This window comes from Vibrio amylolyticus (genome assembly GCF_023145695.1).
Classification (GTDB): domain Bacteria; phylum Pseudomonadota; class Gammaproteobacteria; order Enterobacterales; family Vibrionaceae; genus Vibrio; species Vibrio amylolyticus.
This window is the reverse complement of sequence record NZ_JAJHVV010000005.1, coordinates 1-57,671: the sequence shown is the minus strand read 5'-3', so window position 1 is coordinate 57,671 and position 57,671 is coordinate 1. Positions and strand designations below refer to the sequence as shown.

At 43.0% G+C, this 57,671-nt stretch carries 54 protein-coding genes and 1 pseudogene (1 of these 55 running past the window's edge); 26 read left to right on the top strand and 29 right to left on the bottom strand.

What is annotated here, in order from left to right; all coding sequences use genetic code 11:
- On the top strand, nt 1-969 hold the 3' portion of the coding sequence (locus tag KP803_RS09100; protein ID WP_248008523.1) for a dihydrolipoamide acetyltransferase family protein. 189 nt of this gene lie to the left of the window's left edge; only the last 969 of its 1,158 coding nucleotides appear in the window; its start codon lies beyond the left edge, outside the window; its stop codon occupies nt 967-969.
- Nucleotides 970-1,128: 159 nt separating this feature from the next.
- Nucleotides 1,129-2,178, top strand: a complete 1,050-nt coding sequence (locus KP803_RS09095) for a GGDEF domain-containing protein (protein ID WP_248008522.1) — start codon at nt 1,129-1,131, stop codon at nt 2,176-2,178.
- A 92-nt stretch (nt 2,179-2,270) separates the two neighbouring features.
- On the opposite strand, the gene KP803_RS09090 is transcribed toward KP803_RS09095, so the two are convergent.
- Both KP803_RS09090 and KP803_RS09085 read right to left on the bottom strand, forming a co-directional pair.
- The gene (locus KP803_RS09090) at nt 2,271-3,254 is read right to left on the bottom strand and encodes an electron transfer flavoprotein subunit alpha/FixB family protein (RefSeq protein WP_248008521.1); all 984 of its coding nucleotides are present in this window, start codon (nt 3,252-3,254) and stop codon (nt 2,271-2,273) included.
- A 26-nt stretch (nt 3,255-3,280) separates the two neighbouring features.
- Complete coding sequence (locus KP803_RS09085) at nt 3,281-4,060, bottom strand: electron transfer flavoprotein subunit beta/FixA family protein (protein ID WP_248008520.1); 780 nt, start codon at nt 4,058-4,060, stop codon at nt 3,281-3,283.
- A 125-nt stretch (nt 4,061-4,185) separates the two neighbouring features.
- Between KP803_RS09085 and KP803_RS09080 the strand changes: the two genes are divergently transcribed.
- From KP803_RS09080 to KP803_RS09065, 4 genes are all read left to right on the top strand, one after another.
- On the top strand, nt 4,186-5,892 hold the full coding sequence (locus tag KP803_RS09080) for an electron transfer flavoprotein-ubiquinone oxidoreductase (protein WP_248008519.1): 1,707 nt from the start codon (nt 4,186-4,188) through the stop codon (nt 5,890-5,892).
- A gap of 202 nt (nt 5,893-6,094) precedes the next feature.
- Nucleotides 6,095-6,925, top strand: coding sequence for a family 16 glycosylhydrolase (locus tag KP803_RS09075; RefSeq protein ID WP_248008518.1), 831 nt, complete (start codon nt 6,095-6,097; stop codon nt 6,923-6,925).
- Between the two features lie 483 nt (nt 6,926-7,408).
- Complete coding sequence (locus tag KP803_RS09070; protein WP_248008517.1) at nt 7,409-7,753, top strand: YajD family HNH nuclease; 345 nt, start codon at nt 7,409-7,411, stop codon at nt 7,751-7,753.
- Nucleotides 7,754-7,995: 242 nt separating this feature from the next.
- A complete protein-coding gene (locus tag KP803_RS09065; RefSeq protein WP_248008516.1) occupies nt 7,996-8,337 on the top strand; it encodes a Fis family transcriptional regulator in 342 nt (113 codons plus the stop codon).
- Between the two features lie 44 nt (nt 8,338-8,381).
- On the opposite strand, the gene KP803_RS09060 is transcribed toward KP803_RS09065, so the two are convergent.
- The gene (locus tag KP803_RS09060; RefSeq protein WP_248008515.1) at nt 8,382-9,062 is read right to left on the bottom strand and encodes a cupin domain-containing protein; all 681 of its coding nucleotides are present in this window, start codon (nt 9,060-9,062) and stop codon (nt 8,382-8,384) included.
- A 57-nt stretch (nt 9,063-9,119) separates the two neighbouring features.
- Between KP803_RS09060 and KP803_RS09055 the strand changes: the two genes are divergently transcribed.
- The gene (locus KP803_RS09055; protein ID WP_248008514.1) at nt 9,120-9,389 is read left to right on the top strand and encodes a Rho-binding antiterminator; all 270 of its coding nucleotides are present in this window, start codon (nt 9,120-9,122) and stop codon (nt 9,387-9,389) included.
- 32 nt (nt 9,390-9,421) lie between these two features.
- Here KP803_RS09055 and KP803_RS09050 read toward each other — a convergent pair whose 3' ends face one another.
- The 7 genes from KP803_RS09050 to KP803_RS09020 form a co-directional block, all read right to left on the bottom strand.
- Entirely contained in the window at nt 9,422-10,180 is a 759-nt protein-coding gene (locus KP803_RS09050; RefSeq protein ID WP_248008513.1) for an SDR family oxidoreductase, read from the bottom strand.
- Nucleotides 10,181-10,209: 29 nt separating this feature from the next.
- Entirely contained in the window at nt 10,210-11,115 is a 906-nt protein-coding gene (gene mmsB / locus KP803_RS09045) for a 3-hydroxyisobutyrate dehydrogenase (protein WP_248008512.1), read from the bottom strand.
- A gap of 156 nt (nt 11,116-11,271) precedes the next feature.
- Complete coding sequence (locus tag KP803_RS09040; protein ID WP_248008511.1) at nt 11,272-12,444, bottom strand: enoyl-CoA hydratase/isomerase family protein; 1,173 nt, start codon at nt 12,442-12,444, stop codon at nt 11,272-11,274.
- Nucleotides 12,445-12,468: 24 nt separating this feature from the next.
- Nucleotides 12,469-13,257 carry an enoyl-CoA hydratase gene (locus KP803_RS09035; protein WP_248008510.1) on the bottom strand — a complete coding sequence of 263 codons (789 nt, stop codon included), beginning with the start codon at nt 13,255-13,257 and terminating at the stop codon, nt 12,469-12,471.
- Between the two features lie 42 nt (nt 13,258-13,299).
- The gene (locus tag KP803_RS09030) at nt 13,300-14,454 is read right to left on the bottom strand and encodes an acyl-CoA dehydrogenase family protein (protein WP_248008509.1); all 1,155 of its coding nucleotides are present in this window, start codon (nt 14,452-14,454) and stop codon (nt 13,300-13,302) included.
- 32 nt (nt 14,455-14,486) lie between these two features.
- Nucleotides 14,487-15,980 (bottom strand): CoA-acylating methylmalonate-semialdehyde dehydrogenase, encoded by a 1,494-nt coding sequence (locus KP803_RS09025; protein ID WP_248008508.1) that lies wholly within the window; start codon nt 15,978-15,980, stop codon nt 14,487-14,489.
- A 65-nt stretch (nt 15,981-16,045) separates the two neighbouring features.
- Nucleotides 16,046-17,287: an acetyl-CoA C-acyltransferase gene (locus KP803_RS09020; protein ID WP_248008507.1), complete on the bottom strand. Its 1,242-nt coding sequence runs from the start codon at nt 17,285-17,287 to the stop codon at nt 16,046-16,048.
- Nucleotides 17,288-17,484: 197 nt separating this feature from the next.
- On the opposite strand from KP803_RS09020, the gene KP803_RS09015 reads away from it, so the two are divergent.
- From KP803_RS09015 to KP803_RS08995, 5 genes are all read left to right on the top strand, one after another.
- The gene (locus KP803_RS09015) at nt 17,485-17,862 is read left to right on the top strand and encodes a MerR family transcriptional regulator (RefSeq protein ID WP_248008506.1); all 378 of its coding nucleotides are present in this window, start codon (nt 17,485-17,487) and stop codon (nt 17,860-17,862) included.
- Nucleotides 17,863-17,918: 56 nt separating this feature from the next.
- Nucleotides 17,919-19,088, top strand: coding sequence for an isovaleryl-CoA dehydrogenase (locus KP803_RS09010; protein ID WP_248008505.1), 1,170 nt, complete (start codon nt 17,919-17,921; stop codon nt 19,086-19,088).
- A gap of 33 nt (nt 19,089-19,121) precedes the next feature.
- Nucleotides 19,122-20,726, top strand: a complete 1,605-nt coding sequence (locus tag KP803_RS09005; protein WP_248008504.1) for a carboxyl transferase domain-containing protein — start codon at nt 19,122-19,124, stop codon at nt 20,724-20,726.
- A gap of 97 nt (nt 20,727-20,823) precedes the next feature.
- Nucleotides 20,824-21,621, top strand: a complete 798-nt coding sequence (locus KP803_RS09000) for an enoyl-CoA hydratase-related protein (RefSeq protein WP_248008752.1) — start codon at nt 20,824-20,826, stop codon at nt 21,619-21,621.
- A gap of 33 nt (nt 21,622-21,654) precedes the next feature.
- Complete coding sequence (locus tag KP803_RS08995; protein WP_248008751.1) at nt 21,655-22,545, top strand: hydroxymethylglutaryl-CoA lyase; 891 nt, start codon at nt 21,655-21,657, stop codon at nt 22,543-22,545.
- 218 nt (nt 22,546-22,763) lie between these two features.
- Here the strand turns inward: KP803_RS08995 and KP803_RS08990 are convergent, their stop codons facing one another.
- From KP803_RS08990 to KP803_RS08940, 11 genes are all read right to left on the bottom strand, one after another.
- The gene (locus KP803_RS08990; protein ID WP_248008503.1) at nt 22,764-23,402 is read right to left on the bottom strand and encodes a 2-dehydro-3-deoxy-6-phosphogalactonate aldolase; all 639 of its coding nucleotides are present in this window, start codon (nt 23,400-23,402) and stop codon (nt 22,764-22,766) included.
- Entirely contained in the window at nt 23,392-24,300 is a 909-nt protein-coding gene (locus KP803_RS08985) for a 2-dehydro-3-deoxygalactonokinase (protein ID WP_248008502.1), read from the bottom strand. Before KP803_RS08985 ends, KP803_RS08990 begins: the two co-directional genes overlap by 11 nt.
- Nucleotides 24,301-24,344: 44 nt before the next feature.
- Nucleotides 24,345-25,487, bottom strand: a complete 1,143-nt coding sequence (locus KP803_RS08980) for a mandelate racemase/muconate lactonizing enzyme family protein (protein WP_248008501.1) — start codon at nt 25,485-25,487, stop codon at nt 24,345-24,347.
- Nucleotides 25,488-25,544: 57 nt separating this feature from the next.
- Nucleotides 25,545-26,813: a TRAP transporter large permease gene (locus KP803_RS08975; protein WP_248008500.1), complete on the bottom strand. Its 1,269-nt coding sequence runs from the start codon at nt 26,811-26,813 to the stop codon at nt 25,545-25,547.
- A 9-nt stretch (nt 26,814-26,822) separates the two neighbouring features.
- Entirely contained in the window at nt 26,823-27,296 is a 474-nt protein-coding gene (locus KP803_RS08970; RefSeq protein ID WP_248008499.1) for a TRAP transporter small permease, read from the bottom strand.
- A 39-nt stretch (nt 27,297-27,335) separates the two neighbouring features.
- Nucleotides 27,336-28,391, bottom strand: a complete 1,056-nt coding sequence (locus KP803_RS08965; protein ID WP_248008498.1) for a TRAP transporter substrate-binding protein — start codon at nt 28,389-28,391, stop codon at nt 27,336-27,338.
- Between the two features lie 57 nt (nt 28,392-28,448).
- Entirely contained in the window at nt 28,449-29,165 is a 717-nt protein-coding gene (locus KP803_RS08960; RefSeq protein WP_248008497.1) for an IclR family transcriptional regulator, read from the bottom strand.
- A gap of 318 nt (nt 29,166-29,483) precedes the next feature.
- Entirely contained in the window at nt 29,484-30,197 is a 714-nt protein-coding gene (locus tag KP803_RS08955; RefSeq protein WP_248008496.1) for a DsbA family protein, read from the bottom strand.
- 97 nt (nt 30,198-30,294) lie between these two features.
- A complete protein-coding gene (locus KP803_RS08950; RefSeq protein WP_248008495.1) occupies nt 30,295-30,840 on the bottom strand; it encodes a protein disulfide oxidoreductase in 546 nt (181 codons plus the stop codon).
- Entirely contained in the window at nt 30,837-32,981 is a 2,145-nt protein-coding gene (locus KP803_RS08945) for a protein-disulfide reductase DsbD family protein (RefSeq protein WP_248008494.1), read from the bottom strand. The genes KP803_RS08950 and KP803_RS08945 overlap by 4 nt, the downstream gene beginning before the upstream one ends.
- A 60-nt stretch (nt 32,982-33,041) precedes the next feature.
- On the bottom strand, nt 33,042-33,434 hold the full coding sequence (locus KP803_RS08940; protein WP_248008493.1) for a hypothetical protein: 393 nt from the start codon (nt 33,432-33,434) through the stop codon (nt 33,042-33,044).
- A 188-nt stretch (nt 33,435-33,622) separates the two neighbouring features.
- On the opposite strand from KP803_RS08940, the gene KP803_RS08935 reads away from it, so the two are divergent.
- The gene (locus KP803_RS08935) at nt 33,623-34,042 is read left to right on the top strand and encodes a universal stress protein (protein WP_248008492.1); all 420 of its coding nucleotides are present in this window, start codon (nt 33,623-33,625) and stop codon (nt 34,040-34,042) included.
- A gap of 116 nt (nt 34,043-34,158) precedes the next feature.
- On the opposite strand, the gene KP803_RS08930 is transcribed toward KP803_RS08935, so the two are convergent.
- Nucleotides 34,159-34,710, bottom strand: coding sequence for a GNAT family N-acetyltransferase (locus tag KP803_RS08930; RefSeq protein WP_248008491.1), 552 nt, complete (start codon nt 34,708-34,710; stop codon nt 34,159-34,161).
- A 267-nt stretch (nt 34,711-34,977) separates the two neighbouring features.
- On the opposite strand from KP803_RS08930, the gene KP803_RS08925 reads away from it, so the two are divergent.
- On the top strand, nt 34,978-36,588 hold the full coding sequence (locus tag KP803_RS08925; RefSeq protein WP_248008750.1) for a mechanosensitive ion channel family protein: 1,611 nt from the start codon (nt 34,978-34,980) through the stop codon (nt 36,586-36,588).
- Nucleotides 36,589-36,795: 207 nt separating this feature from the next.
- Here KP803_RS08925 and KP803_RS08920 read toward each other — a convergent pair whose 3' ends face one another.
- Both KP803_RS08920 and KP803_RS08915 read right to left on the bottom strand, forming a co-directional pair.
- On the bottom strand, nt 36,796-39,156 hold the full coding sequence (locus KP803_RS08920) for a GH36-type glycosyl hydrolase domain-containing protein (protein ID WP_248008490.1): 2,361 nt from the start codon (nt 39,154-39,156) through the stop codon (nt 36,796-36,798).
- Between the two features lie 70 nt (nt 39,157-39,226).
- Nucleotides 39,227-40,231 carry a LacI family DNA-binding transcriptional regulator gene (locus tag KP803_RS08915; RefSeq protein WP_248008489.1) on the bottom strand — a complete coding sequence of 335 codons (1,005 nt, stop codon included), beginning with the start codon at nt 40,229-40,231 and terminating at the stop codon, nt 39,227-39,229.
- A 268-nt stretch (nt 40,232-40,499) separates the two neighbouring features.
- Between KP803_RS08915 and KP803_RS08910 the strand changes: the two genes are divergently transcribed.
- The 4 genes from KP803_RS08910 (at nt 40,500) to KP803_RS08895 (ending at nt 44,711) form a co-directional block, all read left to right on the top strand.
- Entirely contained in the window at nt 40,500-41,726 is a 1,227-nt protein-coding gene (locus tag KP803_RS08910) for an ABC transporter substrate-binding protein (RefSeq protein ID WP_248008488.1), read from the top strand.
- An 82-nt stretch (nt 41,727-41,808) separates the two neighbouring features.
- Complete coding sequence (locus KP803_RS08905; RefSeq protein WP_248008487.1) at nt 41,809-42,702, top strand: carbohydrate ABC transporter permease; 894 nt, start codon at nt 41,809-41,811, stop codon at nt 42,700-42,702.
- A gap of 12 nt (nt 42,703-42,714) precedes the next feature.
- On the top strand, nt 42,715-43,614 hold the full coding sequence (locus tag KP803_RS08900; protein WP_427916942.1) for a carbohydrate ABC transporter permease: 900 nt from the start codon (nt 42,715-42,717) through the stop codon (nt 43,612-43,614).
- A gap of 5 nt (nt 43,615-43,619) precedes the next feature.
- Entirely contained in the window at nt 43,620-44,711 is a 1,092-nt protein-coding gene (locus KP803_RS08895; protein WP_248008485.1) for an ABC transporter ATP-binding protein, read from the top strand.
- Between the two features lie 114 nt (nt 44,712-44,825).
- On the opposite strand, the gene KP803_RS08890 is transcribed toward KP803_RS08895, so the two are convergent.
- The gene (locus KP803_RS08890) at nt 44,826-47,378 is read right to left on the bottom strand and encodes a glycoside hydrolase family 3 protein (RefSeq protein WP_248008484.1); all 2,553 of its coding nucleotides are present in this window, start codon (nt 47,376-47,378) and stop codon (nt 44,826-44,828) included.
- 130 nt (nt 47,379-47,508) lie between these two features.
- Between KP803_RS08890 and KP803_RS08885 the strand changes: the two genes are divergently transcribed.
- Nucleotides 47,509-48,366, top strand: coding sequence for a helix-turn-helix domain-containing protein (locus KP803_RS08885; protein WP_248008483.1), 858 nt, complete (start codon nt 47,509-47,511; stop codon nt 48,364-48,366).
- A 125-nt stretch (nt 48,367-48,491) separates the two neighbouring features.
- Here KP803_RS08885 and cspE read toward each other — a convergent pair whose 3' ends face one another.
- On the bottom strand, nt 48,492-48,704 hold the full coding sequence (gene cspE / locus KP803_RS08880) for a transcription antiterminator/RNA stability regulator CspE (protein WP_248008482.1): 213 nt from the start codon (nt 48,702-48,704) through the stop codon (nt 48,492-48,494).
- 401 nt (nt 48,705-49,105) lie between these two features.
- Between cspE and KP803_RS08875 the strand changes: the two genes are divergently transcribed.
- Nucleotides 49,106-50,533 (top strand): methyl-accepting chemotaxis protein, encoded by a 1,428-nt coding sequence (locus KP803_RS08875; protein WP_248008481.1) that lies wholly within the window; start codon nt 49,106-49,108, stop codon nt 50,531-50,533.
- Between the two features lie 174 nt (nt 50,534-50,707).
- Here the strand turns inward: KP803_RS08875 and KP803_RS08870 are convergent, their stop codons facing one another.
- Nucleotides 50,708-51,151 carry a DUF3319 domain-containing protein gene (locus KP803_RS08870; RefSeq protein WP_248008480.1) on the bottom strand — a complete coding sequence of 148 codons (444 nt, stop codon included), beginning with the start codon at nt 51,149-51,151 and terminating at the stop codon, nt 50,708-50,710.
- Between the two features lie 287 nt (nt 51,152-51,438).
- A complete protein-coding gene (locus KP803_RS08865; RefSeq protein WP_248008479.1) occupies nt 51,439-52,110 on the bottom strand; it encodes an ankyrin repeat domain-containing protein in 672 nt (223 codons plus the stop codon).
- A gap of 191 nt (nt 52,111-52,301) precedes the next feature.
- Here KP803_RS08865 and KP803_RS08860 point away from each other — a divergent pair, with 191 nt between their 5' ends.
- The 6 genes and pseudogenes from KP803_RS08860 to KP803_RS08835 all read left to right on the top strand — a co-directional run bounded on the left by KP803_RS08860 (nt 52,302) and on the right by KP803_RS08835 (nt 57,046).
- Entirely contained in the window at nt 52,302-52,643 is a 342-nt protein-coding gene (locus KP803_RS08860) for an ArsR/SmtB family transcription factor (RefSeq protein ID WP_248008478.1), read from the top strand.
- A 117-nt stretch (nt 52,644-52,760) separates the two neighbouring features.
- Nucleotides 52,761-53,822, top strand: coding sequence for an ACR3 family arsenite efflux transporter (arsB, locus tag KP803_RS08855; RefSeq protein ID WP_248008477.1), 1,062 nt, complete (start codon nt 52,761-52,763; stop codon nt 53,820-53,822).
- A 340-nt stretch (nt 53,823-54,162) separates the two neighbouring features.
- Nucleotides 54,163-54,813: a Qnr family pentapeptide repeat protein gene (locus KP803_RS08850; RefSeq protein WP_248008476.1), complete on the top strand. Its 651-nt coding sequence runs from the start codon at nt 54,163-54,165 to the stop codon at nt 54,811-54,813.
- 262 nt (nt 54,814-55,075) lie between these two features.
- Nucleotides 55,076-55,765, top strand: a pseudogene (locus KP803_RS08845) (glutathione S-transferase family protein); the annotation flags it as partial.
- A 289-nt stretch (nt 55,766-56,054) separates the two neighbouring features.
- On the top strand, nt 56,055-56,594 hold the full coding sequence (sigZ, locus tag KP803_RS08840; protein WP_248008475.1) for an RNA polymerase sigma factor SigZ: 540 nt from the start codon (nt 56,055-56,057) through the stop codon (nt 56,592-56,594).
- Between the two features lie 119 nt (nt 56,595-56,713).
- Nucleotides 56,714-57,046, top strand: a complete 333-nt coding sequence (locus tag KP803_RS08835; RefSeq protein ID WP_248008474.1) for a PBPRA1643 family SWIM/SEC-C metal-binding motif protein — start codon at nt 56,714-56,716, stop codon at nt 57,044-57,046.
- 21 nt (nt 57,047-57,067) lie between these two features.
- Here KP803_RS08835 and KP803_RS08830 read toward each other — a convergent pair.
- A partial coding sequence (locus KP803_RS08830) for an SOS response-associated peptidase (protein ID WP_248008473.1) occupies nt 57,068-57,671 on the bottom strand: 604 nt, incomplete at its 5' end.

Here is a 57,671-nt window from a genome sequence, read left to right as displayed (position 1 = left end):
GATGTCATCAATATCGGCAGCCTTTTGGTCGAAATTGAAGAAGTGGGCGTTAATGCTTCGAGTAAAGTTGAAGACAAGAAAAAGTCGGTTGCCAATAAAGATGCAGCGACGGTTGTTGGTAACGTCTCACACCAAAACCATCAAGTGGATGTCGATGATTTCTGGATTGGTGGTGAGCACATCGATAAGTCACAAAAGACCATTACTGCGATGCCTTCAGCAAGACTGCTAGCACAAAGACTTGGTGTCGATCTAGAAAAGATATCCGGTACAGGCCATAACGGCGTTATTGTCGATGCCGATATATATAATGAATGTGACAAACAACTACCAGGCACCGAAGTTCTCAAAGGTGCCAGACGTACCATGGTGAATACCATGGCGGAGTCTCATCAAAGTGTCGCCAATGTCACCATCACTGAAGAAGCGGTACTAGCACAGTGGAGTGCTAAGGAAGATATCTCCATACGACTCATTCAAGCTGTCATTTACGCTTGTCAAAAAGAACCAGCGCTCAATGCCTGGTTCGACGCTGAAACAATGACTCGTTGTCTTCATAGTACGGTGAATATAGGCATCGCCGTCGACAGTAGCCATGGTTTATATGTCCCTGTTCTTCGACACGCGGACGACTATAACCCCAAAGGAATACGTCAGTGGTTAGATACAACAGTTAAAGGCATTAGAGAGCGTAAGATAGGTCGAGAGCAGCTTCAGCACGGGACAATCACTCTTTCTAACTTTGGCGCTATCGCTGGTATCTACGCGACGCCCGTAGTGTCTCCCCCACAAGTTGCTATCGTTGGGGCTGGTCGCATTATAGACAAAGTTATTCTTGATAAGAATAAAGCCGTCTCAGTCAAATCAATGCCAATCTCGATGACTTTTGACCATAGAGCCTGCACGGGAGGGGAAGCTGCACGCTTTATTAAAGCGTTCGTTGCACACCTTGAACGATCGGCTTCTTAGTATTGTCAAAGCATCCAATAAGATGCCACTTCTTAACGGCTGCCATAGGGAAAATCTCATTGTAATACTTTCTCTATGGCAGCCGCGATTCTATAATTAAACCTTGTCACTCAAACGATGGTCATTATCGTCTATCCCTTACTATGGATCACATGAAAGATGGATATTAAACATAGTTATAACGATGCAGAATTGGTCATTTCACAAAAAGAAATAGATATACGATTTTCCATGCTTGACCTCAATTGTGAAAAACTCTCGCAATTAACAAAGTACGATGAATTCATTCAAGAGAATATCAGCAAAATTGTAGACTTATTTTACGAGCAACAATTGCAATGTGATGACGTCGTCAAAATCCTGAGCAACGAAGAGATCCTAGAGCACGTCAAAGCCTTCCAAATCAATTATATAAAAGAACTTTTTCAAGGCGATTACGGCCTCAGCTATGCAAATCGACGACTCAAGATAGGCATAGTGCACAAGCAAATTGGTGTTGAGCCTAAGTTATACATCACCGCCATGGGCCAATTGAAGAATATCATCTTCTCGATGCTACGATCCCACACTAATTACTCCGCTTGTATTGATGATGACCTCATCATTCTCGATAGACTTTTCTACTTTGATTCAACACTGGTACTCGACACCTACATTAATGGTCTTATAGATGATTTACGTACACATTACTCTGAAGATGTGAGTATTCAAGTCGCTAAGCGAACTCAATACTTGGAAGAGCAGATTCGAGTCGATGGGCTCACCAACATTTATAACAAAAAAATGATGGAAGAAACGCTACAAAAAGAGGTGAAGCTTGCAACGCGTCGAAATATCCATGTGTCTCTGATTTACATTGACCTTGATAACTTTAAGTTGATTAACGATGAGCAAGGGCATGGAAAAGGAGACCAACTACTCATCAATTTTAGTTCTTTGATCCAAAGCATGGTCCGAGAAACGGATATACCCTGTCGATGTGGTGGCGATGAATTTTGTATCATTTTACCTGACTGTTCACAGGACAATGCCGAGCAATTAGCGTATAGAATTGAGAAAGAATACAGCGAAAGCTATAACGGAAACACATGCAGTACTGGAGTCGCCTCGTCAACCCCTTCATTGCCTTTAGAGCCGAAGTCTTTAGTTCAACTCGCCGATAAGAATATGTACCTAAACAAAAATAGGAAGAAACAGACTAAACGTTAGTATTAGATTCATATCGGGCCATTTATCACAACCTTGAGATGGTAAGGACCTCGTGTGCACTTTAGCATGACCTTCTATCTTGCCTGTTCTAGTCACACCGAATCAATAAGTTTAGGCACGATTTCAAACAGGTCTCCTACCAAACCAAAATCAGCGATTTCAAAAATAGGCGCATCTGGATCGCTGTTAATGGCGACGATCACTTTTGAATCTTTCATCCCTGCTAAGTGTTGAATAGCGCCCGATATTCCGACCGCGATATACAAATCAGGGGCAACAATTTTCCCGGTTTGACCCACTTGTAAATCATTAGCGACATAGCCTGCATCTACGGCGGCCCTTGAAGCGCCTATTGCTCCTCCTAGCTTGTCTGCCAATTGCTCGACTAGCGCAAAGTTCTCTTTACTGCCTAGGCCTCGTCCACCTGATACCACCACTTTTGCTGCCGGTAATTCCGGCCGTGATGATTCCACTACCGCTTGAGACACAAACTCTGTAAATTCAGCGTAGATTTTGTCTTTAATCGCGGAAATTTCGCAATCTTGCTCTGGTTGAGAGCTAGGTAAATCGAAAGCTGAGCTACGAATCGTCATTACCTTAATCGCATCATTTGATCTCACTTTAGCGAGTGCGTTACCGGCATAAATAGGTCGAATGACCGTATCTTCAGACTCAATTTCAATCACATCAGATAGCTGGCCGACGCCTAACAAAGCGGCAACTCTAGGTGTAATATCTTTACCAAATGTCGTCGCTGCGGAAAATATATGAGTGTAAGGAGCAATAGAGCCATTTCTACTTTGTACATGTTTTACAATCAAACTCGATAAATTCTCGGCCAACGGTGATTGATAACACTCATCATCAATAACAACGACATTCGACACGCCTTGCATGCAAGCCACCGAGTCAGCCACAGATTGGCACTGATAACCAACAACCAAAACAGTCACACTTGAACTGCTTGCGTACGTGGCTAAGGTGTTTGCGGCACTGACCGCTTTTAATGTCTCTGTAGAAATACGGTTATGATCATGCTCTGCAATAATTAGTGATACTACATTTTGTTCACTCATTGAAACGCCCTCCATCAGCGCCGAACCTAAAGTACTTTCACGTCATTTTTTAATCTATCAACCAGTTCAGACACCGTATTCACCATAGTTCCGCCTTGCCTAATAGGTGGGTTGGTGATTTCTAATACCGATTGATGCGACGACACCTCAACACCCAGCTCCTCAAGCGTCGTTACATCCATAGGCTTTCTTTTAGCTTTCATGATATTGGGAAGGGAAGCATATCGGGGTTCATTCAATCTTAAGTCGGTACTGATTACGGCAGGTAATTGCAGCTTTATGGTCTCAAGGCCACCGTCTATCTCACGCACTACCTGCACCGTTCGATCCTTTACGTCTAACTTAGATGCAAAGGTAGCCTGTGGACGTTGCATTAGAGCTGCCAGCATTTGAGCAACCTGGTTATTGTCACTGTCAATCGACTGCTTACCAAGTAGAACAAGATCATACCCATTTAGGTCGACTAAAGACTTTAAACCTTTCGCTACGGTTAGTGGCTCTATTAACATAGGAAGATTTTGGTTGAGAGTTTGATTTTCTGAAGTGTCAATGTGGATAGCCTTATCTGCACCTAACGCTAGTGCCGTACGAAGTTGTTCTTGGCACGATTTGTCTCCGATAGATACAACGGTGACTTCGTCAGCAATACCTGCCTCTTTAAGTCTGATCGCTTCTTCTACTGCTATTTCACAAAATGGGTTGATGGTCATCTTTACATTGGCGGTTTCAACACCGGTTCCATCCTGTTTAACCCTAACCTTTACGTAAGGGTCAACTACGCGTTTAACTGAGACTAATACCTTCACAATGCCTTCCTTTTTCAATGAATGCGGTTCGTGTAAGCCTTATTTTTGAGCTTAGTTGAGTTTACGTTTACGTCAACTGGACTATATTTAACGGTAATAGTCACGTGTAGAAGCAGGTTTACAATATGGACAGAGAATGCATGGAATTTGATGTTGTTATTGTTGGAGCGGGCCCTTCTGGCCTATCCGCAGCGTGCCAACTTGCCCTTCTAAATAAGCAACAAATCAGCCAATCTAAAGTGGAGAAAGAACTGACGATTTGCGTGATAGAAAAAGCCTCCGAATTAGGCGGCCACATACTGTCTGGGGCTCTTTTCGAGACAACAGCGCTTGATGAACTCTTCCCAAATTGGCAAGAAATGAACACACCCCTTACAACAAAGGTGACAAGTGATGAACTCACCTATTTAACAACAAAGCATAACCACATCACGATACCTCACGTTTTGACACCAGCCCCCATGCATAACATCACGCAGAATCACGAAAATACGAGTTCCAACTACATCGTAAGTTTGTCCAAGCTATGCCAGTGGCTATCAAAACAAGCTGAAGAGCTGGGCGTTGAAATATTCCCAGGATTCGCAGCTGCAGAAATAAACTATGACTCGAACGGCTCAGTTACTGGCATTAACACTTCAGATATGGGGTTAGACAAACAGGGTAATAAAAAGGCAAATTTTGAAGCTGGCATAGCGCTAAAGGGGAAATACACACTATTTGCTGAAGGGGCTCGTGGTCACCTTGGTAAGCAATTGATTAAACGTTTTAAACTTGATGAAGGTAAACAACCTCAGCACTATGCTCTGGGTCTTAAAGAGATTTGGCAATTACCTAGTGAACCAAGTAATGATAAGTCGGGACAAGTTATCCATAGTACTGGTTGGCCACTCTCCGAGTCTAAAAGCTCAGGCGGAGGTTTCTTATATCATTTGGACAACAACCAAATTTCAGTCGGTTTAATTGTAGACCTAAACTATCAAAACCCTTATCTCAGTCCCTTCGAAGAATTTCAACGACTAAAGCATCATCCTGTTTTTAAACGTCACCTAAAAGGTGCGGAACGTCTTTCCTACGGAGCAAGAGCCATTACCAAAGGTGGATTGTATTCACTGCCAAAACAACAATTTCCCGGAGGACTGCTCATCGGTTGTGATGCTGGCACACTTAACGCATCAAAAATTAAAGGCTGCCACTGCGCAATGAAATCAGGAATGTTAGCGGCTGATGCCATATTTGAGCAGCTCAACTCTGAACAACCGCTAAAGGAGGCAAATTACCAAGAAAAGTTCTATTCTTCATGGCTTTATGACGAATTACTTCAAGCTCGCAATTTCTCGTCAGGTATACACAAGTACGGCGCCATCCTTGGTGGCGCGTTGGCAACACTTGAACACAACATCTGGCCTACATTATTTAAAACCAAAACGCCTTGGGATCTGCAAGACGCAATCGCGGATCATCAAGCACTGCTGCCATTAGCTCAATGCCAACCTATCCAGTACGCCAAGCCCGATGGTATCGTTAGCTTTGATAAACTGTCTTCCGTCTATCTTTCAGGGACACAGCATGAAGAGAACCAACCGTGCCACTTAATACTCAAGGATCCACTCTTACCCATCAATAAAAACCTACCTGATTATGACGAACCCGCGCAACGTTATTGTCCTGCGGGTGTGTATGAAATTATTCAAATCGAAGGAGAGCCCAAACTTCAAATTAATGCCGCGAATTGTGTCCATTGTAAAACTTGCGATATAAAAGACCCTTGCCAGAATATTACCTGGCAGCCTCCTGAGGGGGGCGGTGGACCAAGTTATCAAAATATGTAGGCAAAAATAGTAACAGCCACCAACTCACAAAAATGGGCTCATATACACACCATTCTTATGAATAGTTTCATAAGAATGCGGCTAACTACTGCGCTATTCAAAATAGTCACCATCGGTTGTTAAAACGATTGAAATACCCACTAATAACCCTCTAGTTTATTCCTAAACACCAATCAATCATTAAACCAAGGAATGGACTTAAATGAGTAAGTTACCACTGTTATGCACCGCTCTTTTAATGACGGCATGCTCAGGCCAACAGGCTGATTTAAAGCAAGGCTCAACCATAAACCAAGATACTCATGCTCAAAGCAGAACTAAGAATACAAGCTCGACTCCTCTATACGGTGCGGAAGTGTACAGCCATGAAAAAATAACGTTTGGTAAATTCGTTATTCGGATGAAAATGATATCAAGCCCCGGAGTTGTCTCATCATTTTTTACGTATGATAACGAGTCTTGGCAAGGAGGTATCCCATGGCGAGAAATCGATATAGAAGCCATTGGAAAACATTCAAACACATTACAGACTAACTTAATCACTGGAACATCAACCAACCGAATTCACTCTGAAAACAGCCATTCAATACCAGATTTAGACAGTTTTAATCAGTTCACCCTTATCTGGACGCCTGACAAAATTGAATGGAAGGTAAATGATCAGTCCATTCACCTGGAAACCTCAGAAAATTCTCAACAAGTGATCGACATGCGCGATAGCCCTCAAAGCTACCGTATGAATGTATGGATATCAGAAGCCATTGGCTGGGTTGGCTCGTTCTCCTCTGACAGCTTACCCCTTTATCAAGTGGTTGATTGGATAGAATATTACCGCTACAACGATGGAGAGTTTGAGCTCGCATGGCGTGATGACTTTGATCGTTTTGATACCGCTCGCTGGGGCAAAGGCGATTGGGGCTTCGATAGCAATCTCGTCACGTTTCACCAAAACAATGCTGGTGTTAGGGATGGAAAACTCATCTTAGCGCTGACTGATGAAGCAACGGGTATTACCCCCAGTCTCAAAGAGTAGTGGTATCCAAAGGAAGTGTTGAGTCATAGGTATTACCGGCACTTCCTTTTATATAAGCACGTTCACATCCGAACGTAAATTTCTTATGTAAATACATCGACTCTCTAGCATTTTGAAAGTCGATAAATTCAATTTCCTTGTTTTGCCCGGACATCATCACAATCGTGAGTACATATTGTTTCTTAGTCATAAACCTAGCTTCATACTTTCTTATTAGTTATCAGATAAACCTAGTTCGCAATTTAGGTACAATCGAGGTCTCCAACGGAATTAATGTCACAGAAAACTCAATTACGAGAACTACATCACACATCTATGCAACACCAACAGGGCGAGCCATATGCAACACAAACCACTGATATAACTAACAATAATTTACGCTGCTTAACGAGATAGAAATGTCACTCTTATCAAGACGCTAACATTCTCAATTGTGATAAACTCTCTTCTATTGAGATCAATTAGAAACAAGCAGGACAAAGCATGTCATCAGATTACACAGGCTCTAGTGCCGCCTATAAAAGCAAAGAAAGTGGCTACCGAGATAAAGCATTAAAACTCTACCCTTGGGTATGTGGAAACTGCGCACGTGAATTCGTGTACTCGAACCTTCGTGAGCTCACCGTTCACCACAAAGATCATGACCATACCAACAACCCTGAAGATGGAAGTAACTGGGAATTGTTATGCCTATACTGCCATGATCATGAGCACTCTAAGTACACTGATCACGATAGATATGGTGTCGAATCTGAAGCAAAGCTTGATGACCACCAAAGTGCAACACATAACCCCTTTGCTGATCTTGCTAAAATGATGAAGAAGTAACTCAAATTCATCATTAGATATATACCGGTAAACACATTAAAGCCTGTTAGGAAGTTAACAGGCTTTTTTGGAAGCGCGGAAGATCGAACCATTTTATTACCATAAACGCGTGAATAAAATGGGCTGAAAACTTTATAGATAAAGGGGTTATTAACGCTCCCCCTAGAGCAAAGTTATTGACTTAGCATGAACAATTCCTGAAACTGCATCAATAATAGTTCGCGACATGGTCAACCATTAATATGCGTAAAACCGATAAGAAAATCGATAACCAACTAAGAGCCACTTTGACTGAAGTTTGTGACGTGTTGCTTGAGGAAAACAATGGATTTCAATGGCTCACTCATAGCGTTAACTATTCGAACTTTCCAAAAAGCTTAGTCATCACCTGTGTTTTTGATACTAATGAACAACTGGGAAGCTTTTTAGAAAATAACAATGACAATCCACTACTGATGTTAGTGGAAAATAAGCTAAATGCGGTAAATATCTCGATTAAAAATGTCGCAGACCATGTCCGCTTTGATACTGAAGAAAACTGCCGCGACGAACACAGTGGTAACTGGGCTAAGAGATTAGGCTAGCCGTTACTCGTATTGCTTAGCTTGTATTGTTTATCTTGTACTGATTAATTCTTGAATTGCGGTTCCAAATGGCCCGTTTTCACGTAAATTAACGCTCCATCATCTTTCGTAAAAGGGTGATGCATACTCATGTGTGGGCTACGAAGCCAAGTTCCTTTAGGGTAAGAGCCATGTTCATCATAAAAAGTGCCCTCTAGAACAAGAATTTCTTCACCACCCCTGTGCTGATGAGCATTAAATTGCGTGTTCGGCGCCCACTTCACTAGCGCAATATTTTCACCTTCAAATTCATGTAAAGGCATCACTTTAAGCCCTTCGACCAAACCGGGTAACCATGGGTGGTTTTGTGTATCAACAACCTTTTGTTTCGAATCCTCTCCACTGAACTGATGCAGTTTTACGAAAATAGTCGCACCCTCTTTTCCTATTCTAGGTTTATGAGCTGTCCCTATCGGATTACGAACGTAACTGCCCTGCTTATAGTCTTGATGTTCGTCAGAAAATACCCCGTCGAGAACGATAAACTCTTCGCCGCCACTGTGCTCATGAGGAGAAAACTCACTGAAGGGCGCGAATCGCACAATGGTGGTTGCTCTTGCAACTTCATCCCCGACTCTATCTAGCATCATTCTTTCAACGCCCGGCATTGGAGAGTCTACCCACTGATAATCTTCTGGTCGAATGACGATACGTTGTTTAAAATCTGCGTTAATAGTGGTTGTCATCAATGCCTCAAAGTAGTCTGATTATAAACGAGTGAAAGAGCGTTAAGGATTGCCCTTATGATAAGTTGCAACGAGTACGATTATATAGAGATTGTGTGCCTTTATCGTTACCCAATTGAGCTCACATTAAAATCAAAAAGTAACGGCCACAATGAAGTCGTCAACGGTATCGCTCTCGACACCGCGAGGAATGAAGCGCGCCAAGAGTGCATTAAAATCCTTGCTGATGGAACGGAAACACTCGTTGTACTCGACACTCTCGTCAAACTTAAGGTCCGTGTGGAAAATCCACATTTTGAAGAGATCATCTTCGGCACGATAGAGTAGCAGATGACAATTTCATTACTACATCCCTACCCCTACATTCTCATGCCTCCATCCACTTCAAGGACCCTGCCGGAGAAATAGTCGTTCTCTAAAATGTACTTGGCTGCCTGAGCAATTTCACAAGGTTGGCCCATCCTACCTACTGGCACCATACTATTAAGACGTTCAATCGCTTCAGGTTTTAGCTGTTCAGCCATCGCCGTTTTCACGATCCCGGGTGCTATCGCGGCCGCTCGAATGCCATATCGAGCCAACTCTTTCGCCCATGTTGTCGCCATCGTGGCTACAGCGGCTTTCGACGCTGCGTAATTGGTTTGCCCAATATTGCCAGCCCTAGCAACACTTGAAATATTAATGATCACGCCTTTTCTTTCCGTTTCCACCATTTTTGCGGCTGCTTCCCTACCACACAGAAACGTTCCAACCACATTCACATTCATCACAGCATTAAACTGTTCGAGAGACATCTTACTGAGCTCGCCATCTTTCGATTTAATAAGTAGGCCATCACGCAATATTCCAGCGTTATTGATCAAACCATCCACTTGGCCAAAGTCCTCGACGATGTCAGAGAACACCTTTTCTACTTGAACTTCATCAGTCACATTAACGCAATACGTCAACGCTTTCACACTTAGCATATGGCACTGATCTTGAGTCGATTTTAATCCCTCTTCATTCATATCAAGCAGGGCAAGTTGCGTCCCTGATTGCGCCAATGTCACCGCCATCATTTGCCCTAGCCCTTGTCCAGCGCCTGTTATTACCACAACACTCTGTTTTAGGTCCATCGGTTAGCTCCATCCACATGATTTAACGACTACTTCTTATCTCGCTGGTAAAACTCGAATAAGCTTGAAAAATCTAACTCTTCGTTGCCATTGGCATTATGAAAAGCGTAGAGATTTCTCGCGAGTGCCCCCATAGGAATCGATGATTGGCTCTTTAACGCGGCTTCTGCGCCTAAACCTAAATCTTTTAACATCAACTTACTCATAAACCCGGGCTGGAATCCGTTACTGGCCGGCGCGTTTTCCATCACCCCAGGGCATGGGTTATACAATTCGAGCGCCCAGTTTCGCCCAGAGCTTTGCAGCATAATATCGCTGAGTACTTTAGGGTTTAACCCGTTATCTATCCCCAGATTCAACGCCTCACAGGTGCCCGACATTAAAATACCTAACATAAGGTTATTACAGATTTTCGCCATCTGACCATCACCCGCTTGGCCGGCATGGAAGATATTCTTACCCACATATTTCAATACGGATTCGGCCTTAGCAAAACCGGCATCAGACCCACCAACAATAAAGGTTAACGTTGCTGCTTTCGCACCAGCAACCCCACCAGACACAGGCGCATCAACAAACTCTAATCCTTTCTTTGTTGCTTCACTGCCAACGAGACGTGCAGACTCTGGATCGATGGTCGATGAATCAATCAAAAACGTATCGCTTTCAACAAGATTTAGTAGCCCCTTCCCACCACTATGATCCCCAAGGTATACCGCACGAACATGCTCTCCTGCTGGCAGCATAGTTATCACCGTATCGGCACCTTTAATAACCTCTTCAACCGAACTAGCGACCACGGCACCAAAGTCGGCCAACCGTTGCGCTGCTGCTTTATTGAGGTCAAATACTTGTACGGTGAGTCCTGCTGATAAGAGATTCTCCGCCATTGGGCCGCCCATATTTCCAAGCCCGATAAAAGCAATGGTACTCATGGTTACACTCCTCCTAATGCCTAACAATTAAATAGTGCCTAGCAAATAAATAGTGCCTAACGTTTAAGCTAGGGCGTTGGTTTATTTCCAGTTCAATCCAATCTTCTACTTCACAAACTTCAACATGCTAAGTCTACGATTCAGCACCTAGCTACACTAACGGCCTAGCTTTGCTAATGGGTGAGAATCCTCTTCCCATAGCGACATAAACAAATCATCAATGACACCAGAATCAACCGACTCAATACTTTTGTAGAGCCAAACTGGCTCACCATCTTTATCGATGAGTCTAGCTCGAACTCCCTCTTGAAACTCTCCTAGTAATCCACAACTCACAGAAAGCCCAAGCTCAAGGCGAAAACACTGCTCAAGAGAAAGGTGTTGATACTCTTTTATCTGACGAAAACAAAGATGAGAAGAGATAGGACTACCAAGCCGATGTGACTGTTGTGCTCTCGACATCCATTTTGCTTCTGCTTCTGGGTGAGCGCTACTGTCAATCGCCAACACTTCACGACTAATGTTACTAAGGTCATTACCTTCACACGCCTTCTTGATTTTTGAACCAAACGGAATCAGTTGATTAGACGGCTTTTGGTCTTCTACTTCATTGGCTGAATGTTCTGATAGTAAGCTTAATACATCATTAACCGTACCATGGTTTTCTTCAGCCCCATTGTCAGAGCCTTTAACCCAATATTGAATTTGCAAGGTTTCAATTAATCTTTCTCTGCTTTCTGCAGGCAAAATATAATCGGCCATTCGAATATCAACCGCGTCACTGGCGTTGACCATTACGCCAGTAAGCCCGAGAAACAGCCCTATGCCTTCATCTAACTGATTTAAGAACCAGGTGCCACCCACATCAGGGTATAGACCGATTGTAACTTCAGGCATAGCGAGACGAGAACTAGGGGTCATCACCTTATGACTAGCGCCCATAAACAACCCCATTCCACCGCCCATCACAATACCCTCACCCCAGGCAATAATGGGTTTAGGGTAGGTATGAATCAGATAATCGCACTGATATTCTAAGGTAAAGTAGTTTGTACAAAACTCCTGAGCCTGTGCTTTGGTTTGAGTGCTCATAACATCATGCATCGCTCGTACATCGCCACCGGCGCAAAACGCTTTTTCTCCTTCACCCTCAAGCAGAACACAGACAATACTTGGGTCATCACGCCAATGAATCAGCAACTCATGTAGTTGCTCAAGCATATTAAATGTTAACGCGTTAAGAGAGCCGATATTGTTCAGCGTTGCGATGGCAATTTGATGACTCCCGTCTGCGCACAGTCGCTGCTCGAATTTAACGTTGTCAGACATACCTACTCCCTAAATCTTGTTTCGTTATCGGTTCTGCCAATTGGCTTTTCGTTTCTCCAAGAACGCTTGCACACCTTCGGTTTGATCTTGAGTATCAAACAATTTCATGAACAGCTCTCGTTCTTTGACTAAGCCATGTGACATCAGTGAATGACGTCCATTTTGAACCAGAGCCTTACACGCAGACACGGAACTAGGTGATTGATTCGATACCGATTTCGCAAGCTCAACAGCTGCTTCTAAGGCTTTTTCCGTTTCCACTTTTTCTTCAATCAAACGAATCGATACGGCGCGCTCTGCATTAATTTGTTCACCGCAAAGTATGATACGTTTCGCCCACCCCTCACCCACCAGGGCGGTCAAATTTTGAGTCCCTCCAGCGCATGGAAGTAGCCCCACTTTTGCTTCAGGGAGCGCCATCACCGCTTGGTCTTCTGCAATTCTAATGTCACAAGCTAACGCGACTTCTAATCCGCCGCCCATGGCATAGCCGTTAATCGCTGCGATAGTCACCCCTCGAAAACTGGATAACGCCTCAAAAGCCTCACCAAATGCTGTCGCCATTTCAAGTGCCACCGCTTTATCACCCTCTGCGAATAGCTTTAAATCAGCACCTGCAGAGAAGAACTTTTCGCCTTGGCCTGTGATCACTAACGCGTAGACATCGTTATCCTGTTCTAGTGTTTCGACTAAGTATTTCAATTCCCGTAAGCTTTGAGCCGTCCAAGTATTCGCAGGCGGGTTGTTCATCGTAATGGTAACAACATGATTTTCAGCCTCCGACACCAGTAAACTATTTGTACTTAATGACATAACCTAACCTCTCTACTGAACTGCTTTGAACATCACCGTCGCTCATACAAGATCAGCCCCTTCCACCAGAAGCCGACGAGCAATGATTAAACGCATAATTTCGTTAGTCCCTTCAAGGATCTGATGGACTCTCACGTCTCTAAAGTACCGCTCCAACGGATACTCCTTGATATAACCATAGCCCCCGTACAATTGAAGGGCCTGATCACATACCTTGAACCCCACATCGGTAGCAAATCGTTTGGCCATTGCGCAATAGGCTGTGGCTTCAGGGTCTTGATTGTCTAATTTACTCGCTGCATAACGCACGAGTTGACGTGCCGCGACTAACTCTGTCGCCATATCTGCGAGCTTAAATTGTAAACCTTGGAATTGAGCGAGGCTTTTTCCGAACTGTTTGCGCTCTTGCATGTATTGAGTGGCTTGATTGAGGGCTTGTTGAGCGGTGCCAATTGAGCACGTTGCAATGTTTATTCTTCCCCCGTCTAGCCCTTTCATGGCGAACTCGAAACCTTGTCCCTCTTCACCGAGTAATGAAGACAAAGGGAGTTCGACATTATTAAAAGTAACTGAACGCGTGGGCTGGCTGTTCCACCCCATTTTAGGCTCTTTTCGCCCATAGCTAATACCATCAGCATCGGCAGGCACCACAAATGCGGACACACCTTTTGCTCCCTCATCAGAGGTCCTTGCCATGACAACCAAGACATCAGAATCCCCAGCACCTGAGATGAAGGCTTTTGCACCATCTAACTGGTATTTATCGCCGACTTTTTTAGCACTAGTACTCAGTGATGCCGCATCGGAGCCGGCATTCGGCTCTGTTAAGCAGTACGAGCCCAACCACTCTCCAGTTATCAGTTTGGGGCAGAATAGTGACTTCGCCTGATCGGTTGCAAAACTCGCCACCATCCATGTCACCATATTATGAATGGTCATAAATGCCGTTGTGGAAGTGCAGCCCATCGAAAGTTGTTCAAAGATAATGGATGCATCTAGCCGACTCAATGACAGGCCGCCTTGCTCTTCTGGAGTATACAAGCTGAGAAAACCAAGCTCTCCAGCCTCTCTCAAGACCTCCTTTGGAAATTCGCATTTTTCATCCCACTGTGCCGCCATAGGTGCAAGTTTTTCATTCGCAAACTGGCGAGCCGTCTCCGAAAACAGTCGCTGTTCTTCAGTTAATTCGAAATCCATACACCACCTCCTACTGTTGCCAACTCGTTGGTTTACTTCAATTGAATCGTGAAATTGGGCCCCGTTGGAATATCATCATCAAACCAACGTGCTGTGACGGTTTTTGTTTCAGTGTAGAAACGAACCGCTTGCTTACCATAAGCGTGCAAATCGCCATAGAAGCTGCCCTTCCACCCTGTGAATGAGAAGAATGGCAACGGGACTGGAATAGGTACGTTTATGCCAACCTGCCCGACTTCGATCTCATGTTGGTACTGGCGCGCCGCGCCCCCACTGGCGGTAAAAATGGACGTTCCATTGCCGTACGGGTTATGGTTCACCAGTTCAATCGCTTGCTGCAAAGTGTCTACTTCAATGCAAAGTAGCACCGGGCCAAATATCTCTTGTTGGTAAATCGACATATCGGTGCTAACACCACTAAACAACGTAGGGCCAAGCCAGTTTCCATCAGGGCAGCTATCCACTTGGCATTGGCTTCCATCAAGTTCACACGTTGCCCCTTGTGCTTTTCCTTCCTCGATCAACCCAATCACTCGTTGTTTTGCTTGAGCACTAATCAGTGGCCCATAGCCCGCCTTAGGATCGTCCCAAACCCCCGGTGTTATCGTTGATAGCTCTTGTTTTAAATCGCTAATCCACTCTTTTGCACTGCCAACAAATACCGCGACCGAAATGGCCATACAACGTTGCCCTGCCGCGCCTACCGAAGCACCGACTAAGTTGCTGATGACTTGCGCTTTATTAGCATCGGGCATCACAACCATGTGATTCTTCGCCCCAGCAAAGGCTTGAACGCGTTTAAAGTGCTGTGTCCCTTGCTGATAAATGTATTGGGCTACGGGTACCGAACCAACAAAAGAAATGGTGCGGATATCTTGATGGGAGAGTAAAAAATCAACTTGCTCTTTCGTACCATGAACAATTTGTAAAACACCACTAGGTGCGCCTGCTTCTTCAAACAACTCAGCTAAGCGAACAGAAGTCAGTGGGACTTGCTCTGATGGCTTCAAGATAAAGCTATTACCGCAAGCAATGGCAATAGGGAACATCCATAAAGGGATCATCGCCGGAAAGTTAAACGGCGTGATACCACAGCAAACACCCAATGGCTGCATAAAGGAGTAACTGTCGATATCACTAGCCACATTTTCGACCATCTCCCCCATCATATTGCTGGCAATATTAGCCGCTTGCTCCACGACTTCAATTCCACGCCATACATCCCCTTTCGCATCCACCACGGTTTTACCCGTCTCTTTCGAAAGCAGTGTTGCGATTTGGTCATGATTCTCTTTGAGTAGATGCTGATAGCGAAGCATTAAGCGAGCTCGTTCTGGTACCGCGATATTTCGCCATGCTTTGAACGCCTCTTTTGCGCTTTCAACCGCTCGAGACATTTCACTCTCAGTAGCACAAGGTACTTTCGCAATTACATCGTTGGTCGCAGGGTTGGTGACCTCTACCCATTGATCACTGGTTGATTGAATGAATTTTCCATCAATAAATAAGGGTACAGACTGATTCATCACTCTATCCTTCAATGTTGATTTACAAATTACGCACCAACGCTTAATACAGCGTTATTGATTTTTCAGTACGGAACTTCTAACCCTATTGCTGTTGCTTCACCGCCACCTATGCATAGGGAAGCAACCCCTTTTAATACTCTTTTATTATCTGGCCTAACACTGGCATCAACCTGAGTTTCTAATTTTCTTCGGGTTGCACCTAGCTGCCGTAACGCATGAATAAGCGTGACGATAATACGAGTGCCACTGGCTCCAATGGGATGACCTAATGCACATGCGCCACCTTTGATATTTACTTTCTCTTCATCTAGCGCTAACTGTTTTATCGCTATCTGCGTGACCACAGCAAACGCTTCATTAATTTCCCAAAGATCCACTTCATCGATAGACCAATCTAATTTGGAAAGCAGTTGCTCGATGGCAAAAACAGGCGCAATGGTAAATTCACTAGGTAATCTTGCATGAGTCGAATGGCCTTTTATCACAGCCAAAGGGCTCAAGCCTTGCTTTATAGCTTGTTCGGCGCTCATTACCACTAATGCAGCGGCGCCATCTGAAATAGAACTAGAGTTCGCTGCGGTAACGGTCCCTTCTTTGGCGAAAGCGGGGCGCAACGTTGGGATTTTATTGAGGTTAACTTCTGTTGGGTGCTCATCAAAATCTAGAATTTGATCGCTGTTAGAACCTTTTGCCGTCACCGGTACTATTTCATCGTCAAACAACTGCTGTTGCTGTGCACTCACCGCTCGGGTAATAGATTGTATTGCCCACTCATCCATACTTTGGCGAGATACTTCTAACTTATCGGCAATGGCTTGAGCATAGGTCCCCATCAACTCACCGTCATAGGCATCTTGTAACCCATCAAGGAACATATGGTCATAGGTAGTTTTATGACCCAGCCTCATTCCACCTCGTGACTCTTTAAGTAAATATGGCGCATTAGTCATGCTCTCCATACCACCTGCTACAATCGTATTCGAAGAGCCTGATTGTATTAAATCATGAGCGAGCATGACCGATTTCATTCCCGACCCGCACACCTTGTTTATCGTCATACAAGCCACCGAATCAGGAAGATTAGCACCCCGAGCGGCTTGCCTCGCAGGCGCTTGCCCACAACCAGCAGGGAGTACGCAGCCCATAATCACTTCGTCGATAGATGCGGGGGAAATAGAGGCTTCTTCCACGGCAGCGCGAATAGAGTACTGACCTAATTCCGGCGCAGAATACCGACTAAGCATGCCTTGAAAGCTACCCAGTGGTGTTCGTTTTGCTGACACTATCCAGATCGACTTGTCCATTCTTTCTCCTCGCCATAAAAGAAAACACGCTGTTCAAGTGGTTTGTTTTTTGAACTGTGATTTCTTGACGTTTACGTAAGCATAGCACTAACATTTACGTAAACGTCAAGAAACAAAATGACAACATGTAAAGCATTTTGCACACGCTTTCCTCACCAGAGTCGGTCTTCTTATCGGAAGCCAGAGGAGGTCTGTAAATGGAAACATTTAAAATTAGTGAATTGGCAAACGAGTTCGATATCACGACAAGAAGTATTCGATTCTATGAAGACATGGGCTTGATTTACCCGACAAGAAATGGAAGCACTCGTGTTTATCAACATCGTGACAAGATACGCCTAAAGCTCATCCTTCGGGGTAAACGACTTGGCTTCTCTTTGGCAGAAATTCGGGAGCTTTTTGAGCTTTACGATACCGACCAGTGTGATACCCAGCTTTTAAAAATGCTCACCATTATCGATGAAAAACAGCAGGTGCTTCAGCGCCAGCTTGACGATATTACAGTCGTTATGAGTGAACTCAGTTTAGCAAAAGATCGTTGCCACCAAGCTCTTAGCCGATCTCAACAAGGTTAATCAAATAACCGTAAAGTTGCAGATACCACTGATACAAGCGTCACTTAGGAGGCGTTATGAACAGTCATTTTCAACCACTGAATTTTGGGCATAGTGAAACTATTAATATGCTTAGAGAGCATGTAAATGGGTTCGCAACAGAACATATTGCTTCAATCGCAGCACGCATTGATAAAGATAATCAATTCCCCAACCACCTTTGGCAACGTTTTGGAGAAATGGGGCTTCTTGGGGTCACTGTAAGTGAGGAATACGGCGGCGCCGATATGGGGTACCTTGCCCATGTGATAGCAATGGAAGAGATCAGCCGCGCATCAGCTTCGGTCGCACTTAGCTACGGCGCGCACTCAAACTTATGCGTCAATCAAATCTTTCGTAACGGCACCCCTGATCAAAGAAAGAAGTACCTCCCTAAGTTGATCGACGGCACTCATGTTGGTGCGCTCGCCATGAGTGAAGCGAACGCTGGTTCAGATGTGGTTAGTATGCAGCTAAAAGCCGATCTCATTGATGATCATTATGTGCTCAACGGCACAAAGATGTGGATTACTAATGGCCCTGACGCCGATACGCTTGTCGTCTATGCGAAAACCGACCATGCCGCTAAATCTCACGGGATCACCGCTTTTATCATCGAAAAAGGCTTCGAAGGCTTCAGCCATGCGCAAAAACTAGACAAGCTAGGAATGCGCGGTTCCAACACGTGTGAACTGGTATTTGAACAGTGCAAAGTCCCTAAAGAAAACGTCCTTGGGGAAGTGAATCAAGGCGTTAAAGTACTAATGAGCGGGTTGGATTACGAACGTGTCGTCTTAGCCGCTGGTCCTCTCGGCATCATGCAAGCTTGCCTAGACCTCGTGATTCCTTATGTTCATGACCGAAAACAGTTTGGCCAAGCCATTGGAGAGTTTCAACTGGTACAAGCCAAGGTTGCTGATATGTATACCCGAATGAACGCCGCTCGCTCTTATGTCTACACGGTGGCCGCGGCTTGCGACCGTGGCGAATCGACAAGAAAAGATGCTGCAGGGGTTATTTTATATAGCGCTGAACTGGCGACGCAGATGGCGCTGGATGCCATTCAGCTGCTGGGCGGAAACGGCTACATCAACGAGTTTCCAGCAGGTCGATTGCTCCGAGACGCCAAGCTCTATGAAATTGGCGCAGGAACTTCGGAAATCAGGCGTATGCTGATTGGTCGAGAGCTATTCGAAGAGTCGAAATAATGCTTAGTATGAAAAAAGGTTAAGGGGCATTAAATGGCGATAATACTAACCAAAGCGAAACCTAATGATCCACAATTCAAAGCCAACAAAGCAGTCATGGACGAGCTCGTCGATAACCTTAACTCCAACTTAGATGTTATCAAGCAAGGCGGAGGAAAATCCGCCATAGAACGACAAAGAGCCAAAGGAAAGTTGCCCGTCCGCGAGCGTATCAACGCATTGCTCGATGACGACAGTCAGTTCCTAGAAATTGGCCAGTTCGCTGCGTGGCGAGTTTACGATGATTCTATTCCCTGCGCGGGCGTGGTAGCTGGAATTGGCACCGTCGAGAACGTTACCTGTATGATCATTGCAAATGACCCTTCAGTAAAAGGGGGAACCTACTATCCACTTACCGTTAAAAAACACCTTCGAGCTCAAGAAATTGCCGAACGCTGCCACCTACCTTGTATCTACTTGGTCGATTCGGGCGGCGCTAACCTTCCCCACCAAGCAGAAGTCTTTCCTGACAAAGACCATTTTGGTCGAATTTTCTTTAACCAAGCGAGAATGTCAGCCAAAGGGATTCCTCAAATAGCCGTCGTTTTGGGGTTGTGTACCGCTGGCGGCGCTTATATTCCTGCGATGGCCGATGTTTCCATCATCGTAAAGCAACAAGGCACCATATTCTTAGCAGGCCCACCTTTAGTGAAAGCAGCCACGGGTGAAGTGGTTACCGATGAAGCGTTGGGGGGCGCTGATGTACATTGTAAAAAATCAGGGGTTGCCGACTATTACGCGAACAACGACAACCACGCATTGACGTTGGCTCGAGATGCGATTGCCAGTAGTAATCAAGCACTTGTAACCACTCCAGAAAAGAAGGTTATTGCCCCAAGATATGAAATAAGTGAACTCTACGGGATTGTCAACGCTAACCTTCGCTTACTGTTTGATGCCAGAGAGGTCATCGCAAGAATTGTCGATGATTCCGACTTTGATGAATTCAAGGCCCTTTATGGCTCAACATTAGTTTGCGGGTTTGCTCACCTTAATGGGCACCCTATCGGAATTGTGGCCAATAACGGTATTTTGTTTTCAGAATCGGCCCAAAAAGGGGCTCACTTTATTCAACTTTGCGCAAAACGGAAAATCCCACTACTGTTTTTACAGAACATCACTGGTTTTATGGTGGGCAAAAAGTACGAGTCAGAAGGGATTGCGAAACACGGAGCAAAACTCGTTATGGCCGTAGCATGTGCCGATGTTCCTAAGTTTACCGTCATTGTCGGTGGCTCTTATGGCGCGGGTAATTATGGGATGTGTGGCCGAGCTTATGACCCAACTATGATGTGGATGTGGCCCAATGCCAGAATCTCTGTCATGGGAGGGGAACAGGCTGCTGGAGTGCTAGCCCAAGTAAGGCGCGACATTAAAAACCGTAAGGGCGAGTCGTGGAGTGACGAAGACGAGCTACAATTTAAACAGCCCATTATTGAACAGTATGAGACTGAAGGACATCCATACTACGCGAGTGCAAGACTTTGGGACGATGGAATCATCGACCCAAAAGAGACTCGAACGGTGTTGGGGCAAGCTTTAACGGCCGCATTGAATGCGCCCATTAAAGAGAGTGAATTTGGGATTTTCCGTATGTAGGCCTGTCATGATGAATAAACTGACTAAAGCAACGCAAGAAAATACAGATACCGTGTCGAATGACAGCGACAGCCCTTTGCTATGCCATATAGACAATATGGGCGTCGCTACTCTTACGTTAAATCGTGTTGATAAGCACAACGCTTTTGACGATGAGTTAATCAAGCAACTCAATAAACAATTGAAAAAGCTAGCTCGCCTTCCAAGCCTACGCAGCCTTATTCTCAGAGCAAATGGACGTTTTTTTTCATCTGGCGCGGATTTGAATTGGATGCAATCCATGGCAGATCAAAGCGCGAGTGAAAATAAGCTAGATGCCGACAATCTTGCTTTGCTCATGCAACGGTTAGATAACTTTCCAAGACCCACAATCGCGGTGATTGAAGGCGATGCATTTGGTGGGGCTATAGGGTTAATCTGTTGCTGCGATATTGCTATTGCCACAGAGAACGCTCAGTTCTGTTTTAGTGAAGTAAAACGGGGTCTTGTCCCTGCCACCATTGCTCCGTATGTCTGCCGTACTATTGGCAGCCGTCAGGCAAGGCGTTACATGCTGACAGCCGAAAAGTTTAATGCCATGACAGCCTATCAAATGGACATGCTGCACTTCGTGGTCGAATCTAGTTTTGTTCATCAACATGAGCATCAAAATAGAGAGCATAACCTACGTTTAGACGCGCAAGTTCAATCCGTTATTCATATGTTACTTTCAAATAGCCCGAATGCCCTCAAAGAGACCAAAACTCTCTGCCTTCGTTGTGATAAAAGCCCTATAGATCAAGAGCTCATCGATTATACCAGTCAATTAATCGCTGATATTCGCATATCTAAACAGGGGCAGGAAGGCGTTAGAGCCTTTTTCGCTAAACGCCCCCCAGCATGGAAACGTAAATAGATGCCAAGCCAAGTACATTCAAATAATCACGACATAAAACTACCAAGTCGGGTGAAAATCGTCGAGATGGGTGCTCGCGACGGGCTACAAAACGAGCATGTTGTTAGTACCCAAAGCAAGATTCAATTTATTAACCAACTGTCCAATACTGGTTTATCACATATTGAAGCTGGCTCCTTTGTCTCGCCTAAATGGGTACCTCAAATGGCGGACTCTAAAGAAGTCTTGGAATCGGTTATTAGAAGACCGAATGTTAGATATTCAGCCCTCACACCTAATCTTCAAGGGCTTGAACAGGCTATTGAAGCAGGCGCCGATGAAGTGGCCATTTTCACCTCTTGCTCTGAAGGGTTTTGTCAGAAAAATACCAACTGCACATTAATGGAAAGCCTAGAGCGTTTTATTCCTGTCGTTGAACACGCAAGTGCGCGGGATATTCCAGTGCGAGGCTACCTATCTTGTGTCATTGATTGCCCTTACGATGGACCTACGCCACCTGATAAAGTGGCTGAGATAGCCACGCTGTTACTCGATGTAGGCTGTTATGAAGTTTCGTTAGGCGACACCATTGGAACAGGCACGCCAGTGAGAGTTCAGCAGATGCTTTCTTCAGTGCAACAAGTTATGCCCACCCAACAAATCGCTGTTCACTTCCATGACACATGGGGGCAAGCGATAGCCAATATTTACCAAGCGCTACAAATGGGCGTAAGTGTGATTGATAGCAGTGTAGCAGGCTTAGGGGGCTGCCCTTACGCACAAGGTGCAAGTGGCAATGTCGCCACAGAAGATGTGCTTTATCTATGTAACCAACTTGGTATTGAAACAGGCGTAAATCTGGAGAAGGTCGCTCAAGTGGGTTGGGATATTTGTGCTGAACTGAATAAGTCCCCTACTTCTAAGGTCTCACTGGCTTTACGGTGAATAACATAATGAACGTTGGTATAGATGAAGGTAAATTATAGTGTTAAGTCATATAGTGGTGGCATGTTCAGTTATTTTCTGAGCTGATTTTTCAGTAATTTGTCTGATATTAGGCAAGGTAGAGGATTCAATAAGTAAAGACATTTAAACGATCTGCTATTGCTCTATATCGAACAATAATCAGATCGTTTTTATTATGCTCTAAAGAATCAGGACTATTAAGAGATAGACTCTGTATAAGATTGATTAAATGCTTTTGCGTTTGAGCGAATTTCCTCGTCAGACATGCCCGGCTTATACAAAGATGCGCCTAACCCAAAACCTTTAGCGCCAATATCTAAGTATGGCTTCATGCTTTCTACCGTTGGGTTAATACCACCTACAGGCAAACACGCGGTATCTGGTGGCAGAACAGAGTTCAAAGCTTTAAAGCCGTCTAATCCAATCATTGATATTGGGAAGAGTTTCAAACCTGTTGCCCCAGCAGCCAAGGCAGAGAAAGCCTCTGTAGGTGTGACGACTCCGGGGAACGTTACGCAACCAGCAGCAACGGACATTTTCACTACTTCTTCATTGAAGTTTGGTGTGACCATAAGATTCGCGCCCGTATCGATAACAGCCTGCGCTTTCTCTGCTGTCGTGACCGTTCCGGCACCAATAAGGAAATTTTCTCCAAAGTGTTGAACTAACGTTTTAATGCTAGTTAACGCATCTGGAGAATTTAAAGGCACTTCAATCATAGAAAATCCTTCCTCAATCAGAATTTGCGTAACTCGAACGCAATCGTCAGGAAGGATGCCGCGAATAATAGCGACTAAAGGTAAATGGTCGTTCAAGTTGAAGTCGTTATTTTTCATGGTTCATTGCCTCTTTAATTTTTAACATTCCAACGATAAAGCTTTCATCGCCATTAATGTATTTCGTTGTTTTATCTAATAGTGAACACGCCTTTTCATAACGGCTTGATAAAGCTTCGCCACCAACTAAATAAACGGTTTCATGCTCGAGTTCACGCACTTCGTTGCCAATTAAAAGCCCTGACAAGTAATCGTGTACTTCAGTATCTTGCAAATTGCCAAACAAACGGTGTGTACGCGCTTTAAAGAGCTGATTTGTAATGGTTGAGTTACCACTTTCACCGACCCCCTTTTCAAACGCTGAATGAGAGTCTGTTTGTAATGGTAATCCTCGGCCTAATATTGTTTGGGTGGACAAGGCAGAGAAAAGCTCCCCTGTCATGTAGGTATTGAACGCTTCAATAGTTCCGTTGCCGATCTCGACATGCTTACTATGAGTACCAGGAAACGCTGCCTGAAGATTTGATTTACCAACGATTTCTATTAGCCCAAACAGTTGAACCTCTTCTCCACGCATAACATCAAAGCCACCATGTTCATCACAATGACTCACGCCTGGAATAATCGTCGCCTTAGCCCCCCACGGAAGCGTGAACTGGTGTGTATTTTTCGCAAGGGTATCAATAGAAGCAGGGGTTGATACATAAGGAACATTGACCCATCCTTGAGCAGATCCCACCATTCCTGCCATGAAAATAGGCAGTGATATATAGCTTTCTAACCAGTCACTAAGCATCGATTCCAATTTGTCGGCAAAGCTACCTTCTTCAACCTGAAGCAACCCCATTTTGTGTTCAATTTTATCAACCAACGTTCCTTCGTCACTCATTGCGAAAGCACGAAAATTGGTTGTACCCCAATCGAGGATAAGCCAACTAACTCTGTTTTTATCATTCATATGGTATCGCTCATTGGTGCACTCGAAAGTGCACCTTTAAAGGTTTAGTTAATTTTGTATTGCTTAATAATGTCTACATTCACATCGACACCGATACCCGGCTTGGTCGAAATTTGCACTTTGCCATTCACCATTTTAATGCCATCACATATCAGATCTTTGCGGAATGGATGATCTGATTGGTCAAACTCAAGCATTGGCTCGATAGGGTTCAGCGAAAGCGGTGAGCTTGGCAATGAAGCGATAAACTGCAATGACGCCGCAATGCCTATCCCAGAACCCCAAACATGTGGAATCATCATCGTGCCATTGGCCTGAGCCATAGCAGCGATTTTTTTACATTCTGTAATACCGCCTGATGAACAAAGATCCGGTTGGATAACGTCAAGAGCGCGTTGTTCAAGCCATGGTCGGTAACCCAACTTCCCAAAGAGTTGCTCACCAGCCGCAATGTAGGTCTTGGACAGGTTCTTAATTTCTTTATAACCGACAATATCTTCAGGCGGTAACAGTTCTTCCAAAAAGTACAGGTTATACTCCTCGGTTTCTTTAATGATTCGACGTGCAGCGGCTGCGTTATAAGCACCGTTCGCATCGGCCATGATCTTCACGTCATTACCGACCGCTTCGCGGATTGAACGGATGAATGCGATGTCTTCTTCTACGCCAAAGCCAATTTTCAATTTAAATGCTTCGAAACCTGAATCAACGTATCGATGCGCTTCTTCAATTGAAACTTCTGGGTATTTCGCATCCGCAATACGATAGAATCCAGTCGCGTATGGCGTCACTTCTTTACGAAATGCGCCACCAATCAATTGATGAATCGGTTTATCTAAAGCCTTACCAATGACATCCCATAACGCAATATCAACGCCACTGATGGCATTGACTGCAGCACCACCACCATACGGACGCGTCACGTTGTACATCTCTTCCCAAAGAACTTCGACATCAAATGGGCTGCGGCCGATTAGCATTGGTTTAAACGTATGCTCAACAAATGCCGCTGCAATATGAGGGCTTTGTAAACCATGGCATAGTGCTTCACCAAACCCAACAACACCTTCATCAGTAACGATTTCTATGATCATTGAGCTTCTGTTATGTACCCAACCTTGCGCAAAGTAGAACGGTGTCTCAAGTGGAACTGAGATAGCGTGTGGGATGACATTAATAATTTTCATAAAATAACCTTACTTAGATTTCAAAAGTAAAAATCAACTTCTCTTAAATCAATTCTGTTAAAGCAATAGCAGTGATATCTGCGGAATAAACACAATCATAGTTAATGCAAACATCATCGCTAAGAAGAATGGAATGATTGCTTTCGATAATGTTTCAACCGAGACACCGGACACACTTGAGCCTACAAATAAGTTTAAACCTAGAGGTGGCGTGATAAATCCGATAGCTAAGGTCACTACCATGATGATGCCGGTGTGAACAGGATTGAAACCAAACAACATTGCTACTGGAACTAAAATTGGCGTGAGGATGATGATCGCAGCGACCGTTTCCATAAAGCAGCCAACAACGAGTAACAAAGCAACCATAAGAACAATGAAGACAACTTTACTGTCAGAGAACTCTAGCATTGCATTAGCAATCTGTGTTGGTATTTGTTCTAGTGCCAAGTACTTACCAAAGGCCGTCGCTGTGCCCACAATGATCAGGACGATAACAGAGGTTATAACCGACTTAGTGAAGATTTTCGGTAAATCGGTAAACGTAATCTCTTTGTAAGCAAACAGACTCACAACTAACCCATAAACAACCGCAACCACACTCGCTTCAGTTGGCGTGAAGATACCGCCATAGATGCCGCCAAGAATGATAACAGGGATGAGCAGTGCTAACTGAGCATGCTTAAACTGACGCCAAACTTCTTTCCAACAAAATGGTTCTTCCGACCCTTTATAGCCTTTCTTCTTCGAATAAACGTACGACCAAGCCATTAAACAGAATGCAACTAATAGCCCAGGGATAATGCCCGCAATGAATAAATCACCAATAGAAACGCCAGCAGAAACGCCGTACATTACCATAGGAATACTTGGTGGGATCATGACACCAATCGCCCCCGCTGCAGTAACAACGGCCGTTGCAAAACCTTTGTCATAGCCATACTTGATCATAGCTGGAATCATGATTCCGCCTACCGCTGCAACCGTTGCAGGCCCAGATCCGGAAATGGCTGCAAAGAACATACACGTGATGATGGAAGCGATCGCAAAACCACCCGTAATGTTTTTCACTAACGAATTAGCAAAGTTCACCAATCTCTGCGAGATACCGCCACTGCCCATGATGTCACCGGCTAAGATGAAAAATGGTACAGCCATGATTGGAAACGAGTCCACAGAAGTAATCAGTGTGCTCACCAAAAAATCGACACTTAACGTTCCTGTGGAAAGAATCGTTAGTAACGTAGCCACGCCTAACGAAATGGCAATGGGCACTGAAAAGATCACCAACAGTGCAAACGTCGCGAATAAAATAAATACCGACATGACCTTCTCCTATTCAATCGTCTTGAGTTCATCTGTGGTTATCAGCATCTGCTGTATTAACCTAAATGAAGTAAGTGCAAACCCTACAGGACCCGCTAAATAAACTATCCACATTGGTAGCCCCAATGCTGGAGAAGTTTGGCCTAAGTAATATAGATTCATGACCATTTGCGTTGATTTAAATAAAATAACGATTGAGAACACAAAAAATACCAAATCTGAAAATAAACTAAGATATTTTTTCTCTTTATTATCAACAAGCATTGTTAATGCTTCTATTTTTATGTGACTTTTCTTTGCCACAGCAAAACTAATACCAATATAAATCAACCAAATAAAGCAGTATCGTGCTAACTCTTCCGTCCAAGAAACAGAATAATCTAATGTCCTTGTTACCACCTGAAGAAATATTGAAGCTACCATAATAACCAGCAATATGACTGCAATGGTGTTTTCAAAATACTTATCTAACCATTTCAACATAATAAATCCTCGCTTCGCGATGGGCGCGAAGCTTTTTAATTAATTGCTTGCTAATTCAGCTTCGGCTTTTTCTATTTGTTTTTGGAAAGATGCCACGACATCTGCGCCAATAATCGGTGTGTATTTATCAATAACCGATGTGGTCGCTTCTTGGAACCCCTTTACAGCTTCTGGTGTTAACGTCACAACATTCATGTTCGCTTTAATCACTTCTAAACTTTCCATATTGACACGTCGGTTTACTTCACGCTCATAATCACCAGCATCAATAGCAGCTTGTCGTAAGACACGTTGATCATGCCTACTTAACTTATTCCAAGTTTGTTGGCTAACAATCAAAGCCAATGGTGTGTAAACATGTCCAGTGTTCGACAGTGTGCTTTGTACTTCATACAAATTATTCAATGCGATATTTGGGTATGGGTTCTCTTGACCATCCACAGTGCCTTGTTGTAATGCTGTGAACAGCTCATTAAATGCCATAGGCGTTGGCGTTGCGCCCATTGCATTCCACGCATCAAGGTGAAGTGGGCTTTCCATGGTGCGGATCTTTAAGCCTCTAACATCATCAATAGAACGAACGGCTTGTTTAGAATTTGTTACGTGACGGAATCCATTTTCCCAAAAATCGAGTCCAACAAGACCTTTTGCCTGCAGTCTATTTAACATCTCATCACCAAAGTCGCTTCGTAGAACTTTATCAGCAACTTCTTCACTAGTGATCATAAAAGGAAGATCAAAAACGTTGTATTCAGGATAGAAGTTAGCCAGTGGGCCAGTCGATGGAATCGATACATCCAACGTACCCAGTTGAAGCATTTCAATGGCTGCACGATCGTCACCAAGCTGCGCCGATGGATAGATATCCACTTTTAGCTCGGTAAATTTCTCTACTATTTCTTTAAATTTAGCCGCTCCATCATATATTGGGTGTTGATTATTAGAGCTCATACTAAAACGTAAAGTTTGTACTTGTGACTCACCCGCTGCAATACTCATTGTATTATTACTTTGGGAATTAGTAACAATAGCTGCACCAATGATTGAGGCGACAAACACCCCACCAATGGCTAGGGTTTTTCCTGTTCTAGACATAGTCGTACCTGATTTTAATATTTATAATTGGGAGCATGTAATATGCTCCTGTAGGGGTTAATTAAGTTGTTTTGATATCTTCTTGCAATATTCTGTGATTACTGGGATTAGTTCCTTCATTCTTTCGTCTGGCATATATTCTTTAATACTAGTCACTGATAAAGCCGCAATAATATTGTCATATTTATTACGAATTGGGACGGCAACGCAGCGAACAAGATCTTCGTTATCTTCCAAGTCGTAGCTATAATCATATTTTGAATATTCTTCTAATCGTTTAAGCATTGGCTCAATTTCATGAGAAGTTTGAGAGGATATAAGTCGAATCCACTCCATCTTTGGCATATCAATCATTAACGCTTTACCAATGCCCGTTGCAGACATTGGTAATCTGTCACCCACTTGTGAACGTAATTGAATGGCTCTCTCACCTGGGACTTTGTCCAAATAAAAGATTTGATCTTCGTCTTTAATTCCTAGGTGAACCGTGTCTTTTGTACGAGACGCAAGCTCTCGTATATACGGTTTAGCAATCTCTTTCAAAGGCATATCTTGTTGAGCGCGAATACCAAGTTGAATCATTTTGGTTCCCAGAACTAAACCAATACCTTTCACTTCTCTCACATATCGGGCTTCAATTAGCCCTTGTAAGATTCTATGAACTGTCGATTTTGGTAGCCCTAAGTCATCACAAATGTCTTTTAATTGACGATGACCATCTGCAATAGAATCAATAACCGCTATCGCTTTTACCAGTGCCTGATTGCCTTGCATTTCACTTATCCAACTGCCTTAATCTGTTGGTTGAAATATATCGTTTGCCAAAGATTATTAATGTGATCACCCTCAACGTTCCATTTTGTGAAACACTAATCCCACATTATGGAATGCTTGGCTTTTTGGGTCGTATTTTGAGTATCCGCTGATGAGTTGTGCGAAAAACAAAGATAGGGCTTTAAAAAAAGGGCTTAGGAATAATTGCATACACGACGGCGTATTGACGCATATCATCTAGGATTACTACACTATTAAAAAAGGCGCATGATGCGCCTTTAGGTTATGTGGTTTAACAATCTGACCAAGTTAGTTTAACTAATTAATCGATCCTTTTTCCAAAAGCATCTGCTCTAGTTTATCTAATGACATATAACCAGATACCAACTCACCGCCAATCAACATTGCTGGTGTGCCGCGGATACCTAGGTCAGTCATCAGGTTGTAATTGGTTGCCATCATTTCTGTTGAGAGCTTATCGGCTTCATATTGAGCTTCTGTACCTGTTTTCTGTGCCACCTTAAAAACAGACGCTTCATTATGTGCGCCCGGTTTACTGATCAACATATCATGAACTTCAGCGTACTTTTCTGGTGCATTCTGCCAAACATTCAACGCATACGTTGTTGAGTTGTTTTTGTGTCTTAACTCTTTTAACGGTACCAACAGGTTAATCACTTTGATTTGTTCTGGGTACTTATCCACGAGTTCATAAAGAACAGGGTCTAATTTTTTACACCACGGACAGCTGTAGTCCGTCACATTCACAATTGTCACCGAAGGCTCTTTTGCGCCAAATGAGGATTGATTCGGATTGTTGTAAATGTAGTCATGATTATGCTCTAGCGCTTGGTCAAATACGTTTTGTTGGCTCAAGTAGTTAATCAAGCTGGTATGAAGCCCATCAATAAGCGATGGATTCGAATTCAGCATCTCATTGATCTCTTCCATTTTCTGATCTTGATTTTTTGCTAGTGCCAAAGGCGACACAAGTAATGTAGTGACCATAGCTGCGATGATTTTCAGTTTCATTTTCTTATCCTAAACAGTGACTGTCCAAAGGCGCTTGTGGGCGGCGGCCCGAATTGTCTAAGCGCCTTTTTTAATATGTGATTTAATACTTAATGGATTAAAAGTTTTCTAGCCATAAACGAGCATAAAGACCAGGCGGTGTTGTTATGCCCGTCGTAACAGACTTAATTTGACCTTGATGAAGAATGACAATTGTTGGTGTCACTGAGACACCCCATTGTCGAAATATTTCGCTACGATTGTCATTAATATTATTAAAGTGATAATCATGAGCAGCCATAAATCGTGACACTCTTTTATCTTCGCCTGAACTGCCCGCAATACCAACAACGTGGTACGAATCCCCCACACTATTGATAGTCGGTGACACAAATTTACAAGCCCCACACCAGGTTGCCCAAAAATAGACAATAACAGGCTTTGAATAACTCATTTCGATGGCATCTAAATACTCGCCAGATAGCGTTAAACCTTCTAACCTGGGGGCAACTTTAGTCGGCATCTCGCTCATACGCCAAGCGTCGACGGCCATTGAAACAGCGACAATAACAACAAAATAGATAGCGATCTCTTTTAACCAATGTTTTAAGGATCTTTTCTTTTTTGTTGTTTTCTCGACTGTTGTTTGGTTACCCGTGCTCATTTAGCGCCTCCACTTGCCTGATTGATAGCTTCTACAACCCCGTCACTAGTCAAAATAACGGGAAGAGGAATGCCATTTGGCGCTTCTGGCCCATACACGATATTGAATGGGACACCAAATCGGCCATTATCGTGCAGATATGAGGTCACTTTTGCACTTGGACGCGTCCAGTCACCTTTCATTGTGATCACATTGTCATGCTGCAATGTACTATAGACAGGATCTTGAAGTACTACCCCAATCTTGTTTGCTTTGCAGGTAATACACCAGGCGGCGGTGACATCAACAAATACAGTTTTACCCTCCGCGACATATTGAGCAATATCGCTGGTCGATAAACGTTGCCAATTCGGTTCTGGCGGTAGTGGGCTTACCCATTTGTCTGCCGTCATACTTCCAATCATCATTCCACCAGCAATCAAAACAATCGTTATACCTCCTGTCCAAGCTGCTGCTTTTTCACCGTGCACCTTCAACGTACGAATAAACAGAGTAATCACAGCAATAATCGCGATGATGTAGACCCATAAGATCGGTAAGTGATTTGCTAACAAGGTCAGTAACCAAATACTAGTCAGCAACATCATTGCGCCAAATAGGTATTTCACCTTGTTCATCCAAGCACCTGGTTTAGGTAGCGAGAGTGCAATGGCTGGGAAGATAGAAACCAATATCCAAGGCAACGCCATTCCAAGCCCTAATGCGATGAATATGGCAAACATAGTTGGGATGTTGGTCGCTAATGCAAACGCTACGGCTGTTCCTAAGAAAGGTGCTGAGCACGGCGTTGCTAATAACGTTGCAAACATACCTTGCGTGAAATGCCCTGAATAGGAGTCATCGCCTTTCGATGCCATCCAAGTATTGCTATTCGAAGATAATCTAATTTCGAACAATCCAAGCATATTCGCGCCAAACAGAGCAGTGATTAGCACCATCAAACCAATGAACCAACCGCTTTGGAATTGAATGCCCCAACCTATGGCGCTGCCTGTCAACTTTAGCGCGGCTAATAACGCAGCAATAAACATAAACGAGATTAATATTCCTGCCGACGAGGCTAAGAACTGCAAACGAATTTGTCTTCTATTCAATGATGAGGCTGAGACGACACTACTCAGTTTCATTCCTAGTACAGGCAAGACACAAGGCATAATGTTCAGGATCAAACCACCTAGAAGAGCAAAAACGAACATCTTCCCAATAGACAAACTGTTTGTACTTTCAGTAATATCCTGCGAAACAACAACGGTTGGTAACTCAGTAATAAAGTCTTGGTCATCAATGGTGACCAAAATTTCTTCATCACTAAGTTGGGGCGTTCCCATCCAACTTGTTACTTCAAAGGTAGCCACTAACGTTTCACCGTCAATCTTTACGATCGGTCGGGTAAACGCGGAATCTTTGACTTCTTCTGAATGTCCATCGACAAGTACATTCGGCTTATCCCAGCCTATTTTCTTAACGGCTGTGACTTGTAGCTTTCTTTTATTATCATCCCATACAGCGGTGACTTCTTGGATAAGGGGTGATGCCTTAGGGACTTTACTTACCCCTTGAGCGTAGATATGCATAGCATCATCGGACAGCATCAATTCAGAGGGAACAAATGTTAACTCGAAGGGATAGTCGGTCAATACACATACGGTTGTACAAGATGATAAAGTGAGATTCGAGCGAAATATCACTGGGGCATTCATATCATCGACATGCAATGTCATCGGGAAAACAACGCGCTCTTTATAACCAAGGGTCTCAATTCCTAGTAGCGTGAACCTTTGTGGGTAGGGCCAAAACCAATCAATATTATTGAGGTTATCGGATTCATCCCACGCCATACTTGGTGTAATTCCCCCCTCGCCCGGGCTACGCCAATATGTTTTCCAATCACCAGAAAGCTTAACTTCTAGGAAGCCTTCTACCGTTTTCTCCGTTTCACTCACCTGACCTGTAATGACAAATCGGGTTTCAACAGGTGGGTGATTAGGGTTTTGTAACCACCCTGTGCTGACTGTATCGGCACTTGGCTCAGAAGCAGGTAAAGCTTGAGCCAGTGCTTTGGGAATGAGTATAAATGCGCTAATTACAAGTACAACCAACCATAAAAAGGCTGATACAGCGGCAAAACTAATTTTTTTCATCTGTGTTCCTATAAAAATAAAGATATAACGAATCGCTGGCAGAACCAGTTATCGAAATTTTTATTCTCTAAACACACATAATATTAAGTGGGGTCGCCGTTTGGGGACAATCGGCTCAGTGAATGATGCAAAGTTGTTTGGCAGCGACATCAGAGTAGCAATAAACAACAACGCAAATACAAACATCATTAGTGGGTAGTCATCCACTTGATGTTGATAATGATTGAGCAGTTGTTTCGATAACTCACATTCCTGAGTAACACCAGTAGTATCACTGTTTGAACCCGTCTTCACGGTGACGAGTTCTTTAGAGAAGGTGGGGGATTCTATCGAATATCCAACAGAGCAAACTTGAAAAAATCCTGAGTTTTGCGCCACGCAAACAAACACAACCCACCATACGATCGCAAGCGACCAACGGGCTAATTTGTATTTGCTTTGAGAAATCTGCATGGCTTCTACTATTGGTAAGTGTGACAGGTATTGTCTTAGTTTTTATAGGACAAGTACAAGGAGTATTTGTTCCATTAAAAGTATTTTAATCTCTCACGTTTAGATTGGTCACTTTGCGACCTCCTGCGCATCAATATTGCGCACTTATCGCTATTATAACGTGAGTACGTAAAGAAAGAGGAATAGTTATGAAATACAAACACATCCTAGTTGCTCTAGAGCTTTCAGACGACAGTAAAATACTCATTGATCGCGCTATTTTTCTCGCCAAGACGATGGGAGGTGAAGTATCCTTCGTTCATATGGATGGGACACATGGTGAGATTTATCCTGACCTAATCGATATTACAACCGATGTTGATGATATTCCGTTAAAGCAAAACTCGATCGACAAGCTACGAACCTTTGAAGATTATACCGACTACCCAATCAAGTCCTTCTTTGTTGGCACTGGTGATCTTAGCAACAAACTTCATGACACTATTATTGATAACAATGTTGACCTATTAATATGTGGGCATCACCACGACTTTTGGAGCAGTATCGTATCTTACTCCAAACACCTCATTAATAAGTCTCCAGTGGATATTTTGATCGTACCGATTTAAAAATCATCTCTGGGTAGTTCCCAAAAATGGCTGGGTGTACGTCCATGTGGCAAGTACACCCAACTCTTCTTCGTTCATAAGATCAGCCGTCAACTATCCAACTGAGTTTAGGTGTATTAACGATTCAACGAATCAAAGCGTTCTTTTGTAATCCCATATAAAACGCGATCTTCAAAGCCATCTTCTAGTTTGTAATACCCTTTTTGGGTGCCTTCATGTTGATAGCCACACTTTTCCATCGTCTTGTATGAACCTACATTTCCAACATAGCAATCAGCGGTTACTTTATGCGCACTTAGGTGGTCAAAGGCTAAGCGTGTCATAAATTGGCATGCTAATGTCGCAATACCCTTCCCCCAAGCATGCTCTGATAATTGATAAAATACCGTGGGAGTGAAGCGAATTCCAAGACGGATCAAAGGCGCTTCATCTTTTAAAACTAACGTCTGCGTGCTGGGCGTAAGAAGGTGATTACCAATGCCGCAGAAGTGATCGGATTTATTTCTATAATAGTAATGTTGATGAATCGGCGTAATGATGTAATGAGCATTCACATTAGGAACCAATTGCGGCATTGAATCAATCTCATCACCCGCTGCAACATCTAACAACCACACCCAGTCAACGATGTGTTTAAGTGACTCTATTTGGTGTTTCCAAGTAATCATCACAACCCCTATTCATTAAACATCATATTAATCACGTAAAACCGTCAATTCAACTTACGTAATCATGATTACCAAGTGTTGCGAAAATGGAAATAAGTTGTTCTCCCTGTCACCAACGAAAGAATCTACTTACACTTTGCATTTAGCGCTTGAATGATTAAATTAGTGATCTGAATTACACAACAAGACGAACGAAAACCATTCTTCGTATAAGGTGCTATTTTTATTGTAATACTAATTACTTAAGGGCGATTCATGTACTCACCTATTAGAGTTATATTTTCGTGTTTCCTACTCCTTCTTATTCCATTATCTGCGCACGCGACCATCGATAAGCTTGTCTCAAATCAGGAACGTCTCAATTCTGACCTTGTTACTTTGACTCAAGCCCATGAAAGCGAACAGTCCTTTTTAGAAGATGTTTTACGACGGAAAAATGAAGCATTACGTGCTCAACTCTCACGTGAAGTATCGCTAAATACGGAAGACAAGCGTATTGATCAAGTTGTGTTAGCTCAAATCATTCTAATTGAATCGTTAATTGATTTGAGTAACGGAAAAGTTGAAACCATGGTCAAACAGGCCAGAAGCAGTAAAGGCGATGAAAAAATCAAGTTTGAGCTTGAGGTTCAAAAACGAATTGGCATTATGGACACGTATTATGAGCAGCTATCCGCCTCTTTTCAACTTGCGAATGCAAGAGGTTTAGATGCTGGAAAGTCAGCCGACAACCTAAAACACGCTCTCGTTGCTCGCTCTGAATTCTTATCTAACGCTATTCTTTACGTCGACTCAAATAAAAAAGAGATCGAGCGTCGTATTTCATATGTCAGTGAAGCGGAAAAGGAGACGTTAAATCAAGAGATCATACGGTTCAATGAACGTATAGCGATGATGGTCATTAGTCTTCAAACATCCGTCGCCATCATGGCGTCAATGGGAGTTGAAACGACCGACTATAAACAGCTATTACTCGCGACAACCGGAGATATCAATGCGGACGTTCTCGATATGGACGTTGCGCTAGGCTTATTTGAAGAATGGTTGGTCTCTTTTAAAGCGTGGGCCTTTGAAAATACGCCTTCCATGTTTTTGAAGTTATGTTTATTTCTTGCCATTTTGTACGCAACAAAAGCACTGGCTAAAATCGTCAGTAAGGGCGTTAAGAAAAGCGTAAAACACTCAAAAATGGATTTCAGCGTGTTGATGCAAGAGTTCTTTGTCTCTGTCGCTTCTAAAGCCGTGATCTTTATTGGGTTACTTGTTGCGCTTTCACAAATTGGCATTGAGCTTGCGCCTCTGCTCACCGGTTTTGGTGTCGCTGGTGTCATCATTGGTTTCGCACTGCAAGATACCCTATCTAATTTCGCTTCTGGCCTAATGATCCTTATCTACCGCCCATACGATGTGGGAGACATGGTAAAAGTTGCAGGGATACAAGGGACGGTTAAAAACATGAGCTTGGTGTCGACGACAGTACAAACTATCGATAACCAAAGACTGGTTATTCCAAATAATAAAATTTGGGGTGATGTGATTAATAATATTACTGCAGAGCGTGTTCGTCGTGTAGACATGGTATTTGGTATTGGTTATGCCGATGACATCGACAAAGCAAAAGCCGTATTAAGTGACATTTTAACCAGTGATGAGCGAGTTCTTAAAGAGCCAGAACAAATGGTCAAACTGCACACTCTAAATGAATCCTCTGTTGATTTTGTGGTACGTCCTTGGGTTAAAACCGATGATTACTGGGATGTATATTGGGATGTAACCGAAAAAGTGAAGAAACGCTTCGACGAAGAGAACATTACCATTCCATTCCCTCAACGTGATGTTCATATTTACCAACATCAAGAAAAGCAAGCGGCTGAATAAACACTCACTTATCTTTATATGAAAGAAAGGGCAAACGCGAATGTCTGCCCTTTTGTTATATTAATGCCTATATTGGCACTTTTAATTTTTATTATTAACAACTTAATCCATATGAACCTCGTCGTTAAACTTTCATAGCTTTACTTCCTAGACTAGTTTCCTAGCTTACTGCGTTGTTAAAATAGTATTAAGGTCAACCTCCGTCGTCTAACGCCCGATACTCACCACAATTTCGTATACCTTCCCTGAGATAACATCGCCGATAATGTTACTTTCCAGTTCAGTTCCATCCACCACAATACTCGTAGAGATTGGTTGTTCTGAACGGTGATAACTGACGTTAAATGTTGCACCTCTAAACTGACGAGTCACTGACACGTTATTCCAGTCTGACGGTAATTGAGGCTCAATTAACAGGCCTTGTTCACAGCCCCTTAACCCAAATAGTTGTTCAATAACCATGCGGTAAAACCAAGCACCTGTTCCTGTGTTAAACAGGTTGCTAGAACGGCCCGCCTTGGTTGGGAATTGGTAAAATGCGCCTCTATAGTAATTTGGAATATAGACAGGAAGCTGACCACGACGCTCAAAGCCTTCATCATTCTGATCGCTGACCATTTTCCTCAGTACACTAAACCCTCGGTCAGCTTCATCAATTGCGTATAAACTTGCCGCATAAAAAGCCGCTGCATGATTGTAAACGGAGCCATTTTCAGCTGACCCTGGCCATTTTTGTGTCACTCGCCCCACATCCTCTCTCATAGAGGTAAACGCTGGCGCATAAAGCATCACACCATAAGGCGTGTCTAATTGCTCATCGACAGAGTGAAGCATCTTCTGTTTTTGCTCAGTCGTTGGAATCCCTGCCAAAAACGCCCAACTTTGGGTGTTTAAGAAAATTCGTCCTTCTTTATCTTCGGGTATACCAAACGTTACGCCGTCATCAGTAATGCCGCGAGCATACCAATCCCCTTTCCAGAAATATTCATTGGTTTTTTCTTTTAGCTCTGAAACCGTCTGTTCAAATTCTGCGATGATGGCATCACTATTTCGGTCACGAGAAGTCTCAATCCAAATTTGTAATGCATAGCTAAGCGCTTGTGTTAGCCACCCAGAAACACCAACTCCTTTTGGCCCAACCATGTTCATTGGGTCACACCAATCCCCTTGCGCAATGAACGGCAAGCCACGTTCGTCACGTGCAGAACAAAGGTGAGCCATGGCGCGATTCATATGCTCTAACACTGACGATGGAGTTTGATCATCTTCCCAAGCAAGCTGATGATCTAGAATCGCCCAATCGTTCGTTTCATTAAGGTATGCCTGCAATATGATCGCTAACCATACTGAGTGATCGGTGTGTGGGATCTGATTGATGTATTTCAGCTCCGCCTCTGGCGTTAGCAAGATCCCATCAGGCATCTCACCATTACTTTTTTGCTGTGCCAGTGCGGTCAAGATTACCTTTTTGGTCGTTTGGCTATCCACATAGGCCATGCCCATCCCGTCTTGTAGATAGTTTCGAGTTTGCGGATCGGTGGTGAGACGATTGGTGTCACCATGATAGAAAACCTGCCTAGGAAGCCAATGGTTCACAAAATCATTAAACGTCTTATCGGGCGTATTAATATCAATAACACCACAGCCTTGTTCTACATACTGCTTATATTGTTGATGCTGATTAGTTAGCGCACTGCCCGTGTGTGCTTCTTTAACGGTCGAGATCTCTTGATTATCCAATGCAGGGCCGAACATCAAGTTCAACTCCTTACTTTGGCCTTCTTCTAACTCAATACAAAACTGCATGATACACGCTGGAATTTCATAGATAGCATCGCCATTAGAAAGGTTTGCGCCTTGTTTAAGTGCATCAGGATTATGTAACCCACCCTGCCCTTCAAACGTAGGTTGACTCAATTCGTAATAGTCAGGCGTTACATCAGAAGTTAAGTAAGTGATGTCTTTTAAGTGTTTATTTTTCTCATACTGTTCCAGTTTCTGATAAGGGGTAATAGACGTACACACCACTGCATTTAAATCACGATCAAAATGCGCCCCCATATTCATCCACGATGAGTAACCCACAGGAAAGTATGGGATGACAGAGAGTTTACGAACCGTTTCGTGTAAATTGGTGACCTTAACATTCCAGAGCTCAACAACATGACTTTCACTCAGTGTCAGTGTTACTTCGATATTCACCCCTAAGTGTTCAACTTGCCAACGGATATCAGATAACCCAGGCTCAAATTTAAATGAATCCAAGTCGGTTTTCATCGGTGCAAATGGCACCGAAAAAATTTCACCTGTTTCGTCATCTCTTATGTAAAAGAAACGTCCGGGGTGATGGGCGAAATATGGTTGTTCTGGCTGCATAAAGCTCGTTGCTGCCAGAGCAGGAATATGAGCATATTTTTTCGGCTCTGGATTCATATATTGAGCCACAGCGTAGCCCTGACAGTTCATGTGAATCATCATATGACGATTCCATAAGTAACCCGCTGAATTAGGCAGCAAGGATGGAGTTGTTAGTGAAAATCGCTTTCCATCTTCGATAAACTTAGACATCAAAGAACCTCTTATAAATTTATTGGATAACGGCCTCAATTAAAGGCACTTTGAAAAATATGGACTTGAATTATTTTGATATTTTGGTCGACTCTCTCACTGTCAGAGAAGGTTCAAAACCTGACGTAACAGGGTTCGTTTCGCCATAACATAGATTTAAGATTTGATGACAAGCGTTTTTCGATATCTCTTCCAGTGGTAGATGAACACTGGTTAAAGATGGTGATGTATACATGGCTAGATCAATATCGTCGTACCCGATAACCGAGATATCTTCCCCAACCTTGATGCCACTCTTCTGGAGTACCGAAATCGCGGCCATTGCACTGTTATCATTTCCGCAGAAAATTGCGCTAAATGGTATGCCTTTGCTGACGATTCGCTCTGTCGCTTCATAACCTTTTTCAAAGCTATAGCCACCACTTTCTATTAAATTATCGTCTAGTGTGATTCCGTGTTCCTTTAATACGTCAATAAAACCTTGATGACGCATTTGCGCATCTTGTGCGCCCATTCTTCCACATACGACCGCGATTCGTTCATGGCCTAATTCAATTAAGTGTTTTGCAGCTAGCTGCCCCCCAAGATAATGGTTTGCATAGAAAGACTTCTCTTGCAGCTCTGGGATCTCTCGGTTAATGAAGACAATTTTTGGATAACGGGCTTCAATCTTCGCTAATTCAACGACCGACATTTCAGGGCAAGACATTAATATGCCATCACAATCTCGTTCAATTAGATAATCTAAACAGGCGATTCGTTCCGCATCATTCGCTGAGTCTTCAGCGTTAGCTAAAATGATGTGTTTGTCGCGTTTACGAAGTTCACGTTCAATCGTCTGTAACATTTTTCTATGGAATGAACCCGAAAAAGACGGAACCCAAAGACCAATAATATTAGACTTTTTTGATGACAACGAACGAGCAATGCTGTTTGGGCGATAATTTAATACCGACATAGCATGGCGCACTTTATTACTCGCTTCTTTCGAGATGGACGCATTACCAGATAAAAATCTGGAAACCGTTCCAACCCCAACACCTGCAAGTTTCGCTACATCTTTTATGGTCGCCATATTTATCCTTGCTTGATTATTTATCCGTAAAGCTCGCTGCTTTTTATTGATACTAACCACTTTATTCACTAAAAAACATCGTGATTTTCAACATTTCATCATGTTAATTAAATTTCGTGATCACTTTCTCAACTTGTTAACTCGACTAAAAATGTTACTGGTATCATTGTTAAATCCGATCTAAAAATACACAAAATGGAATCGATTCCAAAACTGTGACTTTTACACTCTACTCATAAACAATAATGATAATAGAAAGGATATTCTTATGATTAAACCTCTCACTCTTGCTGCTGCTATCGCTGTTGCCTCTACCGGTGCGTGGGCGAAACAAGAAGCCGAAGTTATTCACTGGTGGACTTCTGGCGGTGAGTCCGCGGCGATTAAAGTTCTTGCTGATTCTTATGAAGCGGACGGTGGAACTTGGAAAGATAGCGCAGTAGCCGGCGGTTCCAATGCCCGTTCTGCGGCTATTAACCGAATGATTGGCGGGTCGCCGACTACGGCAGCACTCTTTAATACCTCTCAGCAATATCACGAAATGGTTGCCGAAGGTATGTTGAATAATATTGACGCCGTTGCCGCTGCCAACAACTGGGAAGAGATCCTACCAAGACCAACGTTAGATGCGATTAAAGTCGATGGTCATTACTATGCTGCCCCCGTGAATATACACATGCCGGGCTGGTTCTGGTATTCGAAAGAAGCCTTTGAAAAAGCCGGCATAGACAACGAACCAAACACCCCTGAAGAGCTGTTTGCAACGCTCGACAAACTGAAAGAAGCGGGCTTCATTCCACTAGCATTAGGTGGACAAAACTGGCAAGAAAACCTGCTATTTGCCACTGTGTTAAGCAATGTCGGTGGTAAACAGCTTTATCTTGATGCTCTAGGAAAAAGAGACTCTGAGACGATAAATTCGGAAGAATTCAAACAAGTTGTAGATACCTTTTTGAAACTAAAGCCTTATGTTGATACTGGCTCTCCAGGCCGTAACTGGAACGACACCACATCGCTAGTCATCAACGACAAAGCAGGTATTCAAGTGATGGGTGATTGGGCAAAAGGCGAATTCACCCAAGCCAATAAGAAACCGGGCCAAGATTATGGATGTTTCCCAGGCTTAGGTGATGATTCCCTTTATATTGTGGGTGGCGATGTTTTTGTCTTCCCTAAAACAGATGATAAACAGCAAGTTGCCGCTCAACAAAAACTCGTTCAATCCATGCTTAAACCTGAAACACAGATTGAATTTAATAATTTGAAAGGCTCAGTGCCAGTTCGTACTGATATTGATGTATCAAGTATGGATATCTGTGCGCAAAAAGGGGCTGAAATCTTAAAAGTGGCTGAACGCCAAGTTCCAGATGGCTCAATGCTTATGGAAGAGTACATCTACGGGTCTCTTAAAGATGCAGTGACTGAGGTGTGGAACAGTCGAGACATGACAACCGCTAAAGCAGTCAAGATCTTTGAAAATGCGCTGCGAGATTAACGTCGTTTAAACCCTTTGATGAAAGGGGGGCTTTAAACATAGCCCCCCTTCTATTCATACCTTCCTTTACTGGAGTAACACTATGGATTTTGTCGCCATAAAACGGCACCTGAGACGCAATATTTTTGCCTACGGTGCTATTTTGCCAATGGCATTTACAGTAATTGTCGCCTATATGGGTACGATGCTTTGGTCAGTACGACTATCATTTACCAGTTCACGAATGCTGCCAAGGTACGACTTTGTTGGTTTTAGCCAATATGAACGACTTTTTGAAACGTCTCGTTGGATCACTTCACTAGAAAACCTTCTCGTGATCGCTTTTCTTTTTCTTACTATCTGTTTCATTTTGGGCTTCTTGCTGTCTGTTTTTATCGACCAAAAAATCAAAGCAGAGAGTTTCTTTAGAACCGTTTTTCTATTTCCCTATGCTATGTCTTTTATCGTGACAGGCTTGGTGTGGCAGTGGATTTTCAACCCTCAATTAGGCATCCAAAATGCAGTCAGAGGGCTTGGTTTTGAGTCATTTACGTTTGACTGGATCGTTAACCCAAATATGGTGCTCTACACCGTTGTAATCGCCGCGGTATGGCAAGGCGCAGGTTTGGTGATGGCACTACTGTTAGCCGGATTACGTGGTATTGATGGTGACCTTTGGAAAGCAGCCAAAATTGATGGTATTCCAACATGGCGTGTTTATGTCAGCATCATATTACCGATGCTTCGCCCAATGATCGTTACAACCATGGTGTTGTTGTCTATCAGCATCATTAAAATGTACGACGTCGTGGTTGCCATGACGTTAGGCGGACCAGGTGTGGCAAGTGAAGTACCTGCTAAGTTCATTATGGATAACCTTTTTGAGCGTGCAAACATCGGCCTTGCGACGGCGGCTTCAACAGTAATGCTGACGACAGTACTGTGCTTAATCGCACCTTTCATCTATTCAAACTACATTAAAAAAACAGGTAGGTAGACAATGACTGCAATGACACCTACAACTCCGAGTAATGTCACGGCATCTAAACCTCGTTCACTCAATGTTCGTTGGGGACGATTTGGTATCTATGGCTTTTTAACCGTTACTGCGCTTTTCTTTTTGCTTCCGTTATACGTGATGCTAGTGACCTCGTTTAAAGAGCTCGACGAGATTCGCTTATCATCAATATTTGCGCTCCCTCAACAGTTTTCTTGGGATGCATGGAAAGTCGCGTGGAGCAGCGCTTGTACGGGGCTTGAGTGTAATGGCCTACAAGTCGGTTTCTGGAATTCCGTTAAGATTCTAATTCCGAGTGTAATCATCTCTGTACTGTTCGGGGCAATTAATGGCTACGCACTGTCATTTTGGAAGATTAAAGGCGCTAATTTACTGTTTGCCTGCCTCTTACTGGGCGCTTTTATTCCCTATCAGGTCTTTATCTATCCGCTAATACGTGTGTACGCAGATTTAGGGATCTACGGAACACTCACTGGCGTTGTGTTATCACATGTCATCTTCGGTATGCCGATCATGACGCTCCTTTTTAGAAACTATTACAGTACCTTACCTTTAGAGTTATTTAATGCGGCTCGCATTGATGGTGCTGGCTTCTTTAAAGTGTTCTTCTCTATCATGTTGCCGATGTCGGTTCCGATCATCATTGTTGCCGTTATTATGCAGGTCACCAATATTTGGAACGATTTCCTAATTGGCTTGGTGTTCGCAGGTAACGACAACTTACCGATGACGGTTCAGCTCAATAACATTGTAAATACAACAACAGGTGAACGCGCATACAACGTCAATATGGCTGCGACTATTTTAACCTCACTTGTTCCTCTCATTATTTATGTTGCCTCAGGGCGTTGGTTTGTTAGAGGCATCGCCTCTGGTGCAGTAAAAGGATAATCACTATGGGTATTGTAAATATTAATAAGCTCGACATTAGTTATGAGAGCACCAAGGTAGTTGATCAGCTTGATCTACATATTGATAATGGCGAATTTCTCGTACTTCTAGGGCCATCTGGCTGTGGAAAATCGACCCTTCTTAACGCAATTGGCGGGCTAATCGACACCAGCGGTGGTTCAATTAGCTTTGATGGAAAAGACGTAACTTGGACTGATCCAAAAGACCGTGGCATTGGAATGGTATTCCAGTCATACGCACTCTATCCGACAATGTCAGTTGAAAAGAACATGTCCTTTGGGCTACGCATTGCTGGTGTTGATAAGGCCATCATCGAGAAAAAGGTTCAGTGGGCAGCAAAATTACTGCAATTAGAGCCGCTATTAGATAGAAAACCCGCCGCCCTTTCTGGTGGACAACGACAGCGTGTCGCCATTGGACGTGCACTTGTTCGTGATGCTGATATTTACCTTTTTGATGAGCCTCTTTCTAACCTCGACGCGAAACTTCGAGCAGAGCTCAGACTAGAGATAAAAAAGCTTCATAACACACTTAATTCCACCATGATCTACGTAACACATGATCAAATTGAAGCGTTGACGCTTGCCGATCGTATTGCGGTGATGAAAGACGGCATTATTCAGCAGCTTGATACCCCTCATAACGTCTACAACAAACCATCAAACCTTTTTGTTGCAACGTTCCTAGGTTCGCCTGCTATGAATTGTGTTGAAGGTGAGCTGGAAGTAAAAACTGACTCTGTGCATTTTCACGCAGGAAAGCTCAGCGTTGACGTAACGAATTATGGGTTTACTCAAACTATCAAGACCGGACAGAAAATAACGCTAGGTGTTCGTCCAGAACATATTGAGATGACTTCTGTAAAAGACGAATCACTCAATCAATTCAGCGGCTGTATTGAACTAGTAGAGCCAATGGGGTCTGATTCACTGCTTTGGTCAAAGCTTGATACAGGGCATCAGCTTTCACATCGAACGAACAGTGATGAAACTACTGTCGCTGGAGATAATGTTTCGATTACGATAGACGCGACTAAGTGTTCGCTTTTTGACTCAATAACAACTGAACGACTGTAATACCTCAAGACGTTCTAACGACTCTCTAATAATTAAAATCCCCTTTAATCTTCAGTGATCAAAGGGGATTTTCGTTACTGCTTCATCTCTACACTTGTGTGAGATAATGCTGAACTATGCTTGCCAAAAAATGTTCGCTACGACGCCTTTAAAGCTTCCTCGACTTGCAAACGAGAACACTGTTGTCAGGTTGGATAAATCAACACCAGTATCAGAAAAGTGCTGACAAGGTACTTGAATTTGAGTGAACTCCCCTACCTCACGTAACAATGAGTGATTTAGGGAATATTTTACGGCGCTATCAATACCCTCTTCCCCGCTTGCTAAGGTAACAATCAAATTATCACTCGCGGGCTCTAGCACTTTCAACTCAAAACAAAGTACACCACTTTGATAACGACTAAAGTCCTCTCCACCTTGCTGGGTAGACTCAACGTATAGAACACTGCCCCCTTCATTGAAGCTTAACTCTATCGCGTCTTGTTGCTGCTGGTAATTCACCGGTTTTGTTGAAACAGTGTCGAGGTCGACTTGGTTATTACGCGACACTTCAATACCTTGAATATTTTTCCTATCGGCAATTTTACAGTGGTAGTCACCGATTGTTGCCTGAACACCATATATATGGGTTTGTTGGGTTAAAGCGGTCACTTCATCAGTGTCGAACACGAGATCATCAAGATCACGAACTGGATGCTTGTCACTGTAATTTAACCCATAACCATACTCAAACAATGGCGCATGATCACCGCTTGGGTCTTGCTCGTTCTCTGGTAGTTGGTAATTGGTAATATGTGTAGGTAGACGGTGTACCGCTGTACTCGATTTTTTGTTCGGCCAGCTAAATGAAAGAACACCCTTAAAATCGAAATTAGGCTGGCCTAACGTATTCCCCACAATTACATCGATGATCCCATTCCCTTCACTGCCCGGTAAAAATGCCGCGACAAACGCGTCGGATCGCGCAATTTCCTCATTAAGATACAACGGGCGACCACTAAAAAATAGAGATACGACTTTTACACCAGCCTTATGGAGTCGTGTAATCTTTTCACAATCGGCGGCATAACTTCGTTTTAGCTTAGAAAATTCCAAACTTTGCCATGCTTTGATATCCCCCATCATTTCCGCATAAGGATCTTCGCCAAAAACGACTATAGCTGTATCACCCGAATTTAAGTGAGTTTTGAGCTGTGGATCATAAATGACATTGTCTTCCCCCAGTGCCGCTTCGAGCCCCATTTTCACCGTCGTCGCACCTGGGAAATCATTAAGATTGTTCTCATCACCTTGCCAAGTTAAATTCCAACCTCCTGACTGCTTCTCTAGGCTATTCGCCGCACTACCAGTTAATAATACTTTTTGATCTCTTTTAAGCGGCAATAATTGTTTGTTGTTTTTAAGCAATACTAACGATTTTCGTACCGCTTCTCGTGCTATCTCTCTATGTTTGTCAGCACCAAGAAGCTCCTGATTTCCACCAATTTCTCTATGAGACGGCTGGGGTTTATCCCATAAGCCCGCTCGCATTTTTACTCTTAATATTCGTGTTACGGCGTCATCAATTCGGCTCACTGAAATGTTGCCATTCTCGACATCAGCGATCGTATTTTTGTAGACCGCCTGCCAGTGTTGGCGAACGGGAATCATCAATACATCGTTACCCGCATTAATGGCATAGCTTGCATCTTCATCTGTACACTTACTGATTTCGGCATGACCATTCCAATCGGTTACGACAAAACCATCAAACCCCATTTGGTCTTTAAGCACATCCGTTAAAAGGTATTTACTCCCATGAATTTTATTATTGTAAGGGCCTTTTAACGAGGTATCGTGGTCATAATTTTCGCTATTATCCCAACTATTAAATGAAGACATGACAACCTGTGCGCCAGCATTTAGACCGCTGAAATAGCCCATCGCGTGAATATTTCTAAGTAGATCTTCACTATAGTTATTGATGCCACGATCAATACCGGAAAGGGTTCCACCATCACCAACCCAGTGCTTAACGTTTGAGATTACATGATATTCATCTTTCAGTTCTTCAGCGTTACCTTGCAGCCCTGTGACCATTTCGCCCGCATAAGCGTAAGTAATTTCAGGATCTTCAGAATACCCTTCATAGACTCTACCCCAGCGTAAGTCTCGCGGTGTCGCAACGGTTGGAGCAAAAGTCCAATCTAGTCCTGTCGCAGCAATCTCTAATGCCGTAATTCGACCAATTTTTCTGATCAGTTCAGGGTCACGAGCACATCCTAAACCAATGTTGTGGGGAAATACGGTTGATGAATAGACATTATTATGACCATGAACCGCATCGGTAGCCCAAACAAAAGGAATGCGAAAAGGTCGGTTTTTAAACGCTTGCTCTGTTGCTAGCCAATATTCATCGGCTTTTTGAGCCCACATCTTTGCGCTGGCATGCTTCTTGCTATCTGGCCATGAACCTCCACCATTAAGTATTGAACCAATTTTATACTCGCTCATCTCTTGTGGTGTTATTTCTCTAAGCTCGGGTTGAATCATTTGACCCACTTTTTCTTCTAGAGTCATTTGCTTCACGATTGACGCAATTGTCGCCTCTATTAAGGGGTCAGCGGCTATTTGTGATTCAATTTTTGGCCAAGTTGAAAAATAAGGCGTTTCGAATGAGGTCGTCATAATTATAAATCCGTCACTAAATTGGAAAGCTAGAAAACATCAAGCATCAATAACACTTGATTGCATCATCTTAAAATCCTACCCTTTACAATTCTACCAATATAGCGACACATAAAAGGAAAATTGCGACATGACGAAAACTTACATGCTCAAGTCACACCAAAAGCATAAGCACATTCGTTTTGTCTATGAACACGGTTACCACGAACACGACTTTGCGTTACATAAACACGATTTTTCCGAACTCTTTATTGTTTTCGAAGGGTCAGGGAAGCATCAAGTCTCTGAATGGGTCTATCCGCTAAGCAAAGGGGATGTGTTTGTGATCAATGGCGAGGTAGAACATGGTTTTAAGGATGTCGATAACTTGCGTATCGTGAATCTGATGTTCGATTCCAAAGTACCACTTTTTGAATCTTCACACATTAAATTGCTTCCAGGGTACCAAGCATTATTCAACGTAGAACCACTTGCTCGGAAAAATAATGAATATCAGGCAAAGCTAACTCTCGACTTAGTTCAGCTTGCTCGTATAGAAGAGCTACTACAGCAAATTAACTTTGAATATAACAATGCACCAAATGGATTTGAGCCCATGCTATCTTCACTAATGCAACAGTTGGTTATTACTCTCTCAAGAACTTACCAAGGCGCGTCGCAAGAGTCGAACCAACAGACACTTGCGCTTAGCCGTGCACTTGTCTACATAGAGCAGTATTTCTCAAAAACCTCATTAAACAGTGAGCAGATAGCACAAGCTGCATATATGAGTAAACGACAGATTGAACGATTGTTTCGTCAATTCTTACACACCTCCCCGAATCAATACATTCGCGAGGTTCAACTAAACCATGGTGCAAAGATACTTAAAGAGGACGCGAGCTTGTCGATTCAAGCCGTCTCAGAGATGTGCGGATTTTCAGACAGTAACTACTTTTCGAAATGCTTCAAAAACCAACACGGTGTTAGCCCAAGGCAATATCGATAAGAGAAAGGCAATATCAATGGAAGAGAGGTAATCGTTGGAATGGGATACTACCGATACAAAAAAGGCCGCCAATGGCGACCTTTCATACAATTCGTATAAGCCTACGAACGTTATTTAGCTGCTAATTAAAGAGCTACAACGTTGCTTGCTTGAAGACCTTTTTGGCCTTGCTCTACTTCGAAAGACACTTTTTGGCCTTCGTTAAGAGTTTTGAAACCTTCAGAAGCGATAGCACGGAAGTGTACGAATACGTCTGCGCCGCCGTTATCTTGAGTTAGGAAACCGAAACCTTTAGTTTCGTTGAACCATTTTACAGTACCAGTAATTGAGTTAGACATGTGATGTCCCTTATTTATTTGATTTAAGAAAAAGTTCAACATTAACAATACGTTAATGAATTGAATTATATCATGTTACGCTTAAATAAAAGGGAAACGCCTAGCTACAAAAACTTGGTTCTGGTAGTGGATGTTTTACTTGTACTTGATGCTGCATTTAATAACTCTCTGAACAACTGTGCGATATAATACCCTGAGTTCGGTTTTTGTACAGCCTTTTTTCCAAGTTTTTACATATTTAACACCTGACAGTAGAGAAAGCATTCCCTACAACCAACCCAGACAAAGATCTCACTTCTTAAGAATCTTATATACCTTGTTACATATAATTGCGACTCAGGTCTACAAATTTAGTTCGCTCAATTTGTAGAATACGCATAACACTGTGCATGGAGCTCGCTATGAAAGAAGTAGATTTTAGAACGATCGATCGTTTATTTATCAAGATGTCGATCAACGACAAAATGTGGGTCATTTTCGCCCTGTTCTTAACATCATTAACCTGCATTGCGGGTTCCCGTTATTACAACACCATCGAACAGTTTGAAAATCAGTCTATAATGGCGGCTGAATACAAGCTATCAGGCATCCTTAGTTCTAATGACATCGACGCTTCAGCGATTCCTTCACTATCAAGCTCATCGCAACCTTTGATGACAACATACAAAGATGGAAACGTAACGCTTAGCGGTACTCACCGTTCAGGAACCCATTACAAACTCACTGTAAACTTAAGCTCTGAATACAACGATATGTTGACTGATGCGAGGATGTCCTTTGCACTTAGCTATCTATGGGCATTACCCTTTGCTCTGTTTGTCTATTGGGTGGCGACATTCATTGGTGGCGCACTGTGGGTATTGTATTCAACAACATTAAAAATCTCCGAAGGCGATCTCTCATCACGTCTTGGGTTTCATGCTGGGCGTGATGAATTTGGAACGATTGGTTGCGCTCTGGATAATGCGATGGACACCCTCTCTCAGCTCGTAGATACCGTTAAAGACAATTCGAATACGTTAGGTAACACATCAAGATCCTTTGAGCGAGATATGAGAGAGAGTGAAGCGCAAATTAATAATCAATACGCCTCACTTGATTCCGTTGCGACAGCAATGGAGCAGATGACCGCCTCCGCTCAAGAAGTCGTATCGATTGCTAATCAAGCGACTGACCAAACAGAACGAGATAGCGCCCAAGCAAACAATAGCCGCGCTCGGGTAGAAAAAGCGATTCAACAAATCGCTCAATTGTCAGATTATATTTCACAAGCTTCAGCGTCAGCCGCCACATTAAATGACAGCACTTCCCAAATCAGCGATGTAATCACTACGATTAACGGAATTTCTGAACAAACAAACTTGCTCGCACTAAATGCAGCGATTGAAGCGGCTCGCGCAGGAGAACAAGGGCGCGGATTTGCAGTGGTTGCTGACGAAGTTAGAACACTGGCAGGACGCACTCAAACTGCAACGGTTGAGATTCAAGCGATGATTGAAAAACTGCAAAATGAAAGCAAGAGTATTGCAGGGATCACAGAGCAAACCGTCAACCAAGCCAGAAGTAGTCAGGAAGTGATCGCCAGCATTGGTGACGACATTAACTCCATTGCGGACTCAGCTCGAAACATCAATGATATGAGTATTCAAATTTCTACTTCAGCTCTAGAACAAAGCTCAGTAGCTAATGATATCGCAAGTGAACTGTCTGATATAAGGACTCAATCTAATACAATTAAAGGCGTTGCTGAACAATCTGCTGCAGGTGTGACAAACCTTGCTGAATCAACGCATTCTTTAGGCGAAGTACTTAAACGCTATAATACTTAAGGATACTTTCAACCTAGGGTTACTTTCAAACTTAGGTTACTTTCAAACTTAGATTACTTTCATCCTAAAGGTACTTTCACGTGAGGTGTGTGGCTGCATTCACATAGCTACCCACTTCACGTAAACACCATAAGATGGCATCGTACGATCACTCAAGAAAGAATCGATTTAGTATCAAGTAACATCTGCCTTACTACCACACTCTTCTCTTTTCTTTTCCAGTAAGTCGATAGCTTCAATAATCTTAACTTTAGAGCCTTTCATCAGTCGACCTCGATAGGTGAGATACCAGCCGTTATCTCCACCATGATCGTTTTTGAGTTTGAACTCTTTGTAGTCAAACGTTAATTGCTCAGAGAGTTGCTGCATATTTTTTTCAAAATAGTCAGGAGCAACCAGTACTTTATGATCGCACCACTGTTCAACAGACTTTTTTACATACTCGAGTTTTCCGACCATTGAATTACCTTTAATGGTAACGCTCCAATAATCAGGATGAGCAGGGTTTCGTTTAAGCAAATGACCACGATAAAACTCCGTTCTCACCATGTTTTGCTTTTTGGACGTGGATTTTTTAAACCCAAACAAACTCTGTACTGCTTCTGATATTTTGCCCATAACTTCCCCTTTCACCACTCGCTATGTTTGTGATCTTGGTTCAGGAGTTAATATAACAAACATAAAATATCACTTTGATTTTCAATGCCATATTTGAGATTCAAAACAGAATAAAAAATAAACAATGTGTTTTGTAGCGCGGATTTTACGAGGTAGTTCAAGATAATTAACGGGAATTGAGATATTGACGCCAGCTGTTTGCTACTTGGAAAGCAGCTGACGATTAGTTCTATACAACTAAGTATGTATCTTGGAAAATAACGTCTAGTTTTTCGCCAAATCGCGAATTAAAAATTCACAATATCTTCAGCCGTCATGCCATCAACGTTCTTCACTGTAGTTAGCTCAGGAAATTTTTTCGCTATCCATTGGTACATTTCATACATCTCTGCGTAAGCCGCATAGTGAAGCATAGTATCGCCTTCATCATCTTGGCTCAGTGGAGATACGCCTACTTTAATCCCGTAATTGAAGAGCTCTTTTTCGCCCTCTGCCGCGGCAAACATAAGAATGGTTTGATTGATCTCATCTAGTTTATTTAATGACGCCCCATGGCTTAATAATTGCTCAATGATTTTCTTGTTCCCAGTATCCGCTGCATACCACATTGGGTAACCACCATCAGGATCAACAGAATTGATGTTTGCACCTTTAGCGATTAATAATTCAATTGTTTTTGAATGTTCCATTTCAATCGCTAATGGTAGCGGCAAATACCCATCAACATCTGGGCGAGAAATATCAATATTGAAAGTAAGCAATGCTTCAATGATATGCTCATCACCATAAGCAATCGCATCAGTTAAGGAATTTCTATCTACGCTGTATCCCGCTTCTTGAATCATCTGTAAGTTTTTCGCTCTTGGACTGAACGCGTGTTGCCAACCATATGTGATGAACATCAGCAATGCGATGGTAATAAGAAGTTTGTTAATTGTTTCTAAAGCGGAATTAAGCATGAATACGTTCCTAGTTAGTCAATGCCAGATATTAATATCAATAAATTATCACTAGCACTATTCCATCAGTCAAATCAATACTTCAAACCAAACCGTATAAAGTATCAGCATGATCAAGAAAATAGATCTTGATCGTTTCTACTAGGAGAGTATATTCAATCGTAATTCGACGATAAACTATGGGTAAGCTTATGAATACAGCATGCAACCAAGCTAGTTCCGCGGCTTTTTCTGCCACTAAACAAGAGCTAGTCCAAGAGAAAAATCTAGCTACGCTATCAAAAGCACTTTCACACCCTGCTCGTATACGCATCTTAAAGATCCTTTTAACGCTAGATAACTTAAATGGCTGTTTAAATAGCGATCTCGTATCGGAGTTAGGTCTCGCGCAGTCTACCGTATCAGAGCATCTACGAATTCTGAAGCAAGCCGGGTTTATCACTGCTGAGCCCATTCCACCTCGAATGTGTTATAGCGTAAATCGTGAAAAGGTTTGCCATTACTCGACGCTGCTTTCAAGTATTTTTAACTAGCTGCTCGTCCTAATTAAAATAGTCACAAATGCCTAACCAAGCCTTATGAAGCATGGCTTGGTTTTATTTTAAATGATTAAATCGTCTTTCGACGATAAACGAAACAAGGAGTTTCAAATGAAACCCAACCAAAACAGCCCTAAGCTTGGATTTTTAGATAGATACCTTACATTGTGGATATTCATTGCGATGGCGACTGGTGTCGCGTTAGGCGTCGCCTTCCCTCAAATTGAACAACTGAATGAAGCCATGTCCGTTGGTTCTACCAATATCCCCTTAGCAATTGGGCTTATCTTGATGATGTACCCACCACTTGCAAAGGTAAATTATCGATTATTAGGAAAAGTAACCAAAGACAAGCAAGCTATCACGCTATCCTTAATCATGAACTGGATCGTTGGCCCTATTCTGATGTTTGTTCTTGCGTTAATTTTTCTTGGTGATCACCCAGGTTACATGGTGGGAATCATCTTGATTGGTCTCGCTCGCTGTATCGCTATGGTTTTAGTTTGGAATGATATTGGTGGTGGTAATAAAGAATACGGTGCGGCGTTAGTGGCCCTTAATAGCGTTTTCCAAATCGTCACTTATAGCTTCATGGCGTGGCTATTCATTACTGTACTACCACCCGTATTTGGTTATGAATCGATGGTTGTAGACATTTCGATGCTTGAGATCGCTCACAGCGTGATGATTTATCTTGGCATCCCTTTCTTAGCTGGATTCGTTAGCCGTGAAGTACTCGTTCGTACCAAAGGAGAAGATTGGTACAACGAAGTATTTATTCCTCGTATTTCCCCTATCACTCTCATTGCCCTGCTGGGCACCATTGTTCTCATGTTTAGTTTGAAAGGCGAAATGATTGTTGAACTGCCAATGGATGTAGTAAGAATAGCGATACCTCTTGCGATCTACTTTGTGATCATGTTTTTTGCCAGTTTTTATATTGGAAAAAGAATGGGCATTCCATTTGATAAAAACACATCCATTGCTTACACCGCGACAGGGAACAACTTCGAACTGGCTATCGCCGTTTCAATTGCGGTATTTGGTATAAACTCCGATCAAGCGTTTGCTGGCGTCATTGGGCCACTGATTGAAGTTCCTGTACTTATCGCACTGGTAAATTTCTGCTTGAAACAGAAACAACGAAATTCACTTCAAGAACCTACAACCTAGTTTCTTTGTATTTATTCGCATACGCATGAGATCTGCAATTAGCAGATCTTATGCTTAAAAATTCACAGCGCTTAATAATACTAACTATAGAACAATTCACTCATTTTGCTTTAACCAACCACTTCAACCCTTGTAGCGCTCGTAACAACGTAAAACTGTTTTATTCTCACTCGATTAGGGATATTAAAAAACAACCACCTTAAAAGACTCGTTTAACACCTTAAGTTGGCGATTTAGGCACATCGCAACTCACTAATAAATAAAGGTTTATTTTGTTGGTAATGATACTACATCGAGTGATAATCTTGTCTATGCTACGACCTATAACCAAGAAGAAATCATGATTCACACAGACCAAACCTTTAACCAGAACGATTTTTCTCATCAGGATTTACAAGGGCATACCTTTGAACAATGCCGCTTTTATCTTTGTAATTTTGACCGCGCTAACCTTCGAGATGCAACGTTCACCGACTGCCGCTTTATAGAGCCTAAAGCCCTTGAAGGGTGTAGCTTTCAATATGCCAACCTAAAAGATGCGAGCTTTACCAATTGCATGCTCACAATGTGTTTGTTTAATGGTGCTGACTGCTTTGGGATAGAGTTACGCAAGTGCGACTTAAAAGGGGCCAACTTTCAGCAAGCCAATTTCATTAATCGGATCAGCAATAGCGCCTTCTTTTCATCGGCCTACATCACAGGTTGCAACCTGACTTACAGTAATTTTGAGCGAGCATTATTAGAAAAGTGTGATCTGTTTGAAAACCGCTGGAACGGCGCCAACCTATCAGGCGCTAGCTTCAAGGGTTCCGACCTTTCTCGCGGCGAGTTTAGCCCAGAACAATGGGGAACCTTTGGTATGGAACAATGCGACTTAACTCATGTTGAATTGGAAGGTCTAGACATTCGACGAGTATCTATGTTCGGTGTGAAAGTCTGCGACTGGCAACAAGCTCAACTTCTAGAACCATTTGGACTGATTGTTTTATAACGGTCTGATCTAAAGCTAAGCAACTAGGCGAACCCGTTGAGTTCGCCTAGATAGAAAGATACCGTAAAGGCACGTAATTCCCTCACCTTGATTATGATCAGGTCTTTCCGTCAGGCTCTCAGCCCTTCTGACTATCGCTTTTCATTTTAAACACTTTCACCTTCAAAAATAGTGACGTTAATTCGAATTAAATTTCGTCTTTTTCAATCCCCCTTCGTCTTATTAAGGTCATTACGTTTTAACCCAAACAGAGAGAGCCAACATGCTTAAAGTGATCAGTTTTGAAATTTGCCCTTTTGTTCAACGCGTAACGGCAGCGCTTGAAGCTAGAAATATTCCCTACAAAGTTGAGTACATTAGCCTTAAAAACAAACCGCAAGGGTTCTTAGACATTTCCCCTAACGGTCAGGTGCCAGTCTTACTGACTGAAAACGATACGGCCCTATTTGAGTCAGACGCCATCGTTGAGTACATTGAAGATGAATTTGGGCCTTTAGAGTCTGGTATTTCTAATGAAGAGCGCGCAAAAGATCGTGCGTGGAGCTATTTAGGCACCAAGAACTACTTAGCTCAGTGCGGTGCGATGAGCAGCAAGGAAGCAGACACATTTAAGCAACGTACCGAGAAGTTACGTGCAGTATTTCAAAAAATGGAAAAGCAGCTGTCGGGAGATACCGCATTCTTCAAGTCAGAACAACTGAGTAACGTTGATATCGCTTGGTTACCGCTGTTGCATCGCGCAGACATTGTTAAGGCGCACAGTGACTACGACCTATTGTGCTGCCTACCTAAGACCCAAGCGTGGCAAAAGCAGGTATTGTCTACCGGGCTGAATGAGAAATCCGTATCCGCTGATTTTCTTGAGCGATTCAAGAATTTTTACCTGACCAATACCTTTGTAGCCACGATTAATGAAAACGACGAGTTCCATTGTTGCACTAGCGAATGTTGCATGGCCGGGTGTTGCACACCCGATTGCTGCTCAACCGAAGAATGCCAGACCAACTACTGTATTGCTTGCGTTTGTAAAGATGATTGCTGTAATAGTGGCTGCTGCGACAGTGAGTGTTGTAACGTAGATAAGCGCAAAGAGAATTGCTGTACGCCTGATTGCTGTAAAAAATAAGCAGGTCATCCATTTCAGCTTAAACAAGTGCTCTTCGGAGCACTTATTTGCTAATTTATATAAGGCCCTAGGTACTTTTTACACAATTATCGAATAGAAGAGTGAATGCACAACGATGAAAATTGAAACAGTATGGTCTGAGTATCGAACCAGCCTTAAAGCGTTTTTACACAAAAACGTTTCAAACCCAGACGATGTGGATGATCTTCTACAAGAAATATTGATTAAGACCTACAACAACCTAGGGAAAATCAAAGATAAGAACAAGATTAAGCCATGGTTGTTTCAGATTGCCAATAACACCATCATCGACTTCTATCGTAAAAGCGGCAAAACCACAGAAGAAATTAATGACGATGTGTGGGAAACAGAACCAGAAGAGATCGTACAAGAGCTCTCAACTTGTGTGGTGCCATTCATTAAAGCCCTTCCAGACGAGCACGCTGACTTATTGACAGAGATAGAAATCAAAGGGGTTTCACAGAAGGAGTACGCCCAGAGTAAGGGCATCAAATACTCAACCCTCAAGTCACGTGTCCAGAAAAGTAGAACCTTGCTTCATAAGTTGTTTAATGACTGCTGCGACTTTTCCATCGATAGCCAAGGCAACTTGCTTGATTACGAGAAAAAGACATCGCAATGCGGTAAGTGTTGATGCAATAACCATGGGTGTAGTGGCTCATGCTTTTGAATACTCCTTTCACAATCGAGTCAGATGCGTATAATCCCCCGCTCAATTACGTCATAACCCAATTTAAAGTTAGCGAGTATTCCATGTCAAAAATGTTCTTTAAAGGCCGAATCGAAACACGTCAAAACCACGTGAAATCTGGATACAACGTAAATCGTGACGTAAAGCTAGGTACTGCTGAAGCGCCTGTTTCTGTATTAGTAAACAGTGAAGCTCGTAAATCTGAAATTGAAGCCTTAGTAGAAGAACATTCAATTGTTGTCGATATTACTGTTGATTCAGCGAAAGAAGAGAACACGATTGAGCTCGATACACTGCTAAACAAACCAAAAACAACCACATTTGAAAAGACGCCAAATCGTAATGATCCGTGCTCATGTGGAAGTGGTAAAAAATACAAGAAGTGTTGCGGCTAAATCAGTACGCTACCTAAACAGCTAACCGCATCGAGTGATCGATAACTCGTCTTGCCATTGATTCAATAGGAATGATGCGCACTGCTCAGGTGGTGTCGTCAACCAAGCTTCAATGGCATAGCTCGGAACCAAAAACGGCATTCGAGGATGATACAATGAACATTGCTCATTAGACGCCGTGGTTAACGTCACCAGTTTTTTCTGAGACTCCAACGCAATGCCCGCCATATACAGCGGAAAACCATCCGCCGAGTTAAACCAGTATTTCTGCTTCGTCCCTTGTTTTAGTTCCTCGCCTTGATTTTCGTCTACCTCTGATGTCCACTCGTACCAACCCGAACACGGCACCACCACACGATGACTTGCGAAGGCCTCTCGAAACGTGGGTTTCGTCGCCACCGACTCCGCTTGCGCATTGATAATAAGTCGCTTCGCCCAATTGGGTTTTATCCCCCAACCTAGCTCTAACTTTTCGAATTGTTGACCAGAGTGAACAACCGTTGAAACGCCATTCGTCGGCCGAACATCGCTATTAGATTGAGCAGTGAACTTCATATCAAGCAATTCACTCACTAGTTTAGTCAGTGGGTCGTCAATAACATTAAATCGTCCGCACATATTGATT

Bases quoted from the DNA above. Each gene is read 5' to 3' on its own strand.
- KP803_RS09095 (WP_248008522.1), top strand. From the start codon at position 1,129: ATGGATATTAAACATAGTTATAACGATGCAGAATTGGTCATTTCACAA.
- KP803_RS09090 (WP_248008521.1), bottom strand. From the start codon at position 3,254: ATGAGTGAACAAAATGTAGTATCACTAATTATTGCAGAGCATGATCAT.
- KP803_RS09080 (WP_248008519.1), top strand. From the start codon at position 4,186: ATGGACAGAGAATGCATGGAATTTGATGTTGTTATTGTTGGAGCGGGC.
- KP803_RS09075 (WP_248008518.1), top strand. From the start codon at position 6,095: ATGAGTAAGTTACCACTGTTATGCACCGCTCTTTTAATGACGGCATGC.
- KP803_RS09070 (WP_248008517.1), top strand. From the start codon at position 7,409: ATGTCATCAGATTACACAGGCTCTAGTGCCGCCTATAAAAGCAAAGAA.
- KP803_RS09065 (WP_248008516.1), top strand. From the start codon at position 7,996: ATGCGTAAAACCGATAAGAAAATCGATAACCAACTAAGAGCCACTTTG.
- KP803_RS09060 (WP_248008515.1), bottom strand. From the start codon at position 9,062: ATGACAACCACTATTAACGCAGATTTTAAACAACGTATCGTCATTCGA.
- KP803_RS09055 (WP_248008514.1), top strand. From the start codon at position 9,120: ATGATAAGTTGCAACGAGTACGATTATATAGAGATTGTGTGCCTTTAT.
- KP803_RS09050 (WP_248008513.1), bottom strand. From the start codon at position 10,180: ATGGACCTAAAACAGAGTGTTGTGGTAATAACAGGCGCTGGACAAGGG.
- mmsB (WP_248008512.1), bottom strand. From the start codon at position 11,115: ATGAGTACCATTGCTTTTATCGGGCTTGGAAATATGGGCGGCCCAATG.
- KP803_RS09040 (WP_248008511.1), bottom strand. From the start codon at position 12,444: ATGTCTGACAACGTTAAATTCGAGCAGCGACTGTGCGCAGACGGGAGT.
- KP803_RS09035 (WP_248008510.1), bottom strand. From the start codon at position 13,257: ATGTCATTAAGTACAAATAGTTTACTGGTGTCGGAGGCTGAAAATCAT.
- KP803_RS09030 (WP_248008509.1), bottom strand. From the start codon at position 14,454: ATGGATTTCGAATTAACTGAAGAACAGCGACTGTTTTCGGAGACGGCT.
- KP803_RS09025 (WP_248008508.1), bottom strand. From the start codon at position 15,980: ATGAATCAGTCTGTACCCTTATTTATTGATGGAAAATTCATTCAATCA.
- KP803_RS09020 (WP_248008507.1), bottom strand. From the start codon at position 17,287: ATGGACAAGTCGATCTGGATAGTGTCAGCAAAACGAACACCACTGGGT.
- KP803_RS09015 (WP_248008506.1), top strand. From the start codon at position 17,485: ATGGAAACATTTAAAATTAGTGAATTGGCAAACGAGTTCGATATCACG.
- KP803_RS09010 (WP_248008505.1), top strand. From the start codon at position 17,919: ATGAACAGTCATTTTCAACCACTGAATTTTGGGCATAGTGAAACTATT.
- KP803_RS09005 (WP_248008504.1), top strand. From the start codon at position 19,122: ATGGCGATAATACTAACCAAAGCGAAACCTAATGATCCACAATTCAAA.
- KP803_RS09000 (WP_248008752.1), top strand. From the start codon at position 20,824: ATGGGCGTCGCTACTCTTACGTTAAATCGTGTTGATAAGCACAACGCT.
- KP803_RS08990 (WP_248008503.1), bottom strand. From the start codon at position 23,402: ATGAAAAATAACGACTTCAACTTGAACGACCATTTACCTTTAGTCGCT.
- KP803_RS08985 (WP_248008502.1), bottom strand. From the start codon at position 24,300: ATGAATGATAAAAACAGAGTTAGTTGGCTTATCCTCGATTGGGGTACA.
- KP803_RS08980 (WP_248008501.1), bottom strand. From the start codon at position 25,487: ATGAAAATTATTAATGTCATCCCACACGCTATCTCAGTTCCACTTGAG.
- KP803_RS08975 (WP_248008500.1), bottom strand. From the start codon at position 26,813: ATGTCGGTATTTATTTTATTCGCGACGTTTGCACTGTTGGTGATCTTT.
- KP803_RS08970 (WP_248008499.1), bottom strand. From the start codon at position 27,296: ATGTTGAAATGGTTAGATAAGTATTTTGAAAACACCATTGCAGTCATA.
- KP803_RS08965 (WP_248008498.1), bottom strand. From the start codon at position 28,391: ATGTCTAGAACAGGAAAAACCCTAGCCATTGGTGGGGTGTTTGTCGCC.
- KP803_RS08960 (WP_248008497.1), bottom strand. From the start codon at position 29,165: ATGCAAGGCAATCAGGCACTGGTAAAAGCGATAGCGGTTATTGATTCT.
- KP803_RS08955 (WP_248008496.1), bottom strand. From the start codon at position 30,197: ATGAAACTGAAAATCATCGCAGCTATGGTCACTACATTACTTGTGTCG.
- KP803_RS08950 (WP_248008495.1), bottom strand. From the start codon at position 30,840: ATGAGCACGGGTAACCAAACAACAGTCGAGAAAACAACAAAAAAGAAA.
- KP803_RS08945 (WP_248008494.1), bottom strand. From the start codon at position 32,981: ATGAAAAAAATTAGTTTTGCCGCTGTATCAGCCTTTTTATGGTTGGTT.
- KP803_RS08940 (WP_248008493.1), bottom strand. From the start codon at position 33,434: ATGCAGATTTCTCAAAGCAAATACAAATTAGCCCGTTGGTCGCTTGCG.
- KP803_RS08935 (WP_248008492.1), top strand. From the start codon at position 33,623: ATGAAATACAAACACATCCTAGTTGCTCTAGAGCTTTCAGACGACAGT.
- KP803_RS08930 (WP_248008491.1), bottom strand. From the start codon at position 34,710: ATGATTACTTGGAAACACCAAATAGAGTCACTTAAACACATCGTTGAC.
- KP803_RS08920 (WP_248008490.1), bottom strand. From the start codon at position 39,156: ATGTCTAAGTTTATCGAAGATGGAAAGCGATTTTCACTAACAACTCCA.
- KP803_RS08915 (WP_248008489.1), bottom strand. From the start codon at position 40,231: ATGGCGACCATAAAAGATGTAGCGAAACTTGCAGGTGTTGGGGTTGGA.
- KP803_RS08910 (WP_248008488.1), top strand. From the start codon at position 40,500: ATGATTAAACCTCTCACTCTTGCTGCTGCTATCGCTGTTGCCTCTACC.
- KP803_RS08905 (WP_248008487.1), top strand. From the start codon at position 41,809: ATGGATTTTGTCGCCATAAAACGGCACCTGAGACGCAATATTTTTGCC.
- KP803_RS08900 (WP_427916942.1), top strand. From the start codon at position 42,715: ATGACACCTACAACTCCGAGTAATGTCACGGCATCTAAACCTCGTTCA.
- KP803_RS08895 (WP_248008485.1), top strand. From the start codon at position 43,620: ATGGGTATTGTAAATATTAATAAGCTCGACATTAGTTATGAGAGCACC.
- KP803_RS08890 (WP_248008484.1), bottom strand. From the start codon at position 47,378: ATGACGACCTCATTCGAAACGCCTTATTTTTCAACTTGGCCAAAAATT.
- KP803_RS08885 (WP_248008483.1), top strand. From the start codon at position 47,509: ATGACGAAAACTTACATGCTCAAGTCACACCAAAAGCATAAGCACATT.
- cspE (WP_248008482.1), bottom strand. From the start codon at position 48,704: ATGTCTAACTCAATTACTGGTACTGTAAAATGGTTCAACGAAACTAAA.
- KP803_RS08875 (WP_248008481.1), top strand. From the start codon at position 49,106: ATGAAAGAAGTAGATTTTAGAACGATCGATCGTTTATTTATCAAGATG.
- KP803_RS08870 (WP_248008480.1), bottom strand. From the start codon at position 51,151: ATGGGCAAAATATCAGAAGCAGTACAGAGTTTGTTTGGGTTTAAAAAA.
- KP803_RS08865 (WP_248008479.1), bottom strand. From the start codon at position 52,110: ATGCTTAATTCCGCTTTAGAAACAATTAACAAACTTCTTATTACCATC.
- KP803_RS08860 (WP_248008478.1), top strand. From the start codon at position 52,302: ATGAATACAGCATGCAACCAAGCTAGTTCCGCGGCTTTTTCTGCCACT.
- arsB (WP_248008477.1), top strand. From the start codon at position 52,761: ATGAAACCCAACCAAAACAGCCCTAAGCTTGGATTTTTAGATAGATAC.
- KP803_RS08850 (WP_248008476.1), top strand. From the start codon at position 54,163: ATGATTCACACAGACCAAACCTTTAACCAGAACGATTTTTCTCATCAG.
- sigZ (WP_248008475.1), top strand. From the start codon at position 56,055: ATGAAAATTGAAACAGTATGGTCTGAGTATCGAACCAGCCTTAAAGCG.
- KP803_RS08835 (WP_248008474.1), top strand. From the start codon at position 56,714: ATGTCAAAAATGTTCTTTAAAGGCCGAATCGAAACACGTCAAAACCAC.